Source organism: Ruminococcus sp. Marseille-P6503 (genome assembly GCF_900604945.1).
Lineage (GTDB): Bacteria > Bacillota > Clostridia > Oscillospirales > Ruminococcaceae > FB2012.
This window is the reverse complement of the sequence record NZ_UWPB01000002.1, coordinates 1-57,671: the sequence shown is the minus strand read 5'-3', so window position 1 is coordinate 57,671 and position 57,671 is coordinate 1. Positions and strand designations below refer to the sequence as shown.

Below are 57,671 nucleotides of genomic sequence, written 5' to 3'. Positions count from 1 at the left end.
CGCGGTTTCAATTGCAAGACGCTTGCAGGACCCTCTGGCGGAGCTGGTAAAGATCGATCCAAAAGCTGTAGGAGTAGGTCAGTATCAGCACGATATGCCGCCCAAGCGCATGGACGAGGCTCTGTCCGGCGTGGTTGAGGATTGCGTAAACAGCGTGGGCGTAGATTTAAATACCGCTTCGCATTCGCTGCTTTCGTATGTGTCGGGAATCAGCGCTCAGGTAGCTAAAAATATTGTTGCTTACCGTGAGGAGAACGGAGAGTTTACAGACAGAAAGCAGCTGATGAAGGTACCTAAGCTGGGAGCGAAGGCCTTTGAGCAGTGCGCGGGATTTCTCAGAGTAAGAGAGGGAGAAAATCCTCTTGACAACACTGCGGTCCACCCCGAATCGTACAAAGCGGCGCGGAAGCTTCTCGACGTCTGCGGATTTTCCCTGAACGGGTCGGAAAGCCTGACAAAGCTGGGAGAAACGGCGGAAAAGCTGGGGCTGGAAAGGTTTGCCCAAGAAACAGGAGTCGGCGTCCCGACTTTAAAGGACATTATTTCCGAGCTGATGAAGCCTGGCAGGGACCCCAGGGACGAGCTTCCTCCGCCGCTTATGAGAAGCGGCGACGTTATGGAGCTGAAGGATCTGAAGCCCGGAATGGAGCTTATGGGAACAGTGAGAAACGTAATAGATTTCGGCGCTTTTGTCGATATAGGAGTTCACGAGGACGGACTGGTTCATATTTCTCAGCTGTGCGACAGATATATAAAGCACCCTCTTGAAGCCGTTAAGGTAGGAGAGGTAGTCAAGGTGCGGGTCCTTGACGTTGACGTTAAGAAAAAACGCATATCGCTTACTATGAAAAGCAAGGGATAAATATGCCGTGGTATCGCCGGCTCAATCGGCGGATATTAAAGCTTAGGAAAGGACTGGTCAGGGAAATGGCGGAAAGCAGCGTTCACAGCGGACACAGAGAGCGTATGAGGAAAAGGTTCTGCGAGAATATGAGCTTCAAGGGCTTTGCGGAGCATGAGATCCTGGAAATGCTTCTGTTTTACTGCTATCCCAGAAGCGATACCAACGGTCTTGCCCACAGGCTTCTGACAAGGTTCGGAAGTATTGAGGGGGTGCTTTCCGCGTCGAAGGAGGAGCTTATGGAAAGCGGGCTTGTAGGGGAAAATCCCGCGGTGAATCTGAAATTTTTCGGCGCTCTTACATCATATCTGAAAGCGGAAAGGGTAACGGGTTCTGTTGACGCGAGAGATATTCCTGAGGTGAAAGCTCTGGTGAGGGCAAAATTTGCCGGAGAACGGATCGAACGGATAATGCTGTTTTTTGTTGATCCTTCTTTCAGGATAAGGAAGTTCGCGGTCGTTGATTCCGGCACTCTTAAGGAAGTTTCCATGGACCTGAGGAAGATAACCAGAACCATACTTAACAGCGGCTACGACAACTTTTTTATAGCTCACAATCATCCTGAGGCTTCTTCAAAGCCGTCGGAGGAGGATGTGGTTTCCACAAGGCTGCTTATCAGACATCTTTCCGCTATGGGGATAACTATGCTGGATCATTTTGTTGCGGGAGAGGACGGAGTATCGTCGTTAAGACAGCTGGGGCTGATATACGATTACGAATAACTGCTGAAGCCGCAGAAAAATAACCTGAGAAGAAAACTGCTCTTCTCAGGTTATGCTTTTTTATGACTGTGTTACTGTTTTCATTTCAAACGGTTTCAGTCTGAATTTTTTATTCAAATATGAAAATTCAACCTCTTTATCGTTGTTGTTGAAAATAAAGATGATCTCCTTTCCGCCGCCCTTACGCGCCGACAGCTCTACATTCCGCGGCAGATCGGTTATTATATCAAGTCCGGCGTCGGAAAGTATCCTTGCGCACAGCTCTTTATAGAAATCTCTTTTGCCGATCGTTCCGACATAATAGCATTTTCCTCTGCCGAAGGAATTTACGGTAACGGCAGGAGAGCCTTTGTAAAAACGGTCAGTATATGAGGCGATGACGGCCGCGCCGTCAGGCTTAAGAACGTCGCACCAGCAGGAAACTTCATACTCCCTGCCGTTCATTTCGACATGAGCGGCGTCCCATCCTATAGGATCAAATTCCTGAACCGTGCAGCCGGTAAGCTCTGAATAAGCGGCGGGAAGCGGCGCCATTATGCAGTTGTTATATTGATCCTTTACTCCGCTTCTGTTTGTAAGGACGACCGTTCCGCCGTTTTCGGCAAAGCTGTAAAGACGTTTTACGACGCTTTCGTCCGTTATAAACATGGTAGGAGCGATTATAACGGAATAGCCGGAAAAATCAGCGCTTTGGCTGATTATATCGCAGTTTGCTCCGAGAGATATGATTCCGTCGTGAAAGCTTTTAAGCTGATTGTAGTAATGAAAGCCGTCGGTCTGAGGCTGTATTTTCAGAGCGGTTTCCGTATCCGGGGAATACAGCAGCGCAATATCGGAGGATACTTCCGTTCCGTCGGTGTCCAGCGCCTCGGCTTCCCTGCACAGCTGAGCGAATTCATAAAATCTGCGTGAAGGAACGTTGCTCTGGTCGATAAGACCGTGCCAGAACATTTCCGCACCTGAAACCGCGCTCCGCCAGCGAAAATGTACGACCGAATCGGCTCCTCTGGCTATCGCCTGCAAAGCGTAGCCCTTTATCATTTCGGGCTTCGGAGCGGCAGTCATCGGCATCCAGCAGCCGGGAGCTCCGCTGAGCTGCTCCATTATCCAGAAGTTTTTTCGTTTTATTCCTCTCATCAGATCAAGATGGAAAGCGTGGGAATACAGCGCGTCCGGATCGTCCGGCAGTCTGGTCGGAGGATAATTGTCGTATGACACAACGTCCAGCGGCTCGGACATTTTATAGAAATCAGGCGCGTTTTCACACAGCCATGTATTTGTGGTGATAACCGCCTCAGGTATTGTTTCCCTTATCAGCTCAGCCTGAAATCTTACAAAATCGTTTACGCTCTTTTGACAGAACCTGTGCCATTCAAGCATATACGACGGATTGTACCAGCCGAGAGGATAGCTGCCCAGCGGCGGTTTTATCTGCGTCCATGCGGAATATTCGCCGCTCCAGACGTTGCTGCCGAAGGCTTTGTTTATGCTTTCAAGACTTCCGTATTTTTCTTTAAGGTATTTCCTGAACCTTTCGGTACATTCCGGGCAGCAGCAGTGAACGGCGTCAAGCTCGTTGTCTATCTGCCATGCCGTAACGGCAGGGTTGCTTCCGTAACGCTCGGTAAGTCTGCGTATTATCCTTTCGGAGAATTTTCTCAGTGAAGGGGAGTTGTAGCAGCGGTGACCTCTTATTCCCGTCGCGATAGGCTGACCTGAACGCTCAGTCTGCAAAGCGTCGGGATATTTTTCGTAAAGCCAGAGAGGAGGGCAGTTTGTGGGCGTGCAGAGAATTATTTCTATCCCCTTTGAAGCGAAAAGCTCTACCGCTCTGTCCAGCCAGCCGAAATCGAAAACCCCTTCCTTCGGCTCAAGCCTTGACCAGGCAAACTCAGCCATACGGACGACCTTTACGCCTGTTTGAGCCATAAGCTCCGCGTCCTGCTCCCAAAGCGATTCGTCCCAGTGCTCGGGATAATAGTCAACTCCTATTTTTGCCATAATAAGTCCTTTCTCTATCCGCCGCTCTGCCATTTGTCGGGAACGGCGGCGCAGCGCGATTCCTTTTTCAAGGCCCTGAGTTCAACGTAGCAGCCGCATTTGCGGCACATTCCGTCGTAAAGCTCCTCGCAGCTTCTGCATATTTCAAGTCTGCGGGAATATTCCTCTCCGTCCGCCCGCTTTTCCTGCGGATAGGCGGAGATATAGTTCTTCAGGCGTCTGAAGTAATCAGTTTCGTCCATGTCCTCCAGCAGGCATTTTCTGCACAGCTTATTCATCGGTCATTTTAAATCAAAGGAAACGACCGAGCATTTCGGCAGAGTTATGACCGAGCCGCCGTTTGATACGCTAAAGCCGCTGTAGTCCTTAAGGGCAACGTTTTCAGGCTTGCCGAAATCGTTGAATACGCTTGCTTTTTCAGCGGTTATGATCTGAGCCGATGTAATCTCGGCGTTTACTTCAAGCTGTATATCCTCGTCGAGCGAGCAGTTTGAAACGGTGGCGAAAAGGCTTCCGTCCTTGCTTTCCGAAACGGAATATGTAAGCGCGGGCAGGTTTATGCCGTTGCATCGCGCCTCGGGAATATCCATCTGAGCCTTGACGAGCTCAGCGTCATGATGAGGACAGAACATTTTGAATACATAGAAGGTGGGAGTTTTGATCATATCCGCGCCGTCGGTCAGGATTGGCGACTGAAGCACGTTTACCGCCTGAGCTATATTTGCCATTGTGACGCGGTCGGAATGATTATTGAAGATATTGAGATTGCAGGCGGCAACTATCGCGTCGCGCATTGTGTTCTGCTGATACAGAAAGCCGGGATTGGTGCCCTCCTCAACATCGAACCAGCAGCCCCATTCGTCGACGATAAGCTTTATTTTTCCTTCGGGGTCGCGCTTGTCCATAATCTCGCCGTGCTTGGTTATAAGCTCGTCCATACGGAGAGTGTGTAAAATCGTGCGGTAATATTCCTCATCGGTAAATTCTGTGGCCTTGCCCTTAACGCCCCAGTCGCCGGTAGGTATCGTGTAGTAATGCAGAGAAATAGCGTCGGTATGCCAGGGCTTAAGTATCTCAAGCAGCTTGTCCGTCCAGCCGTAGTCGTCGGCGTTGGGTCCGCAGGCGACCTTGTAAAGTCTGTTATCTCCGTAATTGCGGCAATAAGTCTGGTAGCGGCGGTATTCGTCGGCATAATATTCAGGGCGCATATTTCCTCCGCAGCCCCAGCTTTCGTTGCCTATTCCGAAGTATTTCAGCTTCCAAGGCTCCTCCTGTCCGTTGCGCTTTCTAAGCTCCGCCATGGGGGAAACTCCGCCGAAGGTCATATATTCAACCCACTCGGACATTTCCTGAACGGTGCCGCTGCCGAGGTTTCCGGCTATGTACGGTTCGCAATCAAGCTGCCGGCAAAGCTCGAAAAACTCGTGAGTTCCGAAGCTGTTGTCCTCAACGACTCCGCCCCAGTGAGTGTTTATCATTTTTTTGCGCTGTGATTTTTTACCTATGCCGTCCTTCCAGTGATACTCGTCGGCAAAGCAGCCGCCCGGCCAGCGGAGAACGGGTATCTTTATTTCCCTCAGCGCCTGAACGACGTCCTTTCTCATGCCGTTTACGTTGGGGATATCAGAATCCTCGCCTACATAAATACCGCCGTAAATACATCTTCCGAGATGCTCGGCAAAATGTCCGTAGATGTTTCTGCTTATCTTTGAAAGCTTTTGATTTCTGTCGATTTTAAGTTTTGTGCTTTTCATAGTTTATACCTGCCTTTTTTATTTTATAACGTCTTTGCGGACGTCGGTTATACTGAATTTATATGCTGCCCAAAGCCTGCGAAGCCGGTTTATCCCGCTTAGCTCCGCTTTTTTCCGCCGCAGGCGTCGGCGTGAACGGACGCTGGCTTTGCTTAGGCGAAAACCTGTCAGACAGCTGCCTTAGCTTTGACAAAACATACGCCCGCCGAGGTCTGGTCAGCGGGCGGGCGTTATGCGTTTCGTTCCCAAAGCGGCAGTTCCTCAGCCGGGCAGTCATATCTGACGCCCTTATGAAAGGCACTATACACCATATTTCAGCAAATGTCAATACTTCGGAACGGGGTTTTTAAATTTTGTGATTTTAACGAAAAATATCAGCCTTTTTTGTTATGTTTCAACAAAACCATTTGTACCGCGCAGGATTTGCGCCTTAAAGCTTTACTGTTACGGTTCTTTCGGTTGGTATGTACTGTCTCATTTTTACGCCGGTCATTTCAAACATTTTCTTGGAGGCTTTTACTCCGTCGGTATCGGCGTATTTGTCCTCCATATAAACTACTTCTTTTATTCCGCTCTGAATTATCGCCTTGGCACATTCGTTGCAGGGAAAAAGCGAAACGTAGATACGGGAATTTTTCAGGCTTCCGGTAGAACGGTTAAGGATAGCGTTAAGCTCGGCATGGCATACGAATGGGTATTTGGTTTCAAGCGCTTCGCCTTCGCGTTCCCAAGGCATTTCGTCGTCATTGCAGCCTGTGGGCATTCCGTTGTAGCCTACCGAAAGGATCTTATTTTCCTCCGAAACGATACAGGCTCCTACCTGCGTGTTGCTGTCCTTGCTTCTGCCGGCGGAAAGCAGGGCGATCCCCATAAAATATTCGTCCCACGATAAGTAATCCTGGCGTTTCATAAATATACACTCCTTTTCAATGCGTTAAATACAAAGACTGACTACTCAGCAGTTTTTTGCGTAATCAATTCTGCGGTTTATGCTTTTCGCAAGCTCGCGAAGCCTTTCAAGCGTTGATATTTCGATGGGGAAAACCAAATAGCTGTCGCTGTCAATGTCGATACAGCCAAGGCAGAAGCCCTTTTCACACCACATTTCATCAAGCTGCTCCGACCACCGGGTTATGTCGCCGTCCCCGTCCAGCTTCTCTTGTGAAAAGCCGAGCTTCTCTGACTGAACCGTAACCAGCCCGTTAGTGAAATACGCAAAATCTTCAAGGTCGCAGCTGTGATCGAACATTGCGGCGCAGCCGTACTTAGCCAGAATTTCAATCCAGCCGATCCTTTTCAGGCTTTCTTCCGAATCGTCTGAGTCAGTCAGCCAGCCTTCGTAGTATTCCGGATGAGTCTTTGCAAAGTCCCGAACGTTTTCGTTAAGCGATTTAAGCTCTGCTGCCGCATTGGAATTGTTTCCGCATACGGTCAGTAAAATCCGATTAAAAACTTCGTCCGTATTTTCCGGCTGCTGATTTTTCTTCTTTTTAAATAGGTTGAAAAGTCCCATGAGATCAATTCTTCTTACAGGCTTGCCAAAGCCTTTTCAAGACTTGCGGAATTTTCAATATTCACGGCGTTTGCGCCTTTGAGCGTTTTCTTTACAAGTCCCGTCAGAACCTTGCTGGGTCCGAGCTCGATGTAATTTTCATAGCCCGTCTTATCCATTGCCGCAAGCTCCGAGGTGAATTTAACGGGCGAAACAATATGTTTGGCAAGCAAAGCGGGCATATCAGAGAAATCTTCAAGCCTGCCTCCCGTTACATTGGAATAAAACTCGACCTGAGGGGAGCCGAAGCTGACAGTTTCGGCAGTTTTGATAAATTCGTCCGCCGCCGACTGCATAAGCTTTGAATGGAAAGCGGAGGCAACGTTCAGCCTGATAGCCTTTTTCTTCATTTCCGCAAATTTTGCCGCCGCGGCTTCGCAGACCGCCGTTTCGCCGGCAATAACGGTCTGTACGGCGGAGTTGTAGTTTACGGGAACGACATAGCCCTCCGTTTCCTCGCAGATTTTTTCAACCTCAGCGGCGTCAAGCCCGATAATTGCATACATTGCGCCGTCGTTTTCCTCCGCCGCTTTCTGCATTGCCGCCGCTCTTGCCTTGATAAGCTTAAAGCCGTCCTCTGTCGAAATCATTCCCGAAGCGACCATAGCGGCGTATTCTCCCAGCGAATGTCCTGCGACTCCGTCAAAGGAGATCCCCTCAGCCTTTGCCGCTTCAAACGCCGCAAGGGAGCACGCCATAATAGCCGGCTGTGAATTTATGGTTTTGTTAAGCTCGGCGTCGGGACCGTTGAAGCAGATATCCGCTATATCATAGCCGAGAATCGAATCTGCGGCGTCAAAAACCGATTTTGCCGCCGGATACTTGTCATAAAGCTCCTTTGCCATTCCGACATACTGAGAGCCCTGACCAGAAAATAAAAAAATGTTTTTTGCCATTGTTATTACTCCTTTATAATAAAATAATTTTCTTCCTTAAACTTAAAAATATGCTGTCTGCACGTTACATGATTTTGCAAGCCCGGAAAGCCCGATTTCCTTGGTTTGACAAATTATTTCCTCGATAAATGGTACCATTAAACTGCGGTCAGCTAGATAAAAAGCTGTGAAAAATCAAATATTAATATTTAATTCATAAAATATGACAGGTGTCAAAATATTTTTCCCATTAATTAGCGGCGATTCTGCCGGCTTTGCACCTTGCGGAAGCACAATTGTGAAAAATTATTGAAATGTTTGCTTTTGCCATAAGATGTTCATTATTTGTTGTTTACCAATCCATAAAATGAGTTTATAATAAATAAGGTTAAGCTTAATTTATGGTTTTAATGTAGCTATTTAGTATAAATTTTTAAATAATTGCAATATGAGAAATACATTCGGCTTTAGCTACTATTGTATTATAGCACATAAATTTAATCAGCACAATATCCTGATTTAAAAATATATTATTAAGTTTGGGAGGAAATTTCATTGGCGGATATCAAACAGGGAATCAGAATCAAGGGAATAGGCAGGTACGTTCCGGAGCTTGTGGCTACAAACGAGGATTTTACAAAGATAGTTGAAACAAGCGATGAGTGGATAACTCAGAGAACGGGGATCAAGACCAGACATATTACCAACGGCGAGCCTACATATTACCTCGGAGCAATGGCGGCAAAGGAGGCGGTCGCCGACGCGGGAATCTCAGCCGGGGATATCGACCTGATCATAGCCGCTACGGTTACGGCGGATTTCTACACCCCTTCCATGGCGTGCATTATCCAGCGGGAGCTTGGAGCTATCGGGTGCATGGCGTTTGATATAAACGCGGCGTGCGCGGGCTTTGCTTATGCTGTTGATATGGCTAAAAGATATCTTTACAGCGGAAACGACGTTAAGACGGTGCTGGTGGTCGCGGCTGAGGAGCTTTCAAAGTTCACCGATTATACCGATCGTTCCTCCTGCGTATTGTTCGGCGACGGAGCGGGCGCCTTTGTTATCGAAAGGTGCGACGGAGCCATGTATTCCAATTATCTGGGTGCCGACGGAAACGGAGCGGACAAGGTAGTGGCGCGTGCGCTGAAGTCTGAGAACGCCTTCCGCACCAATACTGAGGAATTTGATATGTCCATGCCTCAGACCAAGGAGCATTATTTCTATCAGGACGGCAGGGAGGTCTATAAGTTTGCTACAAAGGCTCTGCCGAACGCGGTTGAAAAAGCCTGTGAAAGAGCCGGTATCAGTCCCTCGGAGCTTGACGCAATCGTTCCTCATCAGGCGAATATAAGAATTATTGAAACCGCCGCTAAGCACCTGGGACTTCCTATGGATAAATTCCCGATGTATATCGACAGATACGGAAACACCTCGTCCGCTTCTATTCCTCTGGCGTTTTACGACGCTGTAAAGGACGGGAAAATAAAGAGAGGCGATAAGGTATGTCTGGTAGGCTTCGGCGGCGGACTTACCTACGGCGCTGTAGTTTTTGAGTATTAAGGAAGCCTTTGCCGCTACAGGGATTATGCATATTGTACTGATCCTCAGGCTTGCACAGGAAAATATTTCGGAATCATCCGGCTGAATAAGATTTTTTGGAAATCAAGTATGTAAAAAACCGTAAGGAGAAAATAATATGATTACGACAAAGACCAGAATCACAGACCTTTTGGGAATCAAATATCCGATTATTCAGGGCGGAATGGCGTGGATAGCCGAATCAACGCTGGCCTCTGCGGTTTCCAACGCGGGAGGTCTGGGACTTATCGCGGGCGGCTCAGCGCCTATAGATTACCTGAGAGAACAGATAAGAAAGACAAAGGCCGCCGTCGGGGACAAGCCCTTTGGAGTAAACATAATGCTTATGAGCCCCAACGCGGAGGAGCTTGCCAAGCTTGTGATTGAAGAAGGAGTTCCGGTGGTTACCACGGGAGCGGGAAATCCCGGAAAGTTTATGGCTGCGTGGAAGGAAGCCGGAATCAAGGTAATTCCTGTAATTCCGTCGGTGGCTCTCGCTAAGAGAATGGAGAGAGCCGGCGCCGACGCGGTTGTTGCCGAGGGAACGGAAAGCGGCGGACATATCGGAGAAAACACGACAATGTGCCTTGTTCCGCAGGTCGTTGACGCGGTTGAGATACCTGTTATTGCGGCTGGCGGAATCGCCGACGGCAGAGGGATCGCGGCAGCCTTTATGCTGGGAGCGGAGGGCGTTCAGCTGGGAACGCGTTTCCTTGCGGCGGAGGAATGTCAGATACATCCCACATATAAGGAGCTTGTTATAAACGCAAAGGATACCGACAGCATCGTTACGGGACGTTCGACGGGTCATCCCTGCCGCAATGTAAAGACCAAGTTTTCAAAAAGGCTTGCAAGCGGCGAAATGGACGGCTCGCTTACTCCCGACAAATTCGAGGAAATTACTCTCGGTTCGCTGAGAAAGGCGGTTCAGGACGGTAATCTTGACGAGGGCTCCTTCCTCTGCGGCGCTATCGCGGGAATGGTGAATAAGATCGAGCCTGCAAAGGATATGATCGAGGAAATGTTCGTTCAGGCAGAGAAGCTGCTTGCAAGATAAACGACGGAAAAATTCGGAGGACAGAAAAATGAAGAAGTTGATTTTACCTCTGCTTTTGTCGGCAATGCTGTTTACTGCCTGCGGCAAGGCGGACAGCTCATCTGAAGGCGCGGGAAGTACGGCTGCCGCGGAAAGCGCTTCGTCTGAGGCGGAGATTCAGTATCCACGCAGCATAAAGCTTATGTGTCTGGGAGATTCAATTACCGAGGGCTTTACCTACAGAGGCTCGTACCGCGTTCAGCTTGCCGATATGCTTGAGGAAAACGGACTGTCACAGTATGTGGATTTTGTCGGAAAGAAAAAGGCGGGCGACTGCTATGACGGTCAGCATTGCGGCTATACCGGGTACTCCATTGACGCTATCGCGGAATCGGTTACCGGAGATGTCCGCAGCGGAATATCTGATAAGGTAGACGAGCTGTTTGACGCCTATACTCCGGACGTGGTTCTGCTGCAAATCGGCACTAACGATATTTTAAGCCTTTACGAGCTGGACAGCGCGGGGGACAGGCTTAAAAATCTGGTAGACAGTATTTTAGACAAGCTGCCGGAGGACGGTATGCTTTATCTTGCGACCATACCTTATATGGACGCGACGGATAATACCTATATCTCAGCTGAGTATTTCACGGTTGACGCCATGGATAAATACGTTGACGAGTACAACGAAAAGGTAAGGACTGTTGTACAGGAGGAAAAAGCGGCGGGAAGAAATATAGAGCTTGCCGACGTAAACGGCGTTCTGACCAAGGACGATCTTCAGGACGGAGTTCACCCGACAAAAGAGGGCTATGAAAAGCTGGGCGAATTCTGGTACGGAATAGTTTCCGCATATGTGACGGGAGAATAAATAATTTCAGGAGGATAAACATAATGGCAACTGCACTTATAACAGGCTCGGCAAGAGGAATCGGAGCGGCGATCGCGCTCAGGCTTGCAAAGGACGGCTTTAACATCGCGCTCAACGACATAAGCGAGGCAATGTTCGAGAATAACGATATTATGGATAAGATCAGGGCGGAAGGCGTTGAGGCCGAGAAGTTCATCTGCGACGTTTCAAGCTATTCTCAGGTGGAGGAAACCGTTAAGGCTGTAAAGGAACGGTTCGGTTCGATAGACGTGCTTGTAAACAACGCGGGCATAACAAGGGACGGTCTTATGGCGAGAATGAGCGAGGAGCAGTATGACAGCGTTATCGCCGTAAACCAGAAAAGCGTATTCAATATGTGCAAATTTGCCGGAAGCGTTATGATGCGCCAGAAATCCGGAAAAATCATAAATCTTTCTTCGGTTGCGGGAGTATACGGAAATCCCGGGCAGATGAATTATTCCGCTTCAAAGGCGGCGATAATCGGCATGACCAAAACGGTCGCGAAGGAGCTTGGCTCCAGAGGCATAACCTGCAACGCTGTAGCTCCCGGCTTTATCAAAACGCCTATGACCGATAAGCTTACAGACGCTCAGAGGGACGCTATGATCGCGCAGATCGCGATGAAGCGTTACGGCGAGGTTGAGGAAATTGCAGGAGTCGTATCCTTCCTTGCTTCAAAGGACGCAAGCTACGTTACGGGACAGGTAATAGAGATCTCCGGCGGACTGTCGATGTAGTTCCTGCGGAGGCGGCTGAAACCATATAATTTGTCAATTGCAGAAGAGGAGTGTTTAAATGAGAAGAGTAGTTATTACAGGAATGGGAACGGTCAATCCTTTGGGACAGAGCGTTTCTGAATTCTGGGATAATATCAAGGCTAATAAAAACGGTATGTCATATATTGATCAGTTTGATACTTCGGATTTTCCCGTTAAGGTAGTCGGAGCAGTTAAAAACTTTGACAGCAGCAAATACATAGACAAGAAAGAAACGAGAAGAATGGACAGATTTACTCAGTTCGCTCTTTGCTCCGCAAAGCAGGCTCTTGAAATGGCAGGCTCGGATTTCAGCGACATTGATCCTTTCAGAGCCGGAGTTATTATCGGAGTCGGGATAGGCGGACTGAACCTGACCGAGCATGAGGTCACGAAATTTAACGAAAAGCCTGACAAAATATCCGTTTTCTTTGTTCCTATGATGATAAGCAATATGGCGGCGGGAATGGTTTCAATGAAAACCGGCTTCAAGGGCGACAATTTCTGCACCACTACAGCCTGCTCTTCCGGTACTCACGCGATAGGAGAGGCTTTCCGCAAAATAAAGGACGGATATCTTGACGTTTGTCTGTGCGGAGGCGCTGAGGCTTGCATTTCAAGATTTGCTCTCGGCGGCTTCAATAATATGAAGGCGCTTTCAAAAGCGGAAACCGTTGAAACGGCTTCTACTCCCTTCGATCTTGACAGACAGGGCTTTGTTCTGGGAGAAGGCTCCGGAATTCTTTGCCTTGAAGAGCTTGAACACGCCAAGGCGAGAGGCGCGGATATTATAGCTGAGATAGCAGGCTATGGGGCTACCGACGACGCTTATCATATAACCAGTCCTTCTCCTACGGGAGAGGCGGCGGCTTACGCCATGAGGCACGCTTATGAGGAAGCCGGACTGAAAGCTGACGAGGTCGATTACATAAACGCTCACGGAACCTCCACGGAGCTTAACGACAAGTATGAAACTGCCGCTATCAAGCTTGCTCTTGGTGAGGAAGCGGCGAAAAAGACCGTTATCAACTCCACAAAATCAATGATAGGGCACCTTCTTGGAGCGGCAGGCGGAGTGGAAGCGATCGTTACGGCGCTTTCTGTCCGCGACGGGCTTGTTCACAGGACTTTGGGATATAAAACGCCCGATCCGGAATGCGACCTTGACTATTGCGTTGACGGCAACAGAGAGCTTGATATCAGGGGCGCGCTTTCCAACTCTCTCGGCTTCGGCGGACATAACGCAACTATCTGCCTGAAAAAATATGACGATTAAGGAGAAACTGCAATGAGTGAAAAAATTTACGGTCAGTTCGACCTTGATACTGTAGAAAAGCTTGCCGATATCGTAAATAGCCGTAACCTCGGCGAGATAACCATAATAGACGGGGACAGGGAGATAACGGTAAAGGGCAAAAAATGTCCTCCCCCTCCTCCTGCGATGCCTCCTATGGCTGCGGCTCCGGCTGCCGTACAGCAGCAGGAACCGGCGGCACAGGTTTTGGAGAAGTCGGCTTCCGCGGTTTCAGGAAATCAGGTCAAGGCTCCGATCGTAGGAACGTTTTACGCCGCTCCGTCGCCTAACGACAAGCCGTTTGTAACGGTTGGACAGCAGGTGAAAAAGGGAGATACGATATTCATTATCGAGTCGATGAAGGTAATGAGCGAGGTTCAGAGCGAATTTGACGGAGTTGTCAAGGAGATCCTTGTAAACGACGGAGATTCTCTGGAATTTGACCAGACGGTTATGATTATCGGGTAGAAGCTTGAAATATCCGTTTTAGTATGTGCTGTGCTTCTGTGAGGAGGTGGCGTTTGAATGGAAATAAAGATCGACAGTAACGGCTTATGGTATCACGGCTCGGATCGTTTATTTGATACGCTCAGAGAGGGGAGTACCATTACTCAGTGGAGAGAGCTTGCCGAAGCGTTTTCCCACAAGCCTTCGCGTCTTTCCTATGACGACAGCGGCAGTATTTCTCATAACGGCAGCGAAAATGGGCTGCTTTACGTTATCGACGAACCGTTGGAAATAGGAACGGACATTTATCGGCACCCGAATACGACTATGGATAAAAACGCCGAATTTCTGACCAAAAGACCTCTCAGGGTCAGATTGATTCAGAGGCTCGGCGAATAACGGAGGAAAAACAATGGCAGTAGTTTTGAATAAAGAGCAGATCATGGAGATAATCCCTCACCGCGATCCCTTTCTGCTTATCGACGAGGTAAACGAGCTTGAGGTAGGAAAGCGCGTTGTCGCTACGAAATATATGAAAGAGGACGAGTTCTGGTTCAAGGGCCATTTTCCAGACTATCCGGTCACACCGGGCGTGCTTATGGTGGAAATGTGCGCGCAGGCGGGAGCGGTAGCGCTGCTTGCAATGCCTGAGAACAAGGGCAAAATAGGTCTTTTCGGCGGCATAAAGGATTGTAAGTTCCGTCAGCAGGTTCTGCCCGGCGATACTCTCAATATCGAGGTCGAGATAATCAAGGTAAAGGGACCGATAGGAGTAGGAAAGGCGCTTGCTACGGTCAACGGCAAAAAGGCGGTTTCCGCGGAGATCACCTTTGCGATAAAGTAGACAGGGAAATCGGATACGGAGCTTGAAAAGGTTTTCACAAGCGGGCTAGGGAAGGATAACGATTCCCACGAAAAGTAACCGAGTATTTATTAAATGCGCTAGGCAGCAATAGTTTTTTCGGCTTTGCCGCTTATCAAAACAGATATGAAAACCATTTGCAAGAGTGCAGTAAGAATAGATTTTCTTGAAATTTCTTTATGAAAGGCGAAAAGGCTATGTTCAAAAAGGTTTTAATTGCGAACCGCGGAGAAATTGCAGTTCGTGTGATACGAGCTTGCAGAGAGCTTGGCATACATACGGTCGCGGTATATTCCACAGCTGATAAAAACGCTCTTCACGCAAAAATTGCCGACGAGGCGGTTTGTATTGGTCCCGCGGCAAGCAAGGACAGCTATCTTAATGTGAGAGCGATTATATCTGCCTGTGAGATAACGGGGGCGGACGCCGTTCACCCCGGCTTTGGTTTTTTATCGGAAAATCCCGCGTTTGCCAGAACCTGCGAGAAGTGCGGGATCACGTTTATAGGTCCAAGGGCGCACAGCATTGAAATGCTCGGCGACAAGGCTCAGGCAAAGGAAACGATGAAAGAAGCGGGAGTGCCGGTAATAATGGGCTCCGACGGAGCAATTTCAAATATCCACGCGGCTCATACCCTTGCCAATGAGCTGGGCTATCCCGTTATGGTCAAGGCGTCAGCGGGCGGCGGCGGCAGAGGCATAAGGATCGTCCGTTCAGACGATGAGCTTGACGCGCAGATGACCGCGGCGAAGCAGGAGGCGCTTGCCTGCTTCGGAAACGACGAGATATACATAGAAAAGTTTATTGAAAATCCGAAGCACATCGAAATTCAGATACTTGCGGATAATTACGGAGACGTTATTTATCTGGGAGAAAGAGACTGCTCTATGCAGAGAAGAAATCAGAAGGTGCTGGAGGAGGCTCCGTCGCCTGTAATGACCGAGGAGCTTCGCAGGAAAATGGGCGAGGCGGCTGTAAAGGCGGCTAAGGTATGCGGCTACAGAAACGCCGGAACTATTGAATTCCTGGTGGACGGCAAGGGTAATTTCTACTTCATGGAAATGAATACCCGTATACAGGTGGAGCATCCAATAACCGAGGAGGTTACCGGAGTAGATCTTGTAAAGCAGCAGCTGCTTATTGCTTCCGGAGAACATCTGGCAATAAGGCAGGAGGATGTAAAAATAAGCGGTCATGCGATAGAATGCAGAATAAACGCGGAAAATCCGGCATTGGGCTTCAGACCGTCGCCGGGTGTGATTCAGTCGCTGCACATTCCCGGAGGTCCCGGCATAAGAGTTGACAGCGCGGTTTATCAGGGCTATGAAATATCTCCTTATTATGACAGTATGATTGCGAAGCTTATCGTGCACGGAGCCACCCGCGAGGAGGCTATTGCCAAAATGACATGGGCGCTTTCGGAGTTTATTGTTGACGGAGTTGCTACCAATATAGATTTTCAGCTGAAGCTTATCCGTACGGAGGCTTTTCTGAAGGGCGATTATGACAACGGTTTTCTTGGCCGGACGGACATTTTATAGAAAGGGGACGGTTTAAATGCTGGAGGATTTGTTTTCGGTAGTAAAAACCCGTTTTAACGGCGGAGACGGAAAATCAGACACCGTTAAGAAAAGCAAAACCGACATTCCGAAGGGACTGCTGTTTAAATGTCCCAGATGCGCAAGCGTTACGCTGATAGAGGATTTTCAGAATAACGGAAAGGTCTGCCCTAACTGTAATTATCATTCACGTCTGACGTCGAGGGAAAGGCTGGATATTACTGTAGACAAGGGCAGCCTTGAGGAATTTGACGCGCAGATGATATCCAAAAACCCTATTGATTTTCCCGATTATGAGGAAAAACAGAAGGCTCTCAGGGAAAAAACGGGTCTGAGTGACGCTGTTATAACAGGAAGAGCCGCGATCAGGGGCGAGGATGTAGTTATTATAGTAATGGATTCGAATTTTATGATGGCGTCAATGGGCAGCGTAGTCGGCGAGAAGATTACCAGAGCCTTTGAATACGCTACGGAAAACCGCCTGCCTGTAGTTGCGTTTACGGCGTCTGGCGGCGCGAGAATGCAGGAGGGTATAGTTTCTCTTATGCAGATGGCTAAAACCAGCGGAGCCGTAGCCCGTCACAGCGAAGCGGGGCTGCTTTATATTACCGTTATGACCGATCCTACCACAGGCGGCGTAACGGCGTCATTTGCGTCGCTTGGAGATATTATTATAGCGGAACCCAAGGTGCTTATAGGCTTTGCAGGCAGAAGAGTTATCGAGGGCACCATAAAGCAGAAGCTGCCGGACGAATTCCAGTCTGCGGAGTTTATGCTTGAATCGGGCTTTGTAGATATGATCGTGGAGCGTAAGAAAATGCGGAGAACGCTGGCACATCTTCTTAAGCTTCATAATTCCAAGGAGGGCGGAGCGCATGAGTAATCTTACAGCCAGCCAGAGGCTTGACATAATACGTCATAAGGGCAGGCCGACGGTAAGGGATTATATTCCGCTTATATTTGACGATTTCTATGAAATGCACGGCGACCGTTATTACGGCGACGACGGAGCGATAATGGGCGGAGTATGCCGTTTCAAGGGTATGCCTGTTACGGTCATCGCTCAGGTAAAGGGAAGAAATCTTGAGGAAAATAAGGAATGTAATTTCGGTATGCCTCATCCCGAGGGCTACAGAAAGGCTCTCAGGCTTGCCAAGCAGGCGGAGAAGTTCCGCAGACCGGTTATATGTCTGGTTGATACGTCGGGAGCGTTCTGCGGTGTAGAAGCTGAAAAGCGGGGACAGGGCGAGGCTATCGCCCAATGCATTATGGAGTTTATGACGCTTAAAACGCCCGTTATTTCCATTATACTTGGCGAGGGAGGCTCAGGCGGAGCGATTGCTATGGCGGTATGCGACGAGCTTGCAATGCTTGAGAATGCGATTTATTCGGTTATATCTCCCAGAGGCTTTGCGTCCATTCTGTGGAAGGACGCGTCAAGAGAGCGCGAAGCCTGCGATATTATGAAGATAACCGCGGAGGATCTTCAGCGGCTCAAGGTTTGCGATTATATTATTGCCGAGCCTGCCGGAGGCGCTCATAACGACTGCGAGCAGACCGCTGAAAATATATCCGACTATATTTATGAGGCGATGCAAAGAAAATTGAAAAAAGGACTTGACGAATTGCTCAATGAACGTTATAATAAGTTTAGGATAGTTGGCGAATTTCAAGAGAATGGCATTTAGCCTAATTAAAGGCATTGAGGCTGCTGTTCGGCTCAACTATTATAAGGCATCATAGGCTTGCTGTGCTGCCGCATATTCTTAAGCAGAATGGAGGGTGCTTTCAGTGGTATTTGAAAAGGTTCGTGATATCGTTGTAGATCAGCTTGACGCCGATGAGAACGATGTTACTATGGAATCATCGATCGTTGACGACCTGGGTGCAGATTCGCTTGACGTTGTTGACCTTGTTATGTCGATCGAAGAGGAGTTTGATGTTGAAATTCCTGACGAAGAGGTTGAAAACATCAAAACTGTCGGAGATATTGTAAAATATATCGAGTCAGCTTCAAACGAGGATTAATTTCGTAAGTTTGTGAGAGCCTTTCCGGTTATATGCGGAGAGGTTCTTTTTTTTTTTCAGTGTTTACAGAATATTAACAAGAAATCCGGCTTTTGAATTGTATTATAAATGAAAAGCTTTTCAAACAAATATAACGTATTGCACAAAGGGGGGAGCGGATCACGACACATAAAGATGTGGAAAGAGCCTTTGGAATGTATGCCGATATGGTATACAGAATAAGCTTTATGTATTTCAAGGGAAATCAGCACGATATAGAGGACGCCGTATCCGCTGTATTTTTGAAGTATATGGAGCACGGCGCATTTTTTGAAAGCCCTGAGCATGAAAAGGCGTGGCTTATCGTAACGGCTCAGAATCTTTGCAGAAATACCTTAAGTCATTGGTGGAGAAGAAAAGCCGCAAACGCCGGGGAATGTGAAACGGCAATGGAGAGAACAGCGGATTTTGAAATCAGCGAAACAATGGAAGCGGTGCTTGAGCTGCCGGAAAAACTGAGAAACGCCGTATACCTTTATTATTATGAGGGCTATTCGGCAGAGGAGATAGGAAAGATATATTATGTAAGCGAAAGCACCGTATACAGCTGGCTTCATAAGGGCAGAAAAAGATTAAAAAAAATGCTCGCGGCGGAGGATGGGTAAAAGTTAATGCGTATACATATTAAAAAGCGCTTTTTATTATAACAAACGGATGACGGCAAAGCGGAAAGCGAGGTCAGGTCAATGATTAACAGAATTATAGAAACAGAAAAAAGCGATCCGATTAAGGCTGAATTTGAAAGGATCAGAATGCCTGATGAATCAAAGAAAAGGGTTTTGAATCGTCTGCTGGAAGATCAGAAGGAAAGAGAAGCAATGCCTGAGAACGCGGTAAAGGCAAAACCAGCGGAAGGAGCAAAAATAAAAAGTTCAAGGTCCTTTGTTTCAATAGCGGCAGCGGCGGCGGTATGCATTGCGGCAGTTTTTGCGCAGCTGTATATTGAGGGAGAAATAAAAAAGGACGAAAATGAAGCTCCGCCTGCGGCAGTAAGCTCAGGCGCGGAAAGCGCGGCTCAGGTGCAACAGGACATGAACGATTGGACTCCTAATCTGGAAAATGATTTATATCATGTTGTGCCTGGGACTACTTCGGTTGATTTTAAAGAGATAGTGTCTAAAGCAACAGGGGAATCCCAAAGCGTAATAGATATTTGCGATATATGCGAGGCTGACGGGCGGATATATATTCTGTATCTCTGTTACAGCGGAGAAGGGAGCGTTTCTCTCGGAAGCATGGACGCTTCGGCAGGAGATTTCAATGAGCTTTACAGCGTAAGCTGTGAAGCCTATGAGAGCGTCTCTTACTTAAGCGGCCGGTTTGTCAACGGGGGAGCGTATATTCTCGTAGGAAATGAAGTATACGGATACAGCTTTAATGAAGGGAAAAACGTATTTAATGTGGATTTTGACGAACTTGATTATACCAGCTTTGAAGTTGAAATAGTCGAATATCAGTCAACCTTTTCAAATGATATGAAAACGATGTATTTTTGGAATAGTGAAAACAACGCTGTAATATATACGGCAAACGTAAATGGAGAAGTAAAAAAATATCCCGTAGTTGATCCCGCGGGGGAAAGCATAGGCGAGGAAAATGTAATAAACGTCTATGCCGCTTCGGACGGAACGCTGTACTACAATATGTTCAGTTATGAAAGCGGCGAGGTTGAGGAAGATGAAATAGGATTCCTTACGTTCACTCAGACAGGCGAATGTATGACTAACGCGCTTATATCTCAGAAATCGCAGGATAATACGACATTATCGGTCATAGGTACGGATCGTAACGGAGGCTTCTATTATTACAGTGAGTCGGAGGATAATATAAAAGTAACGCGCTGCGGTTCCGACGGTCAGGTAGTATATAGCGAGGAATTAAACGGTTTGTCTGAAGCCGATATACAGATCGGCTATGTAAATGAGGCGTCAAACTTTATAGTATCAGATGACGGCGAATATTTAGTATATATGAAAGAGGTCTTTGATACCCTGTCACGGGAATATTATGATGTTGAACGTCTGGAAATTGAAGTATATCAGATAGATACGGGGGATAAGATTACTGACTGGAGTATATCCGACGTTTCAAAATACAATATCGTAGGAATACTGCCTGTTACCGCAAACGGCAGAGTGTCATTGTATTTAATGAGAACAGAAAGAGAATCGGCTTTTATTTATGATATCTACAGTTCCGATACAGATGAAATAAACAGCGAAATCATGATAGAGCAGTATAATAGTCAATCATAATCTTAAATATCGCGAAAACTGCCGCACCATTGGAATATGGTGCGGCAGTTTTCGGTTATTTTTGCTGCTGTGCGGCAGCCGTAAGTTTTTTCGGTCTAATACTCCACCTGAGTAACGGTGTAGCCGTCCTTTTCGAGCAAATCAAGTATTCCGCCCTCGCCGGCGAAATGAGCCGCTCCGACTACATAGAAAACGTCCTTATCTCCCTCAAGCAGGGATTCCACAGCGTTTTTCATCGTTATGTTCCTGTCGTAAAGAAGCTGCTGGTGGTAATCCTCAAGCAGGCTGATCTCCTCGTCGGTAAGAGGCTCTCCGGCTTCTTCGGATTCTTTTATCATAGCGTCAAGGTCGTTTGATTCAGCAAAGAAATCATAATCTCCGGTTATCCACGCCTGATAGGTATCCTCCAGCGACTGGACCATTTCGTCCTTTGTTTCCTCGCTGTAGGAGGACAGTATAGCCTCATAGGTTTCCTCGGAAAGATTCATCAGCAGATCCAGCTGAAATTCCACAGACTCTACCTCGTATATCTCCTTGCCGTCGTCGTGAGCCATATCCAGCAGATATGAGTCTATTCCGTTGCCGGAGTCTAGATCCGTCTGCTGAGCAGCCAGAAGTTCCATTTGAGAATTAAGCGCCCAAAGCTTGAATGTTTCAAAATTATCAATATCAAGCCCGCAGGACTTAACGAAGCCTACAAGACCGTTGTAAATCTCCGCTGGGAGATGATCCTTTATTGTGGTTCCGTCTTCATAGTACATATTTTCAAGCTGTTTGAGCTGAATAGTAAAGTTTGTGGAAACGGTGGAGATATCGCATTCTACCGCTAGAATATCTGAGCTTTCATACGCCTCGGCGATTTTTTCCGGCAGAGGATATACCTCGTCCTTCAGAGCGTGCATGGAGCCAAGCATAGTTATTTTTGTGCCGTCCTCAGAGGTTACTTCCCACATAAGCGGAGTTATTTCTGAGGATTCCTGCGGTTCAGCTGAGCTGCTGTCAGCTGATGATCCGTCGGTCTGTGACGAGGACGGAAGGGTTACCGCCGGAGCCGCCGTCGCGGCGGAAGAAGATTCCGCGGCAGAAGAACCGTTATCGGCGTCTGAACAGGCTGAGGCTGAAATACAGATCGCGCACAGCAGACACAGGAGCGTAGGTTTATGCTTATTGTTAGATTTCATTGAGCTGATCTCCCTTATATTAGTTTTTAGTAAATAATGATTTTCTTTGTTTTCTGTTCTTTTTCTGTCCCAGGCTCAGCGACATGGTAAATATCTTATCGCTTGTAAATACTCTGATAGCGAAGGTCATGCAAACTGCCAGTACGATGAGCTGATATATCAGTCCGCCCCAGTAAACGGACATATTATCGAACATTATATTTTCCGAAGCCATAAACGTATGGGTAAACGGAATGGCGTATACTATGTACCTGAGTATCGGGGAGAGGGTTTTGATGTCAAGCATAAGCGAAAGAAGATAAGGAATGATCGCCGCTATCATAATAGGCATTATCAGTGTCTGACCTGATTTTGCGTCCTTTGCAAGAGCTCCGAGTATCAGGGAGATAGAAAGTGAAATCAGTATCGTAGTAAACATCTGTATACCTACAAGGACGTATTCTCCCGCCGAAAGCGAAAGACCGAGATAATCCACAATATTATTGTATTCCGAAGTATCTCCTAGCGTAAATCCCGACATCATATTGTTCATGCCGAACATGAATACAACCGCATAAAGCGCGGCGACAATAGCTGCCGATAGCATTTTGGAACTGAGCACGGCCATTCTGGAAACCGGAGCCGAAAGCAGGGTTTCAAGGGTCTTATCCAGCTTTTCAGTGGAAACGGCGTTAAGTATCATCTGCGAGGAATACATTATAAGCAGATAAACGATTATCGGCACAAACATTCCCTGCATCTGGCACATGGAGTAAAGTATCATTGATGAAATTTCAGCCGACTTGCTTCCGACAACGGTGGTTTCGGAAATTGTAACGGGCGTTTCAAGCTGAAGCACCTCGTCCTCGTCAAGCTTTCCTTTAGAAACCTTATCGTTGTAGAGCGCGGATTTTACTGCGGATTCTATTAAAGCAAGCGCAGTGTCGGAGCCTGTGGAAACGTTGGACATCGTTGAAAGGGAGGTCATCTGGCTTATGTATATTGTTTCAGCCTGCTCCCCATTGTCTACCTGTTCCGTAAAGCCCTTGGGGATTATCACCAGATTTTTCTTGTCAAGTCTTTTCAGTTCCTTTGCGTAATCGTCGCTTTCAAGCTCAACCAGTGTAACATCGTTTTCTATTCCGTCGGCAGGGTTTTTCATAAGGGCAATTACCGATTTGGTAAAATCGGTGTTGTCCTGATCGCAGATGGTTATTCTGGAGCTTTCCTCCTGAGTCGTTTCCATTGCTCCCGTCATTGCGTCGCCGGCAACCGAAAGAATTATGACCATTATCACAAGCGTAAGTATGGTTTGCGGAGTGAGCATTTCTTTTAGCTCTTTTCGGAGCAGATTAACAAACTTCATTGCTCATCACCACCTTTTCAAATACTTCCTCAAGATTTTTCGTGCCGTATTTTTCTTTAAGTTCTGCGGGAGTTCCTACTTCCAGCAGATGACCCTTTGCAATTATTCCTACACGATCCGAAACGTATTCAATTTCGAGCATATTGTGGGAGGAAAGCAAAAAGCTCATGCCTTGTGCGGAAAGATTTTTGATCATGCGTCTGATCTCGAGAGCGTTTATAATATCAAGTCCCGAGGTGGGCTCGTCGAATATTGCCAGCGCAGGCTTGGACATTATCGCCCTTGCAAGCAGCAGCTTTCTTATCATACCTCTTGAATAGCTTCCTATTTTATCGTTAAGCCTGTCGCCAAGTTCGCAGATCTCGCAGCCTGTTTTTACAAACTCTGCCGCCTGAGCTTTGTTGTCTGCGTAAATACCTGCCATGAATTCAAGATAGCCTTTCCCAGTCATGGTTTTGTAGGCTCCCGCTTCGTCGGGGAGGTATGTAATGTTTTTCCTGACCTTTTCAGGTTCGTTAAGGATACTGTGTCCTGCTACAACAGCGTCCCCCTCTGTCGCCTTGAGCAGAGTAGCGATCATTCTGATAGTTGTGGTCTTTCCGGCTCCGTTGGGGCCGATAAGCGCAAATATTTCGCCCTTCCGTACTTCAAAGCTGACGTCCTGCGAAGCGTAAACGCCTTTTTTGTACTGCTTTGACAGCCCGCGGACTTCCAGCACATTCTGAGTCTGCGTTTCCATAAAACTTCGTTCCTTTCTTTTAAACAATATTTCATTGATGTTACTACTTAATTATATAATAAATCGTCCTTTTTTACAAGCATAAAAACGGTTATTTCATTATATTTTTGATAGTAAACATTATTTACTTATATTATATATTTTAATTACAAGTTTGTCAATAGTTTTTACCTAAAATGAGTAATAAAATTTTCTGAATCTGCTTTCAGGATATTTACTGTAACAGGACAGCAGAATAAATCATATCAGCCCTGTTTGACAAATCTGAACGATTATATTATATCATCACTAACTTTAGTTGTCAATAACAAAATTCAAGTGTTTGTATAACAACGTAGATTTGTTATAATTAATTAAGAGGTGTTGAGCGCCTGTGTTAACAGCATCAATACATAAATCTGTCTGAAGCATCGGAAGGAGGATATGCTCTGATTAAGAGAGCGTTATTCAGAATGATGGTAAAGAATCTTAAAAAGCTGAGAAATAAAAAAGGCGTTTCACAGCGTGAACTTGCAAAAGCGGTTATGGTTTCACAGCAGAGTATAAATAAATATGAAAATCATGATGTTGAGCCCGATATCGGTACGTTGATAAAAATGGCGGATTATTTTAACGTTAGTCTGGATTATCTGGTAGGAAGGGAATATTGTGCGGAAGATATTGAAGGAACGCAGATAGCCGTAAGCCGAGAGGATATAGACGAGCTTAAAAGCTCAGTTGAAAATTTTATAGACAAATATACCGATTAGACAACGCTGTATCAGTGCGACGATGCGCTTGATTCTGTATTTTTCTTTTTAATTATTACAAAACAGATACTCAGAGTTAATTTTAATTCAGATATAATGAAAATTGTGTCAGATTTTTTGTACAGCTCTGAGGATTTATTTGTTACAAAGGGGTAACAGAAAAGAGTAAAAAAACGTACTGGTGTTGAAAGATTTAAAAGTTTTCAACTTTATATAAGAGGGTTTCACTGAGTTTTTAACAGTTTCAACAGAGTTTTCAACACTTTTGCCCGTTAGGAAGTGTAGTTTTCAACTGTCCAAATAAACTCCCGTTACCGTTTTGTAACCATATAGTTATGATTTGTAGTGAAAATTCGTGCACATTTCCTGCGCGGAGGGGTTCATAAAGTTGCTATTGAAGCAAAAATAATATATAATATAACTGCGGACAGTGTAACTATCAGGAAGCTGATTAAATATACGTCTTACACTGCTTAAAAAGCGAAAGGACTTGATTTTAATGCGAGCAAGCGGAATTCTTATGCATATATCTTCTCTGCCTAACTGCTATGGAATAGGAAAGCTTGGAAAGGAGGCCCGAAGCTTTGCGGATTTTCTCAAAAGCTCCGGTCAGAGATACTGGCAGATACTTCCCATTTCACCTACCAGTTATGGAGATTCGCCTTATCAGAGCTTTTCGGTATTTGCGGGCAATCCGTACTTTATCGATTTTGAGTCGCTGGAAAGCGAAGGGCTTTTAAAGCCGTCCGATTATAAAAAAATCAAGTGGGGCGAGGATCCCTGTCGGGTGGACTACGGTCTGATGTATAAAAAGGTATTCGGCGTTCTGAAAAAAGCATATGCGGCGTTTGACGGAAACACGGATAAGGATTATCTGAGCTTTATGGAGAAAAACGCCGGCTGGGTAAAGGATTACGGTCTTTTTATGGCGCTCAAATCCGCGCACGGCGGCAGGGCATGGTACGAATGGGAAGAGCCGCTGAAAATGTTTGAGTACAAAGCTATAGCGGACGCGCGTGAAAAATATTCTGATGAGATCAGCTTCTGGTGCTTTGTCCAGTATGAGTATTCAAAGCAGTGGGGCAGGCTCAAGCAGTACGCGAATTCGCTGGGCATTGAGATAATAGGTGATATTCCTATCTATGTTGCTTACGACAGCGTGGAGGTCTGGACAAAGCCGCGGTATTTTCTGCTTGACGAAAACAAAACGCCCGTAGACGTGGCAGGCTGTCCTCCCGACGTATTTTCCGTCAAGGGGCAGCTGTGGGGAAATCCGCTGTATCGCTGGGACGTAATGGAAACGGAGAATTTCCGCTGGTGGATAGACCGTATAAGAGCGGCTGTTCAGACCTATGACGTTGTCAGAATAGACCATTTCAGAGGCTTTGAAAGCTATTATGCCATTCCCTACGACAGAGAGGACGCCGTTGTAGGCGAATGGCGCAAGGGACCGGATATGAAGCTGTTTAGGGAAGTGAAAAAACAGCTTGGGAACTGCCGCATAATTGCCGAGGATCTCGGCTTTATCACGCCTAAGGTGGCAAGACTGCTTAAAAGCAGCGGCTTTCCGGGAATGAAGGTGCTGCAGTTTGCGTTTGCTCCTGACGGAAAAAGCAACTATCTGCCGCACAACTATAAAAATTCAAACAATATATGCTATACGGGAACTCACGACAACGAAACCGCCGCGGGCTGGGTAAGGAGCGCCGGACGTAAGGAGCTTAAATTCTGTCGGGATTATCTTAACGTAAGGCGCAATAAGGATATTCCCTGGGGAATGATAAGGGCGGCGTGGGCGAGCGTGTCAGATACGGCGATCGCTCAGATGCAGGATTTTTTGGAGCTTGATTCCTCGGCAAGAATGAACACTCCCTCGACCTTGGGAGGAAACTGGCAGTGGAGAGCGTCGGAGGATATGTTTACCGACGGGCTTGCCGAAAGGATATACGGCATTACAAAGCTTTATGACAGGCTGGGAGAGCAGTGATTACAGTAAGGTAATGAAAGGATCGGTATATGGACAGGAGTAATTTTATCAGAGAAATTGAAAGCGGTCTGAACAGCAAATTCGGCAGGGGAATCGAAAACGCAACGCCGGTTCAGCTGCACGACAGCATTGCAGGAGCGGTAATGCGCGACATTTCCGGCAGATGGAATAAAAGCGTTGAAAAACACCTTTCCGGCAGACGCGCCTGCTATCTTTCCATGGAATTTCTTATGGGCAGAGCGGTGTATAACAATCTGCTTTGCTTGGGGATAAAGGACGAGGTTGACGGACTTCTGAAGGAGCATGGACGCTCTCTTTCCGAGCTTGAGGAAATAGAGGACGCGGCGCTGGGCAACGGAGGACTGGGCAGGCTTGCGGCTTGCTTTCTTGATTCTGCCGCCGCTCACGATATTCCGCTGGACGGTTACGGAATACGTTATAAATACGGGATTTTCAGACAGGCGATAGAAAACGGCTTTCAGCGCGAATATGCCGACGACTGGCAGAAATACGGAGACCCGTGGTCAAAGCGCCGCGACTCCGACGCGGTAGAGGTAGTGTATGCCGACGAAACGGTAAGGGCTGTTCCTTACGATATGCCGATAATCGGCTACGGTACTGAGAATGTGGGAAATTTAAGGCTGTGGCAGGCTGAGGCGGTAAACGAGTTTGATTTCGCCAAATTTGACTGCGGAAGCTATGCCGAGGCGGTGGCGGCGAAAACAAGCGCGGAAAATATTTCTATGGTGCTCTACCCCAACGACAACTGCGAGGAGGGAAAGATACTGCGCCTGAAACAGGAATATTTCTTTTCCGCGGCTTCTCTTGCAGATATCGTTAAAAAGCATATTGAGCGCAGCGGAACGCTTGACAATTTTGCGGACAAGGTTACGATACAGCTTAACGACACTCATCCGGTAATCGCGATTCCTGAGCTGATGAGACTGCTTTGCGACGTTTACGGAATGGATTTTGAAAGGGCGTTTGAAATAACCCGAAAAACCTTTAACTATACAAACCATACTATTATGCAGGAGGCTCTTGAAAAGTGGAGCGCGGCGCTTATGGAGCGGCTTCTGCCGAGGGTCTATGCGTATGTTCTTATGATAAATGAACGGTTTATTAAGGAAATGTACGCGCTGGGCAAGGACAGGGAGTTTATCCGCAGGCTTGCGCCGGTTTCGGATTCTACGGTAAAAATGGCTGATATGGCGGTATATATGTCGTCCTATACCAACGGAGTCGCGAAGATCCATACAGATATACTGAAGGCTGATACCTTGAAGGACTGGTACGGGCTTTATCCCGAACGTTTTCAGAATAAAACCAACGGAATAACCCAGCGGCGGTGGCTTGCGCTCTGCAACGAGGAGCTTTCCGCTCTTATTACCCGTCTGCTGGGAAACGACGGCTGGATAAAGGACCTGGATCGGCTTGCGCAGCTGAAAAAATACGCGGATGATGAGGACGTGCTCCGTGAATTTATGGCGGTAAAGGAAACCAAAAAGCGTCAGCTTGCGGATTTCATCAGGGTGCACGACGGAGCTGAGATAGACCCCGGCACTGTTTTCGACATTCAGATAAAACGGCTGCACGAATACAAAAGGCAGCTTTTGAACGCTCTTTCCATTTTGTATATCTATTACGGAATAAAGGACGGGTCGATAAAGGACTTTACTCCGACTACTTACATTTTCGGCGCGAAATCGGCGCCGGGATACCGCAGGGCAAAGGCTGTGATCAAGCTGATCGGCGAAATCGGAAAGCTTGTTAATTCTGATCCGGAAACCAAAGGTCTGATAAAGGTGGTATTTGTACAGAACTACAATGTTTCCTATGCGGAAAAGCTGGTTGCGGCCGCCGACATATCAGAGCAGATATCCACTGCCGGAACCGAGGCCTCCGGAACGGGTAATATGAAGCTTATGCTTAACGGAGCGGTAACTCTCGGTACTCTTGACGGAGCCAATGTTGAGATCGCCGAGGAAGCGGGAGAGGAAAACGAATATATCTTCGGCGCAAGGGTTGACGAGCTGAAAAAAATCATGCCGGAGTACGATCCGAGGAAGCTTGTTTTCAGCGATGAAAAAATTAACAGGGCGCTTGATAAGCTGATCGACGGCAGTCTGGACGACGGCGGCGTACCCTCCGGCCAGGAGGGTAGCTTCAAGGAGCTTTATAAGGCGCTTACTGACGGCGCCAGCTGGCACGTTCCCGATCATTATTATGTCATAGGCGATCTTAACAGCTATGTTGAAGCCAAGCTTAAAGCCAACGCCGATTACAGGGACGGGCTTGCGTTCGCGAAAAAATGCTGGCTAAATATGTGCTCCGCGGGAAAATTCTCTTCTGACAGAACCGTAAAGGATTATGCGGAAAATATTTGGAAGCTTTAAGGGTATAATAAAACGGCAGAGCTGAGGCGTCTGCCGTTTTGGTTTATTTACAGGCTGAATGTAAATCCGTTTTGAAGGCTTTGCGGATCGCTATAGGAATCGGGGAAAGGACCATATGAAAAGACTGTACTGCAACGGAAAAATAATTACTATGAGGTCGCCGGAGGTCTATGACTATATTATCGCCGAAAACGGAATTATTGAACACGTCGGAAAGGGGGAGGCTCCCTGCGGAGATTTTGAGGTGAAGGACCTTAAAGGAATGACGGCGATGCCGGCATTTATTGACGCTCACAGTCATTTTGCAGCCGTTGCGGATCGTACTTTGCAATGCAGGCTTGACAAAGCGTATTCCTTTGAGGATATAGAAAAGCTGATCAGAAGCTTTATGCGGGACAATGGCGTTAAGCCGGGGGAATGGGTGAAAGCGTCAGGCTACGACCACAATCAGCTAGCGGAGGGCGTTCATCCCGACATACGTCTGCTTGACAGAATATGCCCTAATAATCCGCTGGCGGTTTCTCACGCGTCAGGTCATATGGGCGTGTTTAATTCTGTGGCCCTGAAGCTTCTGGGAGCGAATGCTTCGGCGGCTCCGCCGGAGGGAGGAAAATTCGGGTACACCGACGGCAGACTTAACGGATATATGGAGGAAAGCGCCTTTCTGGAATATCTCAGGAAAACCCCCATGGTAAGCCGTGAAGAATATATGCGCGCCTTTGACAGAGCGCAGGGCAAATACGCCTCTAGCGGAATAACAACAGTTCAGGAGGGAATGCTTGTAAACGAGCTGTGTCCAGTCTATAAGGAGCTGGCAGAGTCGGAGCGGCTCAGGCTGGACGCCGTAGGATACGCGGATTACAGCAGCGCGGATAGTATATACGCTTGTCTGGGCGGTTCTTTCAGACATTTCCGGCTGGGAGGAGTGAAAATATTTCTGGACGGCTCTCCTCAGGGAAAAACCGCATATATGCTGGAGCCGTATGAGGGAGAGGACGAATACCGCGGTTATTCGGTCATGAGCAGCGAAGAGGTGATCTCGGCTTTGGAATATGCCGCCCGCCGCGGAATACAGCTGCTTGCGCATTGCAACGGCGACGCGGCGGCAGAGCAGTTTTTAAGCTGCGCGGAAAAAGCCGCAGCAAATTTTCCGGCTATCCGCGGTCTGCGGTTTGTAATGATCCACGCTCAGTTTGTAAGACCTTCTCAGATTGACAGAGCGAAGCTCCTGGGAATAATTCCTTCGTTTTTCACCGCTCACAGCTATTACTGGGGAGATACGCATATAAAAAACCTCGGCTTTGAAAGAGCGAGCGGAATGTCTCCCGCAAAATCGGCTCTTGAAAGGGGTATACCGTTTACCTTCCATCAGGATTCGCCTGTTATAGAGCCTGATATGCTTGAAACAATACGCTGTGCCGCCGAAAGAGTTACAAAGTCCGGTGTTCGGCTTGAACGGGAGAAAATTTCGGTTTTCGAGGCGCTGAGAGCGGTAACGGCAAACGCCGCCTATCAGTACGGAGAGGAAAAACGCAAGGGAACGCTGGAGAGAGGAAAAAACGAGGATATCGTGATTACGGATAAAAATCCTCTGGAGCAGGATATAAGCGGACTTGACGAAATAAGTATAGCGGCGACAGTAAAATCAGGCAAAACGGTTTATTCGGCAGAGTAAATTGTAATGAAAGCCGTTGTTTTGTAATAATAGTGTAATTGACATTTTCAGGGGTACGGATTATAATTAACGTGTAAAGTTATCGGAGGAGGAGACAAAACATATGGCAAAGATAAGCGTTGTTACTATTGAAAGACAGTATTGCAGCGGAGGAAGGGATATCGGCAGACTGGTTGCCGACAACCTGGGGGTAAAGTGCTATGATCATGAGCTTCTGGAGATGGCTGCCGACAGGATAGGAATTTCGGCTGAAGAGCTGAAGGAATTCGAGGAAGCGACGCTGAGTCCTTTTAAAGCCTCATTATCGTTCAGAACAGGGATAGATCGAAAGCTTGATCTTACGGAAAAAATATTTGCGGCGCAGGCGGAGCTTATAACGGAAATAGCAAAGCAGGGCCCTTGCGTTATCGTAGGCAGATGTGCGGATTATATCCTGAAAAACGTTGTCCGTACGCTTAGCGTATTTATTTACGCCAGCCATGAAAGCAGAATAAACCATGCGATGGAGGCTCACGGGATAAAATACGACGACGTTGAAAACGCGCTGAAGCGCTGCGATAAAAAAAGAGCGGATTTCTATAATATAAATACTACCCGAAACTGGTCGTCAATGCAGACCTACGATCTGTGTCTTAACAGCGGAAAGCTGGGCTATGAGGGCTGCGCCGATATAATTACGGGGATAGTTATGAACAGCAGATAAATTCAGCAGGCTATAAAAAACGAGGGAGAACAGTTAAGTCCTCCCTCGTTTTTTATATAAGGTTTAAAATCCGCTGAGTTTAATTTCCGTCCGTATAAATGTCTGCCCCGGACAAATTGAGATTGCAGCCGTCGCCCAGCTTGCTGTTGATCAGATTGACGACCGCTCTGGGAATCCTCGCGTTGGCAAGGTCGATGTAAACTCCGTCTGCTTTATGTCCAACGCTGTACATATTGCCTATTCCTTCGGTAGTTACGTTTACGTTTGCAAAACACACATTGCAGCCGTCGCCCAGCTTGCTTACAAGCATTGACACAGCTTTGCTTGTAAGGTTTGCGTTTGAAAAGTCAAAATTGCTTCCGTCGGACATATAACCAATATCAGGATGATCCCCTTGCGAGGAACAGATATTAACGTTTTGAAACTGGATATCGCAGCCGTCCCCAAAGCTTCTTAATGCTTCGGCAAGCTCGTTTTCAGATATATTTGAATTATTGAAGTTCATATTTGCCCCGTCGGAGCAGTTGAATGAACCTCCCGGACAGCCGCCGTAAGAAAAGTTTTGCGCGCGCTGAGCATAATATTCGTCACAGCTCAGATCCTCAAAATCCGCATAAGCTGAAAGCTCTTTTGCGGGAAAGATCCTTGCCGCCGCGTGCATTGCTATAAACACAAACGCAAACCTTTCGCAGTCATATGTGTTGAATGGAATCTCATAGATCCTGATAAAACCGTTGCCCCAGCGTTTGCTGAGAGTAGGCTTGTATTCGGCCTGCGCCAGTGAATATGCATATCTGTTTTCCCAGGCGGAGCTGATGTTCTCGCCTTCCGCTATAGGACAGATCACAAACTGTGAGGTTTCGTCGCGGGTATCGCAGATTCCGCCTGTCATGGCGAATCTGAAAACATATTCTGTGTTTTTTTCAAGCTGTTTTTCGCATATGATCTGCGTCCAGTCCCAGTACCAGTTTCCTATTTCAAAAACCTCGGTATTTTCGCCGGAGCAGTCTGTGATAAAAAGTCTTGAGCCAACGTTACTATCACAGCTTTTATCAAAATTAAACTCTCTTGCATTGAAATCTATAACCTTACTCATAATTTTATCCTCCGTATCGTTTGCGATCGGAGCATGAGTATTCAGTCTTATTTCACAGCCGCTGATATACTCAGCCCGACCGTTCTTTACTAACCCCTTAGCCCTTTTTGGGTAGGTGGTTCCGATTAAATTACCATGCCTGTCAGTAACCGTAATGTTTTTTGTCATGGGTGTCTTCCCCTCCGTTACCTTTTTGATATTAAATTATCGTTCTGTTTTTTGTTATGGGTGCCGTCCCCCGATGAATAAAGCATATCACAAAAAGGCTGTAAAGTCAATCAAGCATAGGATTTTTGGAGGTATATACAATGGCAGGCTGCAAAAAGTAAGCAGTATGCACAAAAAAATCCGGCTTTGATTTAAAGCCGGATCGTTTATTATTTGATTTTTTATTTAGCCTTCCTCGGTCAGACCGGAGATATTAAATGTTACGGAAAGCTCTTCCTCAAATGTAAGCGCGTTAACGTCAATCGGAGGATCCTCTGCGGTAGGTCCATAAGTATTGTAGATCTCAATTCTGTAGCAGTTGTTATTATCCTCAATATTTCCGTATACGATCTTTGAAGGATCAAATTCAACTTCCTTGCCGTCGGCTTTGATGGAAGTAACTTCAACTGTAAGCTCGTCGCCTACATATTTGCCGGCTGTTTCCTTGTTGACGTTGGCGTCGTCGCCTTCCTTAAGACTGTTTTTCTTGATCTCCTCGCCCTTATAGTTCTTTGTGCCGTCGCAGATACCTGTAATATCTACGCAGAATACAACAGAACCGGTAGCCGGAAGCGCAAGACCCGTGTTCTCGTCTACAGCAACCTGAGCGTTAGGAAGGTCGTCTGTGCCGATGATAGAAGCGTTTGTAATAGAAACGGTATACTCGCCGTCGCCGGTAACGTCAGCGTCGTTTCCGAAAGCCTGAGTAGCGTCAGGATATCCTGTGCCTTCCCAGTTGCCCCAGAGCCATTCGTTATCGCCGAACATCAGAAACGCGTCATAGCCAGCGAATTCTGTGATAGGCTCCCATACCTCGAGTTCATCCACGGCAGCAGAATCTGCAGCCGATTCAGCAGCGGATTCCTCGGCAACGGACTCGGCAGCGCTGTCAGCTGCGGCTGCGGCTGAAGAAGCAGTATCAGCTGCTGAGCTGGAGCTTGAAGAAGAATCGTCTGTATCTCCGCATGAAGCGAGCATTGCAGTTGTCATGGAAAGCGCACAGATGATTGCAGCAATCTTTTTAATACTCATTTTAATTTCCTCCTAAATAATGTTTTAATTTACGGCGGTAAGCCGTTTTTAAGTAAACTCATTATAGCCTGCAATAGAACGATATAATCTATTACTAAATATTATAATACATAATTTTCGAAAACTTTTCAAGATACTATTTAACCAAATTATTGTCCGCTAAATCGTTTACATTGCACAAAAAAAACGCAGCCGAAACGGCCATGAGTTAAAAATTTTGTAAAAATTAATAGTATATACTCTAATTATCGAAAATACTTTAAGTAAAGTTTTCGCTGCCGGCTGGGATCGTTACAGCCTTATAAAGCCTCCGGCGGCTTTTATGTGAAAACCGGGCTATACGCCTGAATGAAACATAGAAACGCGCTTTAGCATGATTTTTTTACTGCTGTGGCTTAAACAATATTATTCCGAAAAATTTGTGCAAAATGCCATGTATTTGGATTTGCATTTTTAATTTATATGTTGTATAATTATATAATATAATTGTCAGTATGCTTTTATGCCGGCAGTTAAATGCAGCGGCAGGCTTTCCGCACATCTGAAAGGATTGATTGTTTTTTATGCTGATGAAGCTTATGGGCGACGGTGATTCTTACAGGATCGCGCTGATGATAACGGCGCTCGGAACATTTTTTATAGCTTTTTTTGCGCTGAAATATTTTATGCGCCTGCTTCCTAAGGATCAGGGACGTCAGTTTGCGGTAAACGGGGCGTTGTCCGAAGGAAAACCGCGGGGCGCCGGAATCGTTATGATTACCGCGTTTACGCTGTGCGCGGCGCTGTTTGTTCCTCTTGACGCCGAGCTTCTGATATATTTGATACTGGTTTATGCCGCCATGCTGACGGGGTTTCTTGACGACGCCGCCGAAAAACCGTGGGGCGAGCTGAAAAAGGGAATTCTGGATCTTATAATTGCCGTGGGAATTTCTGCAAACTATATATATCATAACGGAACTGAGATAACCGTTTTCGGACGGAGCTTTGAAATGCCTGCGGCGGTTTTCGGAATACTGGGTATAATCCTTGTATGGGCAAGCATCAACGTTACCAACTGCTCCGACGGAGTAGACGGGCTGTGCGGCTCGCTATTCTGCGTGTCGCTGTATTCCTTTATGGCGGTTTCACTGTCTGCGGACTTTAATCTGATATGCGTTGTTATGCTTGTAACTGCGTTTGCGTATCTTTGGTTCAATTGCTCGCCCAGCAGACTGCTTATGGGTGACGCAGGCTCAAGAGCGATGGGTGTTTTTCTGGCGGTATGCGCGCTCAAGACGCAAAGACCTCTGCTGTTTATACCGTTCTGCATCGTTCTTATAATCGACGGGGGCCTCGGGCTTCTCAAGCTTTCATGCAGGCGGTTCCTGGGTATGAAGAGGTTTATGGAGAATATAAGGACTCCGGTTCATGACCATATGAGAAAAAACAAGGGCTGGTCGGATACTCAGGTGGTATTCAGATTTACGATTGCACAGATAGTTGTTTCACTCGCGGCTCTTTACTTATTTGCGAAGTAAGCCAATATCGGGATATAAATTATTTGATGATCCGTGAAACGCCGTATGAACGGTGTTTTGCCGTTATGCTCTGCCTGCTTGTCTTTGCATGACGGCATTTTCTGCTGTTATCCGGCAGTTTCAGCTTGCCGGACAGGCCTGACGGCGGCGGAGCTGTTGCGGAAAGCGGCGGGAAACCGAATGAAAGCTGTATGTGTAAAGCAAAGGAATAACCTGCGGCATAAAGATAAGCGCGGGGAATGAAACGGGGCGGGAAAATTGAAGAAAACGCTGAGCTATGCTTTCAACGTTCTGTTTATCGCAGTTATAGGGTATCTTACTCTCAGGCTGCTGTTTAAAGATACCGATATTGAATCAATACTTGCAGACCTGCACCGCGCGGATAAACTATGGCTTGCGGCGGGCGCTCTGTTCGTATTCTTTTTTGTAAGCGGCGAATCGGTCATAATTAAATATATGCTTACATTGTTCGGCAGCGGAGTTCCTTTCTACAGGTGCCTTAAATACAGCTTTATAGGTTTTTTCTACAGCTGTATAACCCCCTCGTCCTCCGGAGGTCAGCCCGCGCAGGTTTTCTACATGAAAAAGGACGGGATAAAGATCGGGTATTCGTCGCTTATAATGCTGGTGGTAACAGTGGCCTACAAGGCTGTGCTGGTTATATTCGGCGTTGCTTTTTTCCTTTTTAAGTACGGCTTTGTCGTCAGGCATACGGGAGGCTGGCTGTGGCTTTTGGCGGTAGGCTTTATCCTTAATATAGCTTATATTGCAGGCCTTGTGTTTATTTTTTTCAGACCCTTTTGGGCAAAAGCCGCGGGAATAAGGATAGCCGGCTTTCTGTGCCGGATACATATTCTGAAGCAGAAAAATCTGAATAGGTATACGGATAAAATAGAACGTATCTGCAATAATTATATGAACGGCGCCGAGTACATAAAAGGCAATGCACGGGCTGTTGTGAATATATTTATCATAACGGCGGTTCAGCGGCTTTTCCTGCTTGCGGTCACCTATGTTGTGTACAAGTCCTACGGGCTTTCAGGCACAGGCTTTACCGAGATCGTCGCCATACAGACCATGATCGCGATCGCGGTTGAAATGCTTCCGCTTCCGGGCGCGGCGGGAATAACCGAGGCCTGCTTTATCGTAATGTTTAACGATATATTTACAAACGAGTATGTGCGTTCGGGAATGCTGCTCAGCAGAGGGCTTAGCTTTTATCTGCTGCTTGTGATGAGCGCGGCGGTGACGTTTGCGGCGCATTTGATATGCATGAGAAAAAGCGCGGCCGAATAATAAGGAGATATAAGGTCCGGCGGAGAATGCCGCCTTAAAAATAAGGAGTTTTAAAATGATAGGGTTTTATAATTATTCCGTAATTCTGACGTATATAGGACTTGCGTCGTCGGTTTACGGCATAACGCAGATTTTTGAAGGGCATGACGCGATTGCTTTTCTATGTCTGCTGCTTTCGGGGATATGCGATCTGTTTGACGGAAAAATCGCGCGTTCAATGAAAAACCGGACGGATCATGAGAAGGTGTTCGGGATACAGATAGATTCGCTCTGCGATCTGGTATGCTTCGGCGTTTTTCCTGCGGTGATAGGCTATCATTACGGCTTTAACTACGGACTGGGGCTGATCTCCGCTATCATGATAGTTTTGGGAGCCGTTATAAGGCTTGGATATTTTAACGTTATGGAGGAGGAACGCCAGCGTCAGACCAGCGAGCTCAGAAAGCAGTATCAGGGGCTTCCTGTAACGACCGTAGCGATAATACTTCCGCTGCTGTATCTGGGACGTCAGAATATTCCTGCCAGGTATTTTCCTTTTGTTTTTCAGGGCTTTATGATACTTATTTCCATATTGTTCGTGCTCAATATCAACGTCAAGAAGCTGTCGATCAAGGGAATACTGATACTGTTCACAATGGGAGCGATAATTTTTATAGGATATCTGAAATTCAATCATATAATTTAGCGCAGAACGCTAGGTTTTTCGGCGGCGCTTCCGTATAACGGAAAGGAAAAGCCGGAAAAGTAAGAATATACATACGCTCAGAGCTGCCTGAAGGTTCGGCAGCCGTTTATCAAATACGATTAAGGAGGCGCAGCAATGAAATACCGCGACAGAATGGGGAACGAATATGAAAAGACAACGAAGCAGGACGAATTTCTGGCTCAGGCTTATTCCTCAGCGGCAGGCAGAGGTCTGATGAAATTCCTTTCCCTGCCTTTGTTTTCAAAGTGCGCCGGAGTTATCCTTTCAAGCAGGCTTTCCGCAGGAGCGGCGCTTACCTTTGCGGAAAAGAACAATATAGATATGTCGGAGTATGAGGAGAGAATGTATTCCTCATTCAACGATTTCTTTACCAGAAAGCTCAAGCCCGGAAAGCGCTGGATAACGACTGACGACAGCGTGCTTATTTCACCCTGCGACGGAAAGGTTTCGGCTTATGAGATAACCGTGTCGGAGATGTTCGTCGTAAAAAATTCAGTGTATACCGTTGATTCACTGCTGCGCGACAGTAAGCTTGCGAAGCGTTACAGCGGCGGGACCGCGCTTATAATACGCCTTTCAGTCGACGACTGCCACCGCTACTGCTACTGTGCCGACGGAGTCAAAAGCCGCAACAGGAGGATCGAAGGGATGTTGTACACCGTCAATCCTGTTATAAACCGTCATGTTGCCGTATACAAGGAAAATTCAAGAGAATACTGCATGATAAGAACCAAGCGCTTCGGAGATATTATTCAGATGGAAGTGGGAGCGACAATGGTGGGCAGGATCGCCAATGCCCATTCCGAGGCGGGAAGGTCCGTTTCAAGAGGCGAGGAAAAGGGATTTTTTGAATTCGGCGGTTCAACAATAATTCTTCTGGTTCAGAAAAATAAGGTGAACGTATGCAAGGACCTTTTGACAAATACAAGGCAGGGCTTTGAAACAAAGGTCCGTCTGGGAGAAATGCTTGGCGTAGCGTCTGAAAATATATGAATATAATTGCAAGGGGCGGAGCAGATGTATAATATAACGGATTATCAGCAGTTTGACAGGGATAACGCATACGACGGAGACGACCTGGGAGTGTGTTTCAGAGAGGGAAAAACACAGTTCAGAACCTGGTCCCCGCTTGCGACGGCGGTATACCTTAATCTTTATACCGACGGTCAGGGAGATAATCTGATTGAAACTCTGCCTATGGAGAGGCACTGGCACGGAGTGTGGTTTGTGGAGCTTCTGAGAATTGCCGAGGGGGTTTTCTATACCTTCACATACGAATTTGACAATAAGGACAAATACGAAACGATAGATATATACGCCAGAGCCTGCGGAGTAAACGGAAAGCGCGGCTGTATCCTTGATATGAAAAAAACTGACCCTTACGGCTGGGATAAGGCGTCAAGACCCCGCTGCGACAGCATATGCGACGCGGTTATTTACGAGTGTCATGTGCGGGATTTCTCAATCGACGAAACCAGCGGTATCCCGTGGGAGGATAAGGGAAAATTTTCTGCCTTTACCCAGACAGGAACAAAGTATAAGGACGCGGCTACCTGCCTTGACCATTTAAAAGAGCTGGGGATAACTCACGTTCAGCTGCTTCCGGTGTTCGACTATGCGACGGTTGACGAAAGCAAGCCCTATAAAGCGCAGTACAACTGGGGCTACGATCCGCTTAATTACAATTGTCTTGAGGGCTCCTATTCCTCCGATCCGGAAAATCCGGCAAAGCGCGTAAACGAGTTTAAAAAGCTGATAATGGCTCTTCACAGGAACGGTATAGGCGTTATTATGGACGTTGTTTATAATCATACCTATTATACCGAGGAATCGGCGTTTCATAAAAGCTTTCCCGGATATTATCACCGCCGCGGCAAGGACGGAAAATTTTCAAACGGCTCGGGCTGCGGAAATGAAACGGCTTCTGATCATCTGATGTACAGAAGATTCATGATTAATTCGCTTAAATTTCTTGCGTCGGAATATAAGCTGGACGGCTTCAGATTTGATCTGATGGGTCTGCACGATATTGAAACGGTTAATATTATAAGGGACGAGCTGAATAAATTTGATCCCGCGCTGCTTATGTACGGAGAGGGCTGGGCGGGGGGCGAATCCCCTGTTCGCAGCGATCTGCTCGCGTTCAAATGGAATTCCTATCAGTTCGGAAGAGTCGGTCTTTTCAACGACAATATACGCGACGCGGTCAAGGGCGGGACCTTCAATCCTTATGACAAAGGCTTTGTAAGCGGAAACGTAAATACAGTCCATACGCTGAAAAGGGGAATAGCCGGCTCCGTACCTCACTGGCAGCTGAACGATATGGCTCCTGAGGCTTGCTGGGCCTTTGAGCCTGAGCAGGCGATAAATTACTGCGAGGCTCACGATAACCATACCCTCTGGGACAAGCTTGCAATTTCAGCGAAGCATAATTCCAGAGAGGAACGGATCAGAATGGATAAGCTGGCGGCGGCGATAATCATTCTGGCTCAGGGAGTGCCGTTTTTACAGCTCGGCCAGGACTTTCTACGCTCAAAGCCCAGGCTTCTGCCGGAGGGCGAGCAGGCCGATGAGGTAAATATATTCAGTCATGACAGCTATAACGCTCCCGATTATACTAACGCGGTCAGATGGAATGAAAAATACGAAAATATAGATGTTTTTAATTACTACAAGGCGCTGATAAGGGTAAGAAGGAACAATCCTCTGTTCAGGCTGAGAACCAAGGACGAGGTGGGCAGATGTCTGAAATTTCTCAATACTGGAGACGACTGCTTTGTAGCCTTCAAGCTGGAGGATAATGAATCGTGCCTGATAGCGGCATTTAATCCCTATCCTGAAAAGAGAAACATTTCCCTGCCGGAGGGCAGGTTCTATACCCGTCTTAACGAACAGGGCAAAATGAACAAGTTTCCGATAAGAGGCAACGTAAACGTGCCTCCGATCTCGGCTATGGTTTTTAAAAGAATTAAAGGCTAGGAGGCGGACATGGTGACCGACGTGAACATTTCAGAGATATGCCGGAAGGCTGTGAAAACCGCGGCTTCGGGAGGCTGGACGCTGGATTACACTCCCGACAGCGTGCTTTCGCTTGAACAGCTGCTTGACGGTCAGTCAAAATATGCAAGGGAAAGCGGAGCAAGCGATATTTATCTGTGGAATTTAGCAGTGGTTTTCGGAGCGTATCTGGGTCAGACGCTGCTGCACAACCGTCTTGCCGGCTTAGGCTATTCATGGTCGTCGGACGAGGACGGAGTACCTTTTCTGAAAAAGGATAACGACAACGCTGTCTATCCCATAAATAAAGTATGGAGAAGGCTGAAAGACGGAGAGAGCGATAATGTAAGAAGCTTTTACGACGTATCAGTCGCTGGCGCGGAGGGCAGATTAAAGCCCGGCAGAGCTTGAGCACAGAAAATACAGGGCGCTTATGCCGCCTTTTTGCGCATTACAAATGCCGGCAGGCACTTTTTTGTGTCTGCCGGCATTGTTTTGTTATATTTTTTTTATCTTGGCAAAGTTGGCCATGATTTTCTTGGTGCCTTTGCTTTCAAAAGCGATCTCAAGCAGAGTGTCGTTGCCCATTCTTTTCGCGGTAAGCACCGTTCCCTCTCCGAAAATACGGTGACGGACGCGATCTCCGGGACTGAATATCTCGTTTACGGCTTCTGTTTTATCCGAACGCTTCTGAGCAAGCTGCTGCTGGAGAGTCATGCTGTGGGTCGGCTGAACGCCGCCGCTTGACTGAGCCAGCGCAGAGGAAAGTCCCTGTTCCTCCTGTTTAACGCAGTTATCAGGGGGAAGCTCCTTTACAAAGCGTGAAATGCGGTTGCGCTCGGTGCGGCCGTACAGCAGTCTTTCGGCGGCATGGGTAAGATACAGCCGCTCCTTTGCGCGGGTAAGCGCCACATATGCAAGACGCCTTTCTTCCTCAATGTCAGCCTCGGATTCCATGCTGCGGGCGGACGGGAATATGTTTTCCTCCATTCCGACTACGAAAACGCAGGGAAATTCCAGTCCCTTCGCGGAATGCATCGTCATCATCGCCACATAATCTGAGCTTTCGTCAAAGCTGTCTATATCGGTGTACAGCGAAATTTCTTCCAGAAATCCGGAAAGCGAAGGCTCTTCGGCGTTTTCCTCGTAATTTGCCATAGTGGATTTCAGCTCGTTTATATTTTCCAGCCGCATAAGCCCCTCTTCGCCCTGCTCCAGAAGATATTTTTCATATCCGCTCTTGCTCAGCAGCTCGTCCAGCAGTTCTTCAAGTGAAAGCGTTTCGGCAATATCGGTAAGGTATTTGAACATTTCAGCAAGGGAATGAAGCGTCTTTGATTTTTTGGCGAGGGGAGCTAGCTCGGGAGAATCAAGCATGACGCTTATCGGATCTTCGCCGAGGTCGGAAGCGATCTGCTCCAGAGCGCCGACCGTCGCGTCTCCTATGCCTCGCTTAGGCTCGTTTATGATACGCCTGAGCCTCAGCATATCCGAATGATTGTTTATTACGGAAAGATAGGCTGTAATATCTCTGATTTCTTTTCGGTCGTAGAATTTTAGTCCCCCGAATATACGGTAGGGTATGCCGCTTTTTATAAACGCCTGCTCTATTGAGTTTGACTGGGCGTTCATTCTGTAGAGCACCGCGTGATCGCCGAATTTTCTGCCGCTGTTGACGTTTTCAAGTACAGTTTCGGTAATAAACGCCGATTCTCCCTTTTCGGTGGCGGATCTGTAGACGACCACCTTTTCTCCGTCGCCTTTGTCCGTCCAGAGATTTTTGCCCTTTCTTCCAATGTTATTCTTTATAAGCTCGTTGGCGCAGGTAAGAATGTTCTGTGTGGAGCGGTAGTTCTGCTCAAGTCTTATAACGTCGGTTTCCGGCTCGCAAGAGAAGGTATCCTCAAAGGAAAGGATATTTTCAATAGTCGCTCCCCTGAATTTATATATGCTCTGGTCGTCGTCGCCGACCACGCAGAGGTTCCTGTATTTTTCCGAAAGAAGAGAAATAAGACGGAACTGAACCATATTGGTATCCTGATACTCGTCTACCATAATATACTTATATAAATTACGGTAATGATCCAGTACGTCCGGCTCCTGCTCGAACAGCTTGACCGTATTGCATATGATATCGTCGAAATCCATGGCGTCGGCGTCCTTCAGCTTACGCTGGTAGCGCTTATATACCCTTCCGATGGTAGTAAGGCGGTAATCCTGGCCTGCGTCTGCAAGAAATTCGTCGGGACCGATCATCATATCCTTCTGATGAGATATTTCGGCAAGCAGCATTTTGGGAGGAAACATCTTGTCTGAAATATCAAGCTCCTGCAAAGCGGATTTTATAACTCGCTTGGAATCGTCCGAATCGTAGATGGTAAAGCTTTTGCCGTATCCGAGCTTTTCGCTTTCTCGCCTGAGAATGCGCACGCAGACCGAGTGGAAGGTTGCCGCGGTTATCTGACCTCCGGCTTCTCCCAGCATATCCGACAGACGGCTTTTCAGCTCTCCCGCCGCTTTATTAGTAAATGTGATCGCAAGAATACTCCAGGGCTTTACACATTCGTAAGCCACTATATCGGCGAGTCGTGCGCTGTCGTCTGTCCTGCCTTCGGCATAGTCCTTCAGAAAACGCAGATCGTCGTCTGAATGAAGCCCGTATCCCTCCTCGCTGCCGTAGGCGTTTCCGAAATATATCATGTTGGCGATCCTGTTGATAAGAACGGTGGTTTTTCCGCTGCCTGCTCCCGCGAGAATAAGCAGAGGACCATTTATTTTAAAAACGGCTTTTTGCTGTTCTTTATTTAAGCCGGAAAAATATTTTTCAAGTGCTTTGTTTTTCAGAAGGTTATAATTTTCTGGCATACTATAAATCTCCCTTTCATGTTTGCGCGCCGGCGCGCTTAAAAAAGCGGCGGTAATTCGGCATAAGGATATTATAGCACAATAAAGTTTTATTGAAAAGACGTATTATTTATTTTTTTGTTTTATCAAAATAATAATGAGTACATCTCCGAACGAATATTACTGAGCGGATATGTTGAATAAACTGCATTATCGTACCAATAATAAATACAAATATTTATTACGGAGGTATAATTTATGCAGGCTGTTATTTTATGCGGAGGACGAGGAGAAAGGCTTATGCCGATGACCGCTTGTACGCCGGCGGCGCTTCTGAGGATACTGGGCAAAAACGTGTTGTCATACACGCTGGACCAGCTTAAAAAGGCGGGCTTCAAAGAGGCTACTCTGGCGCTCGGGTATCTTGGAGGACAGGTCATAGAGGAATTTGAATCCTGCGAATACAAGGGAATAAAGCTGTACTTTACCAGCGCGGAGCAGACGGGTACCGCTCCGGCGGTGGCGTATGCCGCGAAAAACGGAGAGGATATTCTCGTATGCGAGGCCAACTGCGTATTTGATTTTGATCTGAACGGAATAATTGATTATCACAGGGCTAAAAAATCCGAGGCGACCTTTGTTACAAGACAGGAGCCTCAGACTAACAGACACATATGCTTTGCGATCGATAAAAATAATATGATAACGTCGTCTGCAAAATACCCCAGCGCTGAAAACACCTCGGCGGTCCATGCTTTTACCGGAGTTTATGTGCTTTCCTCAGGAATACTTGAAAATTATGATTTTAATTCCTTTGCCGACGTTATCGAGGACGCCGTTCCGCAGATGATTTCAGACGGCTGCAAGATATACACATACGGAACTGTTGATTTCTGGCACAAAATAACCGACGCGCAGGGCTTTCTTGACTGCCAGAAAAATATTCTTGAAGGAAAAACGGGGCTTTCCTTTTCGGCTCGGCAGAACGACGGCGGTATCTATACCGATACGCTCAGCAATTTCAGCGGAGTTTCAATAGTTCCTCCGGCGTATATCGGCAGGAACGTTGTAATAGAATCCGGAACGGTAATAGAGCCCGGCAGCGTTATCGACGACGGCGCTTATATTGAAAAGCGCGTCAGAATAAGCGGCGCTTATGTCGGCAAAGGAGCTTATATTTCTTCAAGGTGCGAGCTTATGTCCTGCGTCGTATGCGCCGGCGCAAGGCTTATGAAATCTGCCAGCTGCGGAGAAAATTCGGTGGTCGGCGAGAGAAGCCGCATAGGCGAGGGTGCCGGAATACTGGACGGAGTAAAGATCTGGGCGGGCAAGGAGGTCGCCCACGGCTCGGTAGTCGGGGAAAACGTCAGAATAGGCATGGGAAAGCCTGCCTTTATCGACGACGACTGTTCTTACGGTTTCGATTCCTGCATAACGCTGCCGTCGGATACCGCCAGATTCGGAATGGCGGTCGGAACGGCGATGGACATCGGAGAAGTCGTCGTAGCGGGCTGGAGCGGCGGCCCGAGCGCCGAGGCTCTTTGTTCAAGCTTTATTGCGGGACTGCTTTCCAGCGGCATAACGGTTTTTGATCTCGGCGAATGTACAGCGCAGCAGGTAATGTTCGCGGTAAACAGACTTACCGCGAAGCTGGGCTGCTTTGCCGCCGCCGACTATTCGGAAAAAATAAAGCTGATGGAGAGAGGCGGGCTTCCGCTGAAAAGAGAAACCGAGCACAAAATAGAAGAAGCGTTCAACAGATATGATTTCCGTCAGCTTTCATACCACAGCTACGGCAGGAGGCTTGATATGCGCGGAGTGGGGGTTTTGTATGAAATGTTTCTGCGCGATATGCTTCCGGCGAAATTCAATGGAGTAAACGCGGAAATAAGAACCTCTGATGCAAAAACGGCAAGAATAAGCGAGGAATTGTTTCATTCAAGAAACGATATAGACGGAGAGCGGATAGTTTTTCATCTTTCGCCGGACGGCAGCTCCTGCTCCGCCTACAATGACAAAACGGGATACGTTTTTCATGAGCGTCTTGTGCTGCTGGCTATGAAGATAGCCTATGAGAAAAAAATACCCGTTTCGATCCCCTATTCGTTCCCGATGGGCGCGGACAGCCTTGCGGAGGAAGAAAACGGCAGGCTGTACCGGTATTACAACTGCTCCGACAGCGATGAGGACGAGGAGGCGAGAAAGGTTGCCAAAAGACCGGATAATTTCTTTGTAAGGGACGGCCTGGTGCTGGCGGTCATGATCCTGTCGTATCTGTCGGAAAAGGGGATAACGCTGTCCGACGCGGCGGGAGATATTCCAAGATTTTATACCACGCAAAGGTTTGTCAGCGTAAACTGCAGTCCCGGCAGACTTATAAAGGAATTTACTCTGGCGAAGTCCGGCGGCTCCGAGGGCGTTGTATATCAGGGAGATGAATCGAGAGCCGTAATCAGACCTCTGAAAAGCGGAAGCGGAATAATGATATTTGCGGAAAGCTTCAGGTCTGAAACCGCCTGCTCCTTATGCGACGAGATTCAGCAGAAAATCAAAGCCGCTGAGGATCAGATAAGGAAGTAACTGCAAGGGCTTCATAAAAAATCACTTGACAAGACCGCAAAAAGAGAGTACAATGATATCAGATATTTTTGTTCGGACGGATCGCAGTTTTTGCGGTCACCTGCGCCGGAATCGCCTGATCATACTATTACGTCATTGAAATAAAACGGCGGGCTTCCTGCCGCTTGAGCGATTCCGGCTGTAATGCAACGGAAAAATCGAATAAAACAGAGCGAAGGCTCGAGAAGGAAGGAGTATTATCACGGCCTGCCGTTTGTTTGTGTTGCCTTAATCCAGACATACGGTCAGGTCTTGAGAATTGTGTAAATGAATATTCAGAACGGAAACGGTGCAAAGAATACTGCAAGAAAATTAATCAGAAGGACGGGCGGAGGCAAAATTCAGGGAACGGACGCAGTTGTTTCCTCCGAGCAGGCTTCCGCGGAGCCCAGGACGAAGAAAACGGTAAAAAGCCTGCCTAATCTGAATACAAACAGAAAGGCGGAAGCTTCAAAGCCGGCGTCGGGGACGTTAAGGTCCAGACAGACGCAGAAGCGTCCTCAGAGGGATACTCAGAGAAAAACTCCGGTCAGGATCATACCGCTGGGAGGACTTAACGAGATCGGAAAGAATTTCACCTGTATCGAATGCGCTAACGATATGTTTATAATCGACTGCGGACTGGCTTTTCCCGACAGCGAAATGCTGGGAGTAGATATAGTTATCCCCGATTTCACATATATTGAAAAAAATACCGATAAGCTCAGAGGCGTGGTAATTACCCACGGGCACGAGGATCATATCGGAGGTCTGCCTTATTTTCTGAAAAAATTCAATGTTCCTGTTTACGGAACAAGGCTGACTCTCGGTCTGCTTGAGGGAAAGCTGAAGGAGCACGGGCTTCTCGGCTCGGTTCAGCTTAATACCGTTACTCCCAGACAGACGGTAAAGCTGGGCTGTATGGCGGTTGAGTTCATAAGAGTCAACCATTCTATCCCCGACGCTGTGGGAATGGCGGTTCACACGCCGGCAGGCGTAATTATCCATACAGGCGATTTCAAGGTGGATTATACTCCTATTGAGGGCGGTATCATTGATCTCGCCCGTTTCGCGGAGCTTGGAAACAAGGGCGTTCTGGCGCTTATGTCGGATTCCACCAACTCGGAGCGGCCGGGATTTACCATGAGCGAGAGAAAGGTGGGAGAAAGCTTTGAAAAGCTGTTTTCCCAGGCGGACGGAAAGCGTATAATTATTGCTACCTTCGCTTCAAATATCCACAGGGTTCAGCAGATCATAAACCGCGCGGCGGCTACAGGAAGGAAGGTTGCCGTTTCGGGCAGAAGCATGGTCAACGTAATGGGCAAGGGAATCGAGCTGGGCTATCTTAAGGTTCCTGAGGGAGTTCTTGTTGATATCGACATGATATCAAGATACCCCGCCGAGAAAATGTGCATAGTAACTACCGGAAGTCAGGGCGAGCCTATGTCGGCGCTGACCAGAATGGCTATGGGCGAGCATCGTCAGGTGTCTATAACTCCGCAGGATTTTATTATTATCTCTGCCAATCCGATCCCGGGAAACGAAAAGTATGTGACAAGGGTGGTAAACGAGCTTATGAAGCTGGGCTCCGAGGTCGTTTACGAGGCTATGTACGACGTTCACGTTTCAGGTCATGCCTGTCAGGAGGAGCAGAAGCTCATTCTTTCGATAACCAAGCCAAAGTTTTTTATTCCTGTGCACGGCGAGTATAAGCACCTTGTCAAGCATAAGGCTACCGCTATGTCTGTGGGGATACCGGAAAACAATATTATTATCGGCGAAATAGGCAACGTCATCGAAACCGACGGAGTGGATATGAAGGTAACGGGACAGGTTCCGGCGGGAAAGGTTCTTGTTGACGGACTCGGCGTCGGAGATGTGGGCGCGATCGTGCTTAGGGACAGAAAGCATCTGGCGCAGGACGGCCTTATAATTGCCGTGGCTACCATAGACAGAATGTCGGGCGAGATACTTGCCGGTCCGGACGTTGTTTCAAGAGGCTTTGTGTACGTAAGGGAAAGCGAGGAGCTTATGGATGAAGCCAAGCGTCTGCTAAGCGAGACACTGCAGGATTGTCTTGACCACGATATGAAGGAATGGAATGCGATCAAGGGGAAAATGAGAGACAGCCTTTCGGATTATATTTATTTAAAGACAAAGAGAAGTCCGATGATACTGCCTATTATAATGGAAATATAGCCGGTCTGTTTCTTAAAGGCGCTTGTGCCGTTATTTAAGACAGGCTTCATACTATCGTGAGCAGAGAGGAAAGGGCATTAAAAATGAAAGGAAATAACGGTTTTCAGATTCTGATAAGGATTACCGCGGCTGTGGTCGTCCTGTCGGCTTTGATCGCTTCATATACCGTTTACGACACGCCGTCGAGCAGGGATATGGGCGGAGTGCTGCTGTGCGTTTCGATTGCCGCGGCGGTTCTGCTGATACTTGAATCGGCGCTGTTCAGAAACAGCAATAAAAAGTATGTGGCAAGGCTGGCTACCATGATAACGAAAACCGAAAAGGATTCGCTTCTTAATTTTCCCGCTCCGGCAATTATAGTAGACTCAGCCAATACTATCGTATGGTATAATAAGCTTTTCGGCAGGCAGGTCTATACCTCCGAAGAGGCTTACGGTATTGATATAACCGAGATCGTTAATATAGATATGTATAAGATATTCGAGCCGGACGGCGATCTGATATGTCTCAACAGGCGCTTTTATATCGCAAAGGGGATACATACCGACGTCAGCGGCTCACTTTCACTGATATATTTCAACGATACGACGGACTATGTTGAGCTGGAATACGAGCACAGGCAGTCGCAGAAATCGGTCATCATAATTTTTATAGACAACTTTGAGGATATTATGTCCAATATCCGCGAGAGTGAAAAGGCTCACGCGCTGGTAAAGATCGAAAAGCTGATCGAAAATTTTGTGGACGGAACTACCGCGTTTTCCAAAAAGATAAACAGCGATAAATTTTATGTGATAATGGAGGAGCGTCATCTTGCTCCCATAATCGAAAACCGTTTCAGGATACTTGAACAGGCAAGAACGATAACCGTCGGCGAAAGACAGAATATAACTCTTTCCATAGGCGTGGGGCATAACGCCTCCGATCTTGCGGAGAGCGAGGTATACGCCAAGCAGGCGCTTGAAATGTGCCTTGGAAGAGGCGGAGATCAGGCGGCGGTAAAAACTGACAGCGGCTATGAATTTTTCGGAGGAGTTTCAAACGGAGTTGAAAAGCATACCAAGGTAAAGACAAGAATGGTTGCAAAAGCCCTGAAGGAGCTTATTTCGACGCACGACAAGGCGCTTATCATGGGACACCGTTTCGGAGATCTTGACAGTATAGGCTCCGCTACCGGAATGTGCGCCGCCGTGCGGAAGATGGGAAAGGAAGCCTACGTTGTCGTAAACGAAAGCCAGAATCTTGCTCTGAGCCTTGTAAATTATATCAGGAAAAACGATATGTCCAATTACTATATCACTCCTGAGTCCGGCATAGAAAGGCTTGATGAAAATACGCTGCTTATTGTGGTCGACACTCACAATCCGGATCTGGTCGAATCGCGGGAGCTGCTTGCGAGAGCTGAGCAGACCGTAGTTATCGATCATCACAGGCTTATGGTCAAGTCGATTGAAAAGTGCGTGATGTTCTATCACGAGCCTATGGCTTCCTCGGCGGCGGAAATGGTTGCAGAGCTTATCGAGTATTTCGGAGGCGAGGTCAGGATATCCTCGCCTGTTGCGGAGGCGCTGCTTGCCGGAATTATGCTCGATACCAAGAATTTTGTTATGAAAACGGGAGTAAGAACCTTTGAGGCGGCGGCGTTTCTGAGAAAAATGGGAGCGGATACGGTAGCGGTCAAAAGGCTGTTTGCAAACAGCATAGAAACCTATCGTCAGAAGTCCCATCTTATAAATTCCGCTGAAATATACAGAAAATGCGCCGTAGCGGCTACTGCGGAAACATTTGACAATATTAGAATAGCGGCTTCTCAGGCTGCCGACGAAATGCTTGGAATCGTCGGAGTAAATGCTTCTTTTGTCTTGTATGAGGACGGAGGAACAGTGAATATCTCCGCCAGAAGCATGGGGGCGTTCAACGTTCAGATAGTTATGGAAAGCATGGGAGGAGGCGGTCATCTCACAATGGCTGCCACTCAGCTTGATACAACGCTTGAAAAGGCAAAGAAGCAGCTTTTTGAAGCTATTGACGAATACATAAGAAATAATACATAGAAAAGGACGTGTTATTATGAAGGTTATACTTATCAAAGACGTTAAAGGCTCCGGCAAGGCGGGAGATGTGCTGAACGTTGCCGACGGATACGCAAGGAATTATCTGATAGCCAAGGGGTTTGCCGTAGAGGCTAACGCCAAGAATATAAATGACCTGGAGGGGAAGAAGGCTTCCGCTCAGCATAAGCTTGACGTTGAAAAGGCGGAAAATGAAAAAACTGCCGCTGCTCTTGAGGGAAAAGAGGTAATTATCAAGGCTAAGGCGGGACAGGGAGGAAAGCTGTTCGGAGCCGTTACGGGAGCTGCTGTCGCGGACGCTGTAAAGGCGCAGTATTCACAGACTGTAGATAAGAAAAAAATCGTTCTGGCAAGCGAGATAAAAAGCTTCGGAGATTTCACCGCTACAGTCAAAATGACGCAGGGCGTTTCGTGTTCTCTGAAAATTAAGGTGGTTGAAGAGTAAAAATGGCACTTGATAACGTATCGCAGCTTAAGGCAGGCGATATTCTTGGGCGCGAGCTTCCCTATTCGCTGGAGGCGGAGCAGGCTGTGCTCGGCGGAGTTCTGCTTGACCCGTCGGTCCTGCCTAAGGTTATTGAGATCTTAAGGCCCGATTATTTTTACAGGCCTCAGCATCAGCAGCTTTTCTCAATTATGATGAGAATGTTTACCGCCTCGCAGACGGAGGATATAATCACCGTTATAAACGAGGCGGTGACTATGGGCGTTTTTGAAACCTCGGCTATGGCTAAGGCGTATCTTACTGGCATGATGGAGGGCGTTCCGTCTACCGCCAATATAGAAAGCTATTGCAGGATAATCGAGGAAAAGTATCATATACGCGCGCTTGTCAGCGTTGCAAACGAAATTATTGAAACCGCGAATGAAGGCTCGGCGGATTCCAAAACAATGCTTGACAGCGCCGAGCAGAAGATTTTCGATATAAGGCAGGGCAACGAGGTTCAGGGGCTTACCAGGATCGACAGCGTTATTATCGACGCCTATTCTCATCTTCAGGAGATAAGCGGTCCTGACGCCGAAAAGCATCTGGGTGCAAAAACGGGATTTTCTCAGCTGGACGCTGTGACGACAGGATTGAACAAATCGGACCTGATCATACTTGCCGCCCGTCCCGCAATGGGAAAATCGGCTTTTGCCCTGAATATTGCGGTAAACACCTGTAAGCGCACCATGAAAGAGGTAGTTATTTTTTCTCTTGAGATGGGCAAGGAGCAGATGGTAACGCGTATGCTTGCCTCCGAATCCCTTGTCAACAATACCTGTCTGCGTTCAGGAAAGATAGAGCCGGACGATTGGATAAAGCTTGCAAACGGTACGGAAACTCTGGCGAGGCTTCCGATATATCTGGACGACGGAGCGGGGATAAACGTTCCGCAGATGAAGGCTAAGCTGAGACGTATGCGGAATCTCGGGCTTGTTATTATCGACTATCTTCAGCTGATGTCGTCGCCTAACAAGCATACGAGTCGTGTAAATGAGGTGTCGGAAATAACAAGACAGCTCAAGCTTATGGCAAAGGAGCTCAACGTGCCTGTCATCGCGCTTTCGCAGCTTTCAAGAAGCTCGGAAAAGCGTGACGACAAGCGTCCTATGCTTTCAGATCTGCGTGAATCGGGCTCTATAGAGCAGGACGCGGATATTATTCTGTTTCTTTACAGGGACGCTTATTACGACAAGGAGAGCGCCGATCAGAGCGTTGCCGAATGTATCGTGGCAAAGAACCGTCACGGAACGACCGATACCGTCAAGCTCGCGTGGATAGGCGAGTATACGCTGTTCAGAAGTCTTGATTTCAGAAAAGAGTAACGATTGAAAACAATGCTGGATAAGGTAAGGAAAACAATTTCCGAATTTAATATGATTTCAGAGGGCGAGACTGTGCTGTGCTGTCTTTCGGGCGGCGCGGACAGCGTAACCCTCCTTTTGTGTTTGCTGGAGCTTGGATATAAGGTAAGGGCTTGTCATGTAAACCATCAGCTAAGAGGCGCAGAGAGCCAGCGCGACGAAAAATTCTGCGGGGAGCTGTGCGCGCGTCTTGGCGTTAAGCTTGACGTATACCGCAAAGACGCGGGGAAATACTCCGAGGAAAACGGTTTTTCCGTAGAAGAGGGAGCAAGGAAGCTGAGATATGAAATATTTGCGCGGTGTCAGGCGGATAAGATCGCTACCGCGCATACCCTTTCCGACAGTATGGAAACGGCGCTGTTCAATATGGCGAGAGGCACCGGCATCAAAGGGTTGTGCGGCATACCTCCGGTCAGGGATAATATTATACGTCCGCTTATCTGCTGTACAAGACAAGAGGTCGAAAGCTTTCTTGAAGCAAGGAAGCAGAGCTTTGTTACCGATTCTACCAATCTTTCCGACGATTACACCCGCAACAAAATAAGACACAGGGTCGTTCCGGTTATGCGGGAAATCAACGTTTCGGCGGAAAAGTCTTTCGGTCTGATGTCCTGCTCTCTCAGGCAGGATATGGAGTACCTTGAAGCGCAGGCGGAGAAGGTTTTTCAAGCTGCCCGCAGCGGAGAGAATTCATTCAGCCGAACGGTTCTGAATTCGGCTGACCCAGCCATAAAAAGCCGGGTTGTTATGAGGATACTGTCACGGTATGGTCTTTCCTGCTCTCATGACAGAGTGAGGGAAATGATAAAAATTGCCGGAAACGGAGGCAGAGCGGATTTAGGCGGCGGTCTTTCCGTATTGTGCAGCAGGGATTTAATGAGAATTGTAAATTCCGCGGAGCTTGAATACGAGGAGGTATGTCTTGCCGCTGTTCCTGACGGAGAGTATTGTTTTTATGATAAAAAAATTGTTTTGAAGATAATGGATAAAGATCGCTTGGAATGTAATGTTAATAAAAAGTTTGCAAATTGCATAGCTGATTATGATAAAATAAAAGGTGAAATTTTGCTTAGAAACAGAAGAAGCGGCGACAGGATAAAGCTTGAGGGCAGGGATTTTACATCGTCTGTAAAAAAGCTTTTCAACGAAAGGATTTCTGCGGAAAAGCGCGGCAGAACGGCAATGCTTTCGGACGACGAGGGCTTGTTTTTTATCGAGAGCTTCGGCATAGCCGAACGGGTAAAGGTCACCGGTTCGACAAAAAGATTATTGATCTGCAAAATATCATAAAACTGTCACAAATATAGTATATTATATTTTATGTCCGCAGAAACGCGGCGGGGTGAACGGATAAATGGACGATATAAAGGTTTTATTTTCGGCGGAGGAAATAGCTGAAAGGGTAGCCGGACTTGGCAGGGAGCTTTCAGATTATTACAGAGGCAAGGAAGTTCTGGTCGTCGGGGTACTTAACGGCTGCTTTGTGTTCGCGGCTGACCTTATCAGGGCTATGACTGTTGAGGATATCGAGATAAGGTTTATAAGAGCCAAAAGCTACATAGGCACGCAGTCGGGCGGAGAGGTTGATTTTTCCTCTGCCTGTGAGAGCATTGATTTCAAGGACAGAAACGTGCTTATTATTGAGGATATAATTGATACCGGCAATACTCTGGCGGAACTGAAAAAACGTATCATGTCCGAAGATCCGGTCGATCTGAAGATAGCGGTGTTTCTCGATAAGCCGTCCAGAAGGATAGCGGATATATCGCCGGATTTCTGCTGCTTCGAGATTCCCGACAGGTTCGTGGTGGGCTATGGGCTTGATTATAACGAAAAATACCGTCAGCTGCCGTACCTCGGCGCGATTGAGTGACGTTCAGGCGGAATGATACTGTCGGCGGCAAAATGCCTGGGACGAGTATTTCATGTGACGGCGTATTTTTTGCGGGTATTTCATATATGATTATAATGAACGGAAGGTTGTGTTTAATTGAAGAATAACAGTAATGGAAAATCTCTGATAATCTATCTGCTGATATCAATCGCGGTTATCGCGGGACTTGTTTATATGCTGACGTCTATGAGCTCCAATAAGTCAGACAAACAGTATTCGGAGGTAATGCAGAGCTTTGATAATCTTGAGGTTTCGGAGTTTGAGCTTGACCTTGGCTCCGGAAAACTTATATACAAGCTCAGGGACTCTGATGAAACATATAACTATACAGTCCCGAACGTATCGCTTTTCGCTCAGGAGATCCTCGGCGGAGAGGACGCTGAGAATTACCGTAAAAATTATAACGAAAAGTATCCTGACGAACCTCTTAAATACAATCTGATTCCTATATCGGACAACAGCTTCTGGCTTAATCTTATTCCTACGCTGCTTATGCTGGGAGTTATGATATTCTTCTTCGTATTTATGATGAAGAGCGCCGGAGGAGGAAAAATGAGCTCCTTCGGAAAGACTAACGCCAAGCAGGCTCCAAGCAGTAAGAAGGCGACCTTTGCAGACGTCGCGGGAGCGGACGAGGAAAAGGAAGAACTTAAGGAAATCGTTGATTTTCTCAAGGACAGCAAGAAATATAACGAGATCGGAGCAAGGATACCTAAGGGCGTACTGCTTTTAGGACCTCCGGGTACCGGTAAGACTCTGCTGGCGAGAGCGGTTGCCGGAGAGGCGAACGTTCCGTTCTTTTCAATTTCCGGTTCGGATTTTGTGGAAATGTTTGTGGGCGTGGGAGCTTCGAGAGTAAGAGATCTGTTTGATCAGGCAAAGAAGAACGCGCCGTCCATTATCTTTATCGACGAAATAGACGCCGTAGGACGTCAGAGAGGCGCGGGTCTGGGCGGCGGTCATGACGAGCGTGAGCAGACTCTTAACCAGCTTCTTGTCGAAATGGACGGATTTGAGGATAACGAATCGGTAATAGTAATGGCGGCAACCAACCGCCGGGATATTCTCGATCCGGCGCTGCTTCGTCCGGGACGTTTTGACAGGCAGATACTTGTAAGCTATCCCGACGTAAAGGGACGCGAGGAGATTTTAAAGGTCCATACCAGAAACAAGCCGCTTGCGCCTGACGTGGATCTTGAAACAATTGCAAAATCAACGGTAGGCTTTACGGGAGCCGATCTTGAAAACCTTGTAAACGAGGCTTCGCTGCTTGCGGCAAGGAGAAACCGCAAGGCCATAACCAAAGAGGATCTTGAGGAGGCGTCCATTAAGGTCATCGCCGGACCCGAAAAGAAATCCAAAGTGGTTACCGAGGCGGAAAAACGCCTTACGGCATATCATGAGGGCGGTCATGCGGTATGTACTTATTACTGCAAGACTCAGGATAAGGTGCATCAGGTATCTATAATCCCGAGAGGTCAGGCCGGCGGATATACCATGAGCCTGCCAGAAAAGGACAAATCGTTTGTAAGCAAAAATGAAATGGCTGAAAATATCGTGGTTCTGCTGGGCGGACGCGTTGCTGAGAAGCTTATACTGGACGATATTTCCACAGGGGCTTCCAACGATCTTGAAAGGGCTACCGCTACGGCGAGAAATATGGTTACGCGCTACGGCTTCAGCGACAATCTGGGACCTGTAGTTTACGGCAGAGGAGAGCACGAGGTATTCCTTGGCAGGGATTACGGAAATACGCCGAGCTATTCTGAAAATGTTGCCGCCGAGATAGACAACGAGATAAGGAGCATTGTGGAGGACGCCTTTGAAAAGGCTGAAAATCTGCTTAAAGCCCACATGGATAAGCTTCATCTTGTTGCGAAATATCTAATGATACATGAAAAAATCGACGGCGGGGATTTTGAAAAGCTGATGAAGGGCGAGCTTTCCGAGGCTGAATTTGCCGCGGATGATACGGCGGCAGAGGACTCCTTGACTCAGTCTGAGGACATTGACATCAATAGTTCCGCTGACGAAGGCAGTGTAAATTCCTAAAATATAAAGTATTACCGCCTGCAGGCTTTACAGGCGGTAATTTTATACCTAGTTTAAGCGCCGTAATCAGACGCGCCGCCGTGCAGGGAATCCGGCTTCGGATGTAAAGAAGATCGGAAGAGCTTATTGCTTTATTGGTAAAAGTGTTGAAAATTCTGAGCTTTTGTGGTATATTTAACGTAGGGAACAATGACAGCTGCGGAGTGATCGTTATGAAAAAAATTTTTATTGTTACGGGAGCAAACGGTTTTTTAGGAAATAACATCGTTCGTAAACTGGAAGGATACGGCGAGGTGCGCGCGCTGGTTCTGCCCGACGACAAAATAGATTCCCTGAAAGGCGTAAATTGCAGCATCTATCACGGAGACGTCACCAGACCGGAATCGCTCAATGAAATATTTGAAGCTGAAGCAGATTCGGAATTAACCGTTATACACTGCGCAGCTATAGTATATATTAAAACCAGATACGATCCGAGGGTCAGAGAGGTCAACGTAAACGGCGTTAAAAATATTGTCGGAAAAGCGTTGGAAAAGAATGCAAAGCTGGTGTATGTAAGCAGCGTTCACGCTATTACGGAAAAACCGGGCAATGAGGTTATTACAGAAACGAGCGATTTTGATCCCGGTAAGGTCGTGGGCGAATATGCCAAAACAAAAGCGGAGGCCGCGGAATATGTGCTTAAAATGGTGCGGGAAAGAGATCTTAACGCCTGTATCCTTCATCCCTCAGGCATCATCGGCCCTTACGATTTCGGCAGAAGTCATTTGACGCAGCTTATACTGGATTGCGCTGACGGAAGCTTAAAAGCGTGCGTAAACGGAGGATATGACTTTGTGGACGTAAGAGATGTAGCCGAGGGCGTAATAAACGCGTGTACATACGGTGAAAAGGGAGAATGCTATATACTTTCAAACCGGTATATAACAGTTAAGGAATTGCTTGATTTAGTAAGCGAAGCAAGAAAGACAAAAAAGATAAAAACCGTTTTACCGCTATGGTTTGCTAAGCTGACCGCTCCGCTGTCTGAAATTTACTACAAGCTTCTTAAGGAACCGCCGCTGTATACAAAATATTCGCTGTACACGCTTACCTCCAACGCGAATTTTTCCAGCGAAAAAGCGAGAGAAAAGCTTAATTATAAAACCAGAAGCATGAAAGAAACCATAACGGATACGGTGAAATGGCTGGAGGCCAGAGGGGAGATTTAGCGAATAGTCTAAGCAGATAAACTAAAAATTTACTGTAAAAATCATTTGCGGGACAGCGCATAAAAGCAAGCCTATCGAGCAGCTTTGCGAAGTAGGGGGAGAAATGCCTGACTGGTTTAAAAAAGGAATGGAGTGCGCGATATTAGCTCCGACAGCCATGAATCAGCAGAAATTTCTGTTTACACTGAATAATGATAAGGTTTCGGTAAAGCCTACGGGAGGTTTTTATTCCAAGCTTGATCTGGGAATAGCGATGTATCATTTTGAGATTGGGTCGGGAAGAAGGCTTATGCATAATTGATCTATTTCTGAGCTGCTCCGGAAGCTCTTTTTTCATTGCACAAAAATGACCGCTGAAAATATCAGCGGTCATAATTAATTACGGAATCAGACAGTGTAAGTGCGTTTCTTGCCGTCACACTCAACGAATACGTTTATTTTAACGCAGGATTCATTGTTTTCGTCTTTATCTTCGGGACATGATACCTTTGGCTCGGATCTGGAGCATTTATCACATTCAACATAAATGTTCAGCTCAACACAGCTCTCTTTTTTTTCTTTCATGTTTGTTCACCTCCAATATTACACAATATGATAGGAGAGTAAAAATTGCTACATATATTTTGTTTGCCCATGCGGCGGCGCCATTGTAGCTTGACGCGCAAAATCAAAAAAACTGACACGCAAAAACGAAAAAAAGCAGTGAAATGTTTCAAAAGTTTGGGACAAATCACTGCTTTTTAAAATTTAAACGCTGTTATAAAGTAATAAAAA

General features: G+C 47.1%; 51 protein-coding genes (1 of these 51 running past the window's edge). 37 read left to right on the top strand and 14 right to left on the bottom strand.

All coding sequences use genetic code 11. From position 1 onward, the window contains the following. Together EIH25_RS06300 and EIH25_RS06295 are read left to right on the top strand one after the other, a co-directional pair. Window positions 1-862, top strand: partial view of a Tex family protein gene (locus tag EIH25_RS06300; protein ID WP_124099815.1) — the end only. The gene continues 1,286 nt to the left of window position 1, outside the view; the window shows 862 of its 2,148 coding nt (coding positions 1,287-2,148); the start codon falls outside the window, past its left edge; the stop codon is at window positions 860-862. 65 nt (window positions 863-927) lie between these two features. Then, window positions 928-1,623 (top strand): RadC family protein, encoded by a 696-nt coding sequence (locus EIH25_RS06295; RefSeq protein ID WP_164489181.1) that lies wholly within the window; start codon window positions 928-930, stop codon window positions 1,621-1,623. A gap of 60 nt (window positions 1,624-1,683) precedes the next feature. Here EIH25_RS06295 and EIH25_RS06290 read toward each other — a convergent pair whose 3' ends face one another. The 7 genes from EIH25_RS06290 to fabD all read right to left on the bottom strand — a co-directional run bounded on the left by EIH25_RS06290 (window position 1,684) and on the right by fabD (window position 7,826). After that, window positions 1,684-3,624: a beta-galactosidase gene (locus tag EIH25_RS06290; protein WP_124099811.1), complete on the bottom strand. Its 1,941-nt coding sequence runs from the start codon at window positions 3,622-3,624 to the stop codon at window positions 1,684-1,686. A gap of 14 nt (window positions 3,625-3,638) precedes the next feature. Beyond that, on the bottom strand, window positions 3,639-3,902 hold the full coding sequence (locus tag EIH25_RS06285) for a DUF6171 family protein (protein WP_124099809.1): 264 nt from the start codon (window positions 3,900-3,902) through the stop codon (window positions 3,639-3,641). A gap of 3 nt (window positions 3,903-3,905) precedes the next feature. After that, complete coding sequence (locus EIH25_RS06280; RefSeq protein ID WP_124099807.1) at window positions 3,906-5,378, bottom strand: alpha-N-arabinofuranosidase; 1,473 nt, start codon at window positions 5,376-5,378, stop codon at window positions 3,906-3,908. A 58-nt stretch (window positions 5,379-5,436) separates the two neighbouring features. Beyond that, window positions 5,437-5,571, bottom strand: a complete 135-nt coding sequence (locus EIH25_RS12665; RefSeq protein ID WP_279254432.1) for a hypothetical protein — start codon at window positions 5,569-5,571, stop codon at window positions 5,437-5,439. Window positions 5,572-5,808: 237 nt separating this feature from the next. Further along, window positions 5,809-6,288: a dCMP deaminase family protein gene (locus EIH25_RS06275; RefSeq protein WP_124099805.1), complete on the bottom strand. Its 480-nt coding sequence runs from the start codon at window positions 6,286-6,288 to the stop codon at window positions 5,809-5,811. A 45-nt stretch (window positions 6,289-6,333) separates the two neighbouring features. Further along, on the bottom strand, window positions 6,334-6,891 hold the full coding sequence (locus EIH25_RS06270) for a DUF6630 family protein (protein WP_124099803.1): 558 nt from the start codon (window positions 6,889-6,891) through the stop codon (window positions 6,334-6,336). 14 nt (window positions 6,892-6,905) lie between these two features. After that, entirely contained in the window at window positions 6,906-7,826 is a 921-nt protein-coding gene (gene fabD, locus EIH25_RS06265; protein ID WP_124099801.1) for an ACP S-malonyltransferase, read from the bottom strand. A gap of 534 nt (window positions 7,827-8,360) precedes the next feature. Between fabD and EIH25_RS06260 the strand changes: the two genes are divergently transcribed. The 14 genes from EIH25_RS06260 (at window position 8,361) to EIH25_RS06195 (ending at window position 20,553) form a co-directional block, all read left to right on the top strand. Next, complete coding sequence (locus EIH25_RS06260; protein WP_124099799.1) at window positions 8,361-9,368, top strand: beta-ketoacyl-ACP synthase III; 1,008 nt, start codon at window positions 8,361-8,363, stop codon at window positions 9,366-9,368. Window positions 9,369-9,504: 136 nt separating this feature from the next. Next, window positions 9,505-10,443, top strand: a complete 939-nt coding sequence (fabK, locus tag EIH25_RS06255) for an enoyl-[acyl-carrier-protein] reductase FabK (RefSeq protein WP_124099797.1) — start codon at window positions 9,505-9,507, stop codon at window positions 10,441-10,443. A gap of 28 nt (window positions 10,444-10,471) precedes the next feature. Then, entirely contained in the window at window positions 10,472-11,293 is an 822-nt protein-coding gene (locus EIH25_RS06250; RefSeq protein ID WP_124099795.1) for an SGNH/GDSL hydrolase family protein, read from the top strand. Window positions 11,294-11,316: 23 nt separating this feature from the next. Beyond that, a complete protein-coding gene (gene fabG / locus EIH25_RS06245) occupies window positions 11,317-12,051 on the top strand; it encodes a 3-oxoacyl-[acyl-carrier-protein] reductase (RefSeq protein ID WP_124099792.1) in 735 nt (244 codons plus the stop codon). Between the two features lie 58 nt (window positions 12,052-12,109). Next, the gene (gene fabF / locus EIH25_RS06240) at window positions 12,110-13,345 is read left to right on the top strand and encodes a beta-ketoacyl-ACP synthase II (protein WP_124099790.1); all 1,236 of its coding nucleotides are present in this window, start codon (window positions 12,110-12,112) and stop codon (window positions 13,343-13,345) included. Window positions 13,346-13,357: 12 nt separating this feature from the next. Continuing rightward, window positions 13,358-13,831, top strand: a complete 474-nt coding sequence (accB, locus tag EIH25_RS06235; protein ID WP_124099788.1) for an acetyl-CoA carboxylase biotin carboxyl carrier protein — start codon at window positions 13,358-13,360, stop codon at window positions 13,829-13,831. Between the two features lie 57 nt (window positions 13,832-13,888). After that, complete coding sequence (locus EIH25_RS06230; RefSeq protein WP_124099786.1) at window positions 13,889-14,209, top strand: hypothetical protein; 321 nt, start codon at window positions 13,889-13,891, stop codon at window positions 14,207-14,209. 13 nt (window positions 14,210-14,222) lie between these two features. Continuing rightward, the gene (fabZ, locus tag EIH25_RS06225) at window positions 14,223-14,654 is read left to right on the top strand and encodes a 3-hydroxyacyl-ACP dehydratase FabZ (RefSeq protein WP_124099784.1); all 432 of its coding nucleotides are present in this window, start codon (window positions 14,223-14,225) and stop codon (window positions 14,652-14,654) included. A 215-nt stretch (window positions 14,655-14,869) separates the two neighbouring features. Then, complete coding sequence (locus EIH25_RS06220; protein ID WP_124099782.1) at window positions 14,870-16,213, top strand: acetyl-CoA carboxylase biotin carboxylase subunit; 1,344 nt, start codon at window positions 14,870-14,872, stop codon at window positions 16,211-16,213. A gap of 16 nt (window positions 16,214-16,229) precedes the next feature. Then, window positions 16,230-17,114 carry an acetyl-CoA carboxylase, carboxyltransferase subunit beta gene (gene accD / locus EIH25_RS06215; RefSeq protein ID WP_124099779.1) on the top strand — a complete coding sequence of 295 codons (885 nt, stop codon included), beginning with the start codon at window positions 16,230-16,232 and terminating at the stop codon, window positions 17,112-17,114. Further along, entirely contained in the window at window positions 17,107-17,919 is an 813-nt protein-coding gene (locus EIH25_RS06210; protein WP_124099777.1) for an acetyl-CoA carboxylase carboxyltransferase subunit alpha, read from the top strand. Before accD ends, EIH25_RS06210 begins: the two co-directional genes overlap by 8 nt. A gap of 103 nt (window positions 17,920-18,022) precedes the next feature. Next, window positions 18,023-18,259, top strand: coding sequence for an acyl carrier protein (locus EIH25_RS06205; protein ID WP_124099775.1), 237 nt, complete (start codon window positions 18,023-18,025; stop codon window positions 18,257-18,259). A gap of 176 nt (window positions 18,260-18,435) precedes the next feature. After that, window positions 18,436-18,903 carry a sigma-70 family RNA polymerase sigma factor gene (locus EIH25_RS06200; RefSeq protein WP_243113106.1) on the top strand — a complete coding sequence of 156 codons (468 nt, stop codon included), beginning with the start codon at window positions 18,436-18,438 and terminating at the stop codon, window positions 18,901-18,903. An 81-nt stretch (window positions 18,904-18,984) separates the two neighbouring features. Beyond that, a complete protein-coding gene (locus EIH25_RS06195) occupies window positions 18,985-20,553 on the top strand; it encodes a hypothetical protein (RefSeq protein WP_124099772.1) in 1,569 nt (522 codons plus the stop codon). 95 nt (window positions 20,554-20,648) lie between these two features. Here the strand turns inward: EIH25_RS06195 and EIH25_RS06190 are convergent, their stop codons facing one another. From EIH25_RS06190 to EIH25_RS06180, 3 genes are read right to left on the bottom strand one after another with little or no spacing between them, the layout of a single operon-like run. Next, a complete protein-coding gene (locus tag EIH25_RS06190) occupies window positions 20,649-21,734 on the bottom strand; it encodes a TraB/GumN family protein (RefSeq protein ID WP_124099770.1) in 1,086 nt (361 codons plus the stop codon). A gap of 19 nt (window positions 21,735-21,753) precedes the next feature. After that, window positions 21,754-23,079 carry an ABC transporter permease gene (locus EIH25_RS06185; RefSeq protein ID WP_124099768.1) on the bottom strand — a complete coding sequence of 442 codons (1,326 nt, stop codon included), beginning with the start codon at window positions 23,077-23,079 and terminating at the stop codon, window positions 21,754-21,756. After that, window positions 23,066-23,818 (bottom strand): ABC transporter ATP-binding protein, encoded by a 753-nt coding sequence (locus EIH25_RS06180; protein ID WP_124099766.1) that lies wholly within the window; start codon window positions 23,816-23,818, stop codon window positions 23,066-23,068. Before EIH25_RS06180 ends, EIH25_RS06185 begins: the two co-directional genes overlap by 14 nt. A 452-nt stretch (window positions 23,819-24,270) precedes the next feature. Between EIH25_RS06180 and EIH25_RS06175 the strand changes: the two genes are divergently transcribed. From EIH25_RS06175 to EIH25_RS06155, 5 genes are all read left to right on the top strand, one after another. Beyond that, on the top strand, window positions 24,271-24,567 hold the full coding sequence (locus tag EIH25_RS06175) for a helix-turn-helix transcriptional regulator (protein ID WP_243113105.1): 297 nt from the start codon (window positions 24,271-24,273) through the stop codon (window positions 24,565-24,567). A gap of 493 nt (window positions 24,568-25,060) precedes the next feature. Beyond that, entirely contained in the window at window positions 25,061-26,554 is a 1,494-nt protein-coding gene (gene malQ, locus EIH25_RS06170) for a 4-alpha-glucanotransferase (protein WP_347561949.1), read from the top strand. A 29-nt stretch (window positions 26,555-26,583) separates the two neighbouring features. After that, entirely contained in the window at window positions 26,584-28,950 is a 2,367-nt protein-coding gene (locus EIH25_RS06165) for a glycogen/starch/alpha-glucan phosphorylase (RefSeq protein WP_124099762.1), read from the top strand. A gap of 115 nt (window positions 28,951-29,065) precedes the next feature. After that, entirely contained in the window at window positions 29,066-30,625 is a 1,560-nt protein-coding gene (locus EIH25_RS06160; protein WP_124099760.1) for an amidohydrolase, read from the top strand. Between the two features lie 103 nt (window positions 30,626-30,728). Beyond that, window positions 30,729-31,328, top strand: a complete 600-nt coding sequence (locus tag EIH25_RS06155; RefSeq protein WP_124099758.1) for a cytidylate kinase-like family protein — start codon at window positions 30,729-30,731, stop codon at window positions 31,326-31,328. A 79-nt stretch (window positions 31,329-31,407) separates the two neighbouring features. Here EIH25_RS06155 and EIH25_RS06150 read toward each other — a convergent pair whose 3' ends face one another. Further along, window positions 31,408-32,592 carry a hypothetical protein gene (locus tag EIH25_RS06150; RefSeq protein WP_124099756.1) on the bottom strand — a complete coding sequence of 395 codons (1,185 nt, stop codon included), beginning with the start codon at window positions 32,590-32,592 and terminating at the stop codon, window positions 31,408-31,410. Window positions 32,593-32,817: 225 nt separating this feature from the next. Next, the gene (locus EIH25_RS06145; protein WP_124099754.1) at window positions 32,818-33,663 is read right to left on the bottom strand and encodes a hypothetical protein; all 846 of its coding nucleotides are present in this window, start codon (window positions 33,661-33,663) and stop codon (window positions 32,818-32,820) included. A gap of 563 nt (window positions 33,664-34,226) precedes the next feature. Between EIH25_RS06145 and EIH25_RS06140 the strand changes: the two genes are divergently transcribed. The 6 genes from EIH25_RS06140 (at window position 34,227) to EIH25_RS06115 (ending at window position 40,590) form a co-directional block, all read left to right on the top strand. After that, window positions 34,227-35,180 (top strand): phospho-N-acetylmuramoyl-pentapeptide-transferase, encoded by a 954-nt coding sequence (locus EIH25_RS06140; RefSeq protein ID WP_124099752.1) that lies wholly within the window; start codon window positions 34,227-34,229, stop codon window positions 35,178-35,180. Window positions 35,181-35,438: 258 nt separating this feature from the next. Then, complete coding sequence (locus tag EIH25_RS06135) at window positions 35,439-36,476, top strand: lysylphosphatidylglycerol synthase transmembrane domain-containing protein (RefSeq protein ID WP_243113104.1); 1,038 nt, start codon at window positions 35,439-35,441, stop codon at window positions 36,474-36,476. A gap of 55 nt (window positions 36,477-36,531) precedes the next feature. Further along, entirely contained in the window at window positions 36,532-37,161 is a 630-nt protein-coding gene (locus EIH25_RS06130; protein WP_124099750.1) for a CDP-alcohol phosphatidyltransferase family protein, read from the top strand. A 135-nt stretch (window positions 37,162-37,296) separates the two neighbouring features. Continuing rightward, window positions 37,297-38,175 carry a phosphatidylserine decarboxylase gene (locus EIH25_RS06125; protein WP_124099748.1) on the top strand — a complete coding sequence of 293 codons (879 nt, stop codon included), beginning with the start codon at window positions 37,297-37,299 and terminating at the stop codon, window positions 38,173-38,175. A 24-nt stretch (window positions 38,176-38,199) separates the two neighbouring features. Continuing rightward, window positions 38,200-40,161 (top strand): type I pullulanase, encoded by a 1,962-nt coding sequence (pulA, locus tag EIH25_RS06120; protein WP_124099746.1) that lies wholly within the window; start codon window positions 38,200-38,202, stop codon window positions 40,159-40,161. Between the two features lie 9 nt (window positions 40,162-40,170). After that, window positions 40,171-40,590 (top strand): hypothetical protein, encoded by a 420-nt coding sequence (locus EIH25_RS06115; protein WP_124099744.1) that lies wholly within the window; start codon window positions 40,171-40,173, stop codon window positions 40,588-40,590. A gap of 87 nt (window positions 40,591-40,677) precedes the next feature. Here the strand turns inward: EIH25_RS06115 and EIH25_RS06110 are convergent, their stop codons facing one another. Then, window positions 40,678-43,044, bottom strand: coding sequence for a UvrD-helicase domain-containing protein (locus tag EIH25_RS06110; protein ID WP_124099742.1), 2,367 nt, complete (start codon window positions 43,042-43,044; stop codon window positions 40,678-40,680). Window positions 43,045-43,281: 237 nt separating this feature from the next. On the opposite strand from EIH25_RS06110, the gene EIH25_RS06105 reads away from it, so the two are divergent. From EIH25_RS06105 to EIH25_RS06060, 10 genes are all read left to right on the top strand, one after another. After that, window positions 43,282-45,603 carry a sugar phosphate nucleotidyltransferase gene (locus EIH25_RS06105; protein ID WP_124099740.1) on the top strand — a complete coding sequence of 774 codons (2,322 nt, stop codon included), beginning with the start codon at window positions 43,282-43,284 and terminating at the stop codon, window positions 45,601-45,603. A 306-nt stretch (window positions 45,604-45,909) separates the two neighbouring features. Next, the gene (locus tag EIH25_RS06100; protein ID WP_243113103.1) at window positions 45,910-47,820 is read left to right on the top strand and encodes a ribonuclease J; all 1,911 of its coding nucleotides are present in this window, start codon (window positions 45,910-45,912) and stop codon (window positions 47,818-47,820) included. An 83-nt stretch (window positions 47,821-47,903) separates the two neighbouring features. Continuing rightward, on the top strand, window positions 47,904-49,874 hold the full coding sequence (locus EIH25_RS06095) for a DHH family phosphoesterase (RefSeq protein ID WP_124099738.1): 1,971 nt from the start codon (window positions 47,904-47,906) through the stop codon (window positions 49,872-49,874). A gap of 16 nt (window positions 49,875-49,890) precedes the next feature. Continuing rightward, complete coding sequence (gene rplI, locus EIH25_RS06090) at window positions 49,891-50,337, top strand: 50S ribosomal protein L9 (RefSeq protein WP_124099736.1); 447 nt, start codon at window positions 49,891-49,893, stop codon at window positions 50,335-50,337. A 2-nt stretch (window positions 50,338-50,339) separates the two neighbouring features. After that, complete coding sequence (gene dnaB / locus EIH25_RS06085) at window positions 50,340-51,701, top strand: replicative DNA helicase (protein WP_124099734.1); 1,362 nt, start codon at window positions 50,340-50,342, stop codon at window positions 51,699-51,701. A 12-nt stretch (window positions 51,702-51,713) separates the two neighbouring features. Then, window positions 51,714-53,030, top strand: a complete 1,317-nt coding sequence (gene tilS / locus EIH25_RS06080) for a tRNA lysidine(34) synthetase TilS (protein ID WP_243113169.1) — start codon at window positions 51,714-51,716, stop codon at window positions 53,028-53,030. Window positions 53,031-53,094: 64 nt separating this feature from the next. Then, the gene (hpt, locus tag EIH25_RS06075) at window positions 53,095-53,613 is read left to right on the top strand and encodes a hypoxanthine phosphoribosyltransferase (protein ID WP_124099729.1); all 519 of its coding nucleotides are present in this window, start codon (window positions 53,095-53,097) and stop codon (window positions 53,611-53,613) included. Window positions 53,614-53,730: 117 nt separating this feature from the next. Continuing rightward, window positions 53,731-55,686: an ATP-dependent zinc metalloprotease FtsH gene (ftsH, locus tag EIH25_RS06070; RefSeq protein ID WP_124099728.1), complete on the top strand. Its 1,956-nt coding sequence runs from the start codon at window positions 53,731-53,733 to the stop codon at window positions 55,684-55,686. 212 nt (window positions 55,687-55,898) lie between these two features. Continuing rightward, entirely contained in the window at window positions 55,899-56,897 is a 999-nt protein-coding gene (locus tag EIH25_RS06065; protein WP_124099726.1) for an NAD-dependent epimerase/dehydratase family protein, read from the top strand. A gap of 40 nt (window positions 56,898-56,937) precedes the next feature. Then, window positions 56,938-57,198, top strand: a complete 261-nt coding sequence (locus EIH25_RS06060; protein WP_124099724.1) for a nitroreductase family protein — start codon at window positions 56,938-56,940, stop codon at window positions 57,196-57,198. An 86-nt stretch (window positions 57,199-57,284) separates the two neighbouring features. On the opposite strand, the gene EIH25_RS12420 is transcribed toward EIH25_RS06060, so the two are convergent. Continuing rightward, window positions 57,285-57,461, bottom strand: a complete 177-nt coding sequence (locus tag EIH25_RS12420; RefSeq protein ID WP_164489180.1) for a hypothetical protein — start codon at window positions 57,459-57,461, stop codon at window positions 57,285-57,287. Window positions 57,462-57,671: the final 210 nt, after the last annotated feature.

Excerpts from the sequence above, each read along its gene's own strand:
- EIH25_RS06295 (WP_164489181.1), top strand. The coding sequence starts at position 928 with ATGGCGGAAAGCAGCGTTCACAGCGGACACAGAGAGCGTATGAGGAAA.
- EIH25_RS06290 (WP_124099811.1), bottom strand. The coding sequence starts at position 3,624 with ATGGCAAAAATAGGAGTTGACTATTATCCCGAGCACTGGGACGAATCG.
- EIH25_RS06285 (WP_124099809.1), bottom strand. The coding sequence starts at position 3,902 with ATGAATAAGCTGTGCAGAAAATGCCTGCTGGAGGACATGGACGAAACT.
- EIH25_RS06280 (WP_124099807.1), bottom strand. The coding sequence starts at position 5,378 with ATGAAAAGCACAAAACTTAAAATCGACAGAAATCAAAAGCTTTCAAAG.
- EIH25_RS06275 (WP_124099805.1), bottom strand. The coding sequence starts at position 6,288 with ATGAAACGCCAGGATTACTTATCGTGGGACGAATATTTTATGGGGATC.
- EIH25_RS06270 (WP_124099803.1), bottom strand. The coding sequence starts at position 6,891 with ATGGGACTTTTCAACCTATTTAAAAAGAAGAAAAATCAGCAGCCGGAA.
- fabD (WP_124099801.1), bottom strand. The coding sequence starts at position 7,826 with ATGGCAAAAAACATTTTTTTATTTTCTGGTCAGGGCTCTCAGTATGTC.
- fabK (WP_124099797.1), top strand. The coding sequence starts at position 9,505 with ATGATTACGACAAAGACCAGAATCACAGACCTTTTGGGAATCAAATAT.
- EIH25_RS06250 (WP_124099795.1), top strand. The coding sequence starts at position 10,472 with ATGAAGAAGTTGATTTTACCTCTGCTTTTGTCGGCAATGCTGTTTACT.
- fabG (WP_124099792.1), top strand. The coding sequence starts at position 11,317 with ATGGCAACTGCACTTATAACAGGCTCGGCAAGAGGAATCGGAGCGGCG.
- fabF (WP_124099790.1), top strand. The coding sequence starts at position 12,110 with ATGAGAAGAGTAGTTATTACAGGAATGGGAACGGTCAATCCTTTGGGA.
- accB (WP_124099788.1), top strand. The coding sequence starts at position 13,358 with ATGAGTGAAAAAATTTACGGTCAGTTCGACCTTGATACTGTAGAAAAG.
- EIH25_RS06230 (WP_124099786.1), top strand. The coding sequence starts at position 13,889 with ATGGAAATAAAGATCGACAGTAACGGCTTATGGTATCACGGCTCGGAT.
- fabZ (WP_124099784.1), top strand. The coding sequence starts at position 14,223 with ATGGCAGTAGTTTTGAATAAAGAGCAGATCATGGAGATAATCCCTCAC.
- EIH25_RS06220 (WP_124099782.1), top strand. The coding sequence starts at position 14,870 with ATGTTCAAAAAGGTTTTAATTGCGAACCGCGGAGAAATTGCAGTTCGT.
- accD (WP_124099779.1), top strand. The coding sequence starts at position 16,230 with ATGCTGGAGGATTTGTTTTCGGTAGTAAAAACCCGTTTTAACGGCGGA.
- EIH25_RS06210 (WP_124099777.1), top strand. The coding sequence starts at position 17,107 with ATGAGTAATCTTACAGCCAGCCAGAGGCTTGACATAATACGTCATAAG.
- EIH25_RS06195 (WP_124099772.1), top strand. The coding sequence starts at position 18,985 with ATGATTAACAGAATTATAGAAACAGAAAAAAGCGATCCGATTAAGGCT.
- EIH25_RS06190 (WP_124099770.1), bottom strand. The coding sequence starts at position 21,734 with ATGAAATCTAACAATAAGCATAAACCTACGCTCCTGTGTCTGCTGTGC.
- EIH25_RS06185 (WP_124099768.1), bottom strand. The coding sequence starts at position 23,079 with ATGAAGTTTGTTAATCTGCTCCGAAAAGAGCTAAAAGAAATGCTCACT.
- EIH25_RS06180 (WP_124099766.1), bottom strand. The coding sequence starts at position 23,818 with ATGGAAACGCAGACTCAGAATGTGCTGGAAGTCCGCGGGCTGTCAAAG.
- EIH25_RS06175 (WP_243113105.1), top strand. The coding sequence starts at position 24,271 with ATGATGGTAAAGAATCTTAAAAAGCTGAGAAATAAAAAAGGCGTTTCA.
- EIH25_RS06165 (WP_124099762.1), top strand. The coding sequence starts at position 26,584 with ATGGACAGGAGTAATTTTATCAGAGAAATTGAAAGCGGTCTGAACAGC.
- EIH25_RS06160 (WP_124099760.1), top strand. The coding sequence starts at position 29,066 with ATGAAAAGACTGTACTGCAACGGAAAAATAATTACTATGAGGTCGCCG.
- EIH25_RS06155 (WP_124099758.1), top strand. The coding sequence starts at position 30,729 with ATGGCAAAGATAAGCGTTGTTACTATTGAAAGACAGTATTGCAGCGGA.
- EIH25_RS06150 (WP_124099756.1), bottom strand. The coding sequence starts at position 32,592 with ATGACAAAAAACATTACGGTTACTGACAGGCATGGTAATTTAATCGGA.
- EIH25_RS06145 (WP_124099754.1), bottom strand. The coding sequence starts at position 33,663 with ATGAGTATTAAAAAGATTGCTGCAATCATCTGTGCGCTTTCCATGACA.
- EIH25_RS06140 (WP_124099752.1), top strand. The coding sequence starts at position 34,227 with ATGCTGATGAAGCTTATGGGCGACGGTGATTCTTACAGGATCGCGCTG.
- EIH25_RS06130 (WP_124099750.1), top strand. The coding sequence starts at position 36,532 with ATGATAGGGTTTTATAATTATTCCGTAATTCTGACGTATATAGGACTT.
- EIH25_RS06125 (WP_124099748.1), top strand. The coding sequence starts at position 37,297 with ATGAAATACCGCGACAGAATGGGGAACGAATATGAAAAGACAACGAAG.
- pulA (WP_124099746.1), top strand. The coding sequence starts at position 38,200 with ATGTATAATATAACGGATTATCAGCAGTTTGACAGGGATAACGCATAC.
- EIH25_RS06115 (WP_124099744.1), top strand. The coding sequence starts at position 40,171 with ATGGTGACCGACGTGAACATTTCAGAGATATGCCGGAAGGCTGTGAAA.
- EIH25_RS06110 (WP_124099742.1), bottom strand. The coding sequence starts at position 43,044 with ATGCCAGAAAATTATAACCTTCTGAAAAACAAAGCACTTGAAAAATAT.
- EIH25_RS06105 (WP_124099740.1), top strand. The coding sequence starts at position 43,282 with ATGCAGGCTGTTATTTTATGCGGAGGACGAGGAGAAAGGCTTATGCCG.
- EIH25_RS06100 (WP_243113103.1), top strand. The coding sequence starts at position 45,910 with ATGAATATTCAGAACGGAAACGGTGCAAAGAATACTGCAAGAAAATTA.
- EIH25_RS06095 (WP_124099738.1), top strand. The coding sequence starts at position 47,904 with ATGAAAGGAAATAACGGTTTTCAGATTCTGATAAGGATTACCGCGGCT.
- rplI (WP_124099736.1), top strand. The coding sequence starts at position 49,891 with ATGAAGGTTATACTTATCAAAGACGTTAAAGGCTCCGGCAAGGCGGGA.
- dnaB (WP_124099734.1), top strand. The coding sequence starts at position 50,340 with ATGGCACTTGATAACGTATCGCAGCTTAAGGCAGGCGATATTCTTGGG.
- tilS (WP_243113169.1), top strand. The coding sequence starts at position 51,714 with ATGCTGGATAAGGTAAGGAAAACAATTTCCGAATTTAATATGATTTCA.
- hpt (WP_124099729.1), top strand. The coding sequence starts at position 53,095 with ATGGACGATATAAAGGTTTTATTTTCGGCGGAGGAAATAGCTGAAAGG.
- EIH25_RS06065 (WP_124099726.1), top strand. The coding sequence starts at position 55,899 with ATGAAAAAAATTTTTATTGTTACGGGAGCAAACGGTTTTTTAGGAAAT.
- EIH25_RS12420 (WP_164489180.1), bottom strand. The coding sequence starts at position 57,461 with ATGAAAGAAAAAAAAGAGAGCTGTGTTGAGCTGAACATTTATGTTGAA.